This window comes from Gordonia namibiensis NBRC 108229, assembly GCF_000298235.1.
GTDB classification, from domain to species: domain Bacteria; phylum Actinomycetota; class Actinomycetes; order Mycobacteriales; family Mycobacteriaceae; genus Gordonia; species Gordonia namibiensis.
Map to the genome: position 1 here is coordinate 1 of NZ_BAHE01000001.1, position 57671 is coordinate 57671.

Here is a 57671-nt window from a genome sequence, read left to right on the forward strand (position 1 = left end):
TCGGTCAAGACGGTCACCCCCCCGGGAGACATTGGTCGAATATATGTTCGATAGTACTCGCAATTCCGTTGCTGTGCAACGAGTATCGAAACCCAATCGATCCCCGAAATTGTCGGTGCGGCATGGTATCGCGGCTATCCGTCCGGGCTGGCGCTCGGACGGACTCAACCAGCCAGCTGCTCCGTCAATTGCGGCACGATCTGCTTCTTCCGCGACACGATGCCCTTGCCGAAGGCGTGCCTGTCGGCAACCGTGACCCCGAGTGCGCGTTCGACGGCGTCCACGGGTTCGCCGACCACCAGAAGGTCGGAGTCGCAGGCGATCACATCGGTGATCAGCAGGAGGAACAGGTCGTGGCCGGCGGTCTCCTTCTCCGTGGCCATGGCCTCGAAGAACTCGTCGCGGCGAACGAGGACGGCATCGGCGTCGACGGTGGTCAGCTGCGCGACACGCACGCTCACCGAGCCCATCGTGAAGGTCTTGGCGTCGAGTCCGATGATCGACGACGCCGGCTGGTCGCCGAGTTCTGTTCCGGCACGCAGTAATTGGTTCCCGTAGTCCTCGAGGTCGACGCCCGCGATGGTTGCGAGTTCCTCCGCGGCGATGCGGTCGGAGTCGGTGGTCGTGGGGGAGTTCAGCAGGAGGGTGTCGGAGATGATCGCCGACAACATGATCCCGGCGGTGTCGGCGGGGATCTCGACCTCGCTCTCCGCATACATGCGCGTCAGGATCGAACACGTGCAGCCCACCGGCTCGACTCGCATGTACAGCGGCGCGGCGGTCTCGAAGTTCGCGATGCGGTGGTGGTCGATCACCTTGCGGACGGTCACGTCGGCGATGTCGGCGACACTCTGCTGGCGTTCGTTGTGGTCCACGAGCATCACGTCGTGGGGGCTCGCGTGCTCGATGACGCGCGGCGCCGGGAGTCCGAAGTGGTCGAGGGCGAAGGCCGTCTCGCGACCGGGCTTGCCGAGTGCGACGGCCTCGGCGTCGACGCGGAGGGCCTGTTCGAGACGAGCGAGTCCGATCGCGGAACCGATCGCGTCCGTGTCGGGGTTGCGGTGTCCGATGACGAGGACCTTCGACATGGCGACTCAGCTTTCGCTCGACGATGCTGAAACCCAGCCTACGGCGACTGCCCGAGAGAACAGTTGTAAATCTACAATCGTTGTATGTCTACAACCGATGTCGGCGCGGGCCCGCGCTCGCAGACCGCCACCGAGGTGTGGTTCACCATGAACAGCCTCGTGCGCGACCAGGCCAGGGAATCCCGCACCCGCATCAGCGAGGTCATCGACATTCCCTTCAGTAGGTTCCGCGCGCTTCGTCGAGTGGCGGTACGACCGATGACGCAACGCGACCTCGCGGAGCGCATGGGCGTGGACGCATCGGCGATGAGCGGCATCGTCAACGACCTCGTCGACCGTGGACTCGTGACCAGGGAGGCCGACGCCGACGACGGGCGATGTAAACGCGTGACCATCACCGACACGGGACGCCGGGTGGTGGACGAGGTGACCGCGAACCCCGCCACCGCACCGGAGATGTTCGCCGCCCTCGACGAGGTACAGCTCGGGCAGCTCGCCGAACTGCTCGATCTCCTCCGCGCGGCGGTCGAGTCGTGAACGCCGCACGCGCGGCGCTGCGCGCACGGTCGGCCGACGGGACCCTGACCCGGCGGGACCGGCTCGTCATCCTCGCCACCTGCTGCCTGAGCCTCTTCATCGTCGGTCTCGACGTCTCGGCGGTGAATGTGGCTCTGCCGTCCATCAGTTCGGACCTGGGCGCGACGCCGGCGCAACTGCAGTGGGTTCTGGACTCGTATGCGCTGGTGATCGCGAGCCTGCTGATCTTCGGCGGATCGCTCGGAGATCGCTTCGGCCGCAAGCGGATCTTCCAGATCGGCCTGGTGACCTTCGGCGTCGCCTCGGTGCTGTGTTCGCTCGCGCCCACGCCGGAGGCCCTGATCGGCGCGCGCATGCTGCAGGCTGTCGGCGGGGCGATGCTCAACCCGGTCGCGTTGTCGATCGTCACCAACGTCTTCGTGGACCCGCGGGAACGCGCCCAGGCGATCGGCCTGTGGGGCACCGCGTTCGGTATGAGCCTGGCATTCGGGCCGGTCGTCGGCGGAGCGCTCGTCTCCGGCATCGGGTGGGAGGCGATCTTCTGGCTCAACGTCCCGGTCTGCCTGTTCGCCCTCGGGCTGACGATGCGTTTCGTCCCGGAGTCCAGGGCCGAGCATGCCCGTCGCGCGGATCCGGTCGGACAGGTGCTGATCCTGACCCTCCTCGCGACCCTCACCTTCGCGATCATCGAGGGGCGTCCACAGGGGTGGACGTCGCCGGGTGTGCTCGCGTGTTTCGCCGTCTCGGCGTGCGCGCTCGTCGCGATGATCGCCTACGAGAGTCGCCGCGAGGAGCCGCTTCTCGACCCGCGGTTCTTCCGGAGTGCGCCGTTCTCGAGCTCGGTGGCGTGTGCGGTCATCGCCTTCGCCGCCACCGGTGGTTTCCTCTTCCTCAACACCCTGTACCTGCAGGAGGTGCGCGGGATGTCGCCGCTGACCGCGGGACTCATGACCTTGCCGATGGCGGCCGCGTCCGTGGTCTGTGCGCCCGTCGCCGGTCGGCTCGTGGGCGATCGGGGAGCCCGGACGCCGATGGTGATCGGGGGAGTCGGGATGGTGGCGGGAGCTTTGCTGCTCACCGGCCTCGGCAACGACACCTCCCTCGTCTACGTCGGCGCCGCCTACCTCGTCTTCGGGCTGGGTTTCGGTTTCCTCAACGCACCGATCACCAACGGGGCGGTGTCCGGGATGCCCCGCACGCAAGCGGGCTTGGCGTCGGCGATGGCCTCGACGGGCCGTCAGGTCGGCACCGCACTCGGGGTCGCGGTGTTCGGGGCGGTGGCCTTCGCCGGAATCGACGGGTCGGTCGCCGACGGGCTCGCCGCGGCCGCCCGCCCGGTGTGGATCAGCATGGCGCTGTGCGGCGCTGCGGTACTCGTCCTCGCGTTCGTCTCGACCGGGGCGTGGGCACGCGGAACGGCTGCTCGCACCCGTGAGCGGATCGAGGCCACGTCGGGGACCTGGGTGCCCTGACCGTCCCTGTCAAGCCGTCCCGGACTCGGTGACCGCCGGCGCGACCGTCGTGTGCACGTCCCACCACTCCGTGATCCGCTGCGCGACGGGGTCGGGCGTGCGCACCCATCCGATGTGCGTGGTGTTCCCACCCTCCGGGCATTGCGCGTCGTCGTAGCGCCAATGGGTGATCGACTCTGGTGCGAAGGCGGCGTCGAATGCCGCTGCCGCACCGTCGGTCACGATCTCGTCGCCGTCGAGCCGGATCGCCAGAGTCGGCATGGTGATGGACCGGTCGAGCGCGAACGGCGCCCGTCCGGTCAGGACCATCTGCGCCCACTGCCTCATCAGCGTGCGGGGCGTCGGCCCGCCGAAACCCTGTCGGGGCCAGTGGCCGACGATGCCCGACACCGGAGCGACGGCCGCGCCGATCGCGCCGAGAGCCACGCCACGTGCGCCGTAGTGCCGGAACGCCGGTACCGACGCACCGATCGCGACGATGCCGTCGGGCGCGTGATCGGACGTCTGCGCCACCATCGCGACCAGTTGCGCGCCGAGGCTGTGTCCGACCACCACGACCCGCGTGCCCGGGATCTCGGCACGAGCGGCGGCGATCGCATCGGCGAGATCGGCGGCCTCGTCCTCGTAGGACCAATCCGCGGTACGTGAAGGCCGCGTCGAACCCTCTTCGACGCCGCGGCGCGGGACGACGCGCACCTCGAGGCCGTATCCGGTCAATGCCTCTGCGAGCCGTCGGTAGACACGCGCCGGCACGGCCATGGCAGGGGATATCAGGACGGTGGTGGGCCGGTCTGTGCTGGTCTGGGTCATGAATGCAAGAGTGGCCGCATGCCGGCGCGGGCACCACTACCTTCGAGGTAGTGGTTTGACCAGGGAGTGGTTTGAGGCGGGACCGTTCCGGATACGGTCCCGGGTGCTGCTGTGAACCCCACACCGACCGAGAGGCAAGTGACCGATGTCCGACGTGACCGATTTCTCCGACACCTGTGCGCGTCTGGCCGACGCGATCGTGGAGCAGGGAGTGCATGTCGCGGTGGCGGAGTCGCTGACCGGCGGCAATCTGGCGAGCGAGTTGAGCAAGGCTCCGCAGGCCGGTGACTGGTTCCGCGGCGGCGTCATCGCCTACCACGAGGATGTGAAGTTCGGCCTGCTCGAGGTGCCCGAGGGGCCTGTCGTCAGCGAGACCGCCGCACGTGCCATGGCGGCGACCACCGCTCGACTCTTCGACGCCGAGATAGTCGTCGCGGTCACCGGCGAGGCCGGACCCGAACCCGATGAGGCCGCACCGGGAACCGTCTGGTTCGGACTCGACCATCGTGGCAAGGTCTCGGCGACCCGCAAGGAGTTCGACGGCGAGCCCGAAGACGTTCTTGCCCAGACCATCGCGTACTCACTCGAACTGATCGAGAGCTGTCTACGATGACCGCATGACCGTCGAGGTGGGAACCCTGCTGCAGCAGTGGCGGTCTCGCCGGTCCATCAGTCAGCTGGATCTCGCGTACGAGGTAGGTGTTTCGCCGAAGCACCTGAGCTTCGTCGAGACCGGCAAGTCGCGCCCGAGTCCGGCGCTGCTGCACGCGCTGGCCGAACGTCTCGACATCCCTCTGCGAGAACGCAATTCGCTGCTCCTCGCGGCCGGTCACGCACCTCGTTACAGCGAGGAGCCCCTCGACTCGGAGACCATGACCCGCGTCCGCGGCGAGGTGAAGAGGTTGCTCGACGCGCACAACCCGAACATCGGGATGGCCCTCGACCGCGCGTGGAACGTCGTGCTGGCCAACGACACCGCGATGCGGCTGTTGTCCCTGCTCCCGGACGAGCTCCAGGCCAGACCGGTCAACCTGTTCCGGGTGTCGCTGCACCCCGACGGCTTCGCGAAGATGACGCACAACCTCGACGAGTGGGCGTCCTACCTGCTCGACCTGCTCCGGCGGATGGTGCGCATCACCGGTGACGGACGACTCGCCGCACTCGAACGCGAGGTGTCGTCGTATCCCACCGTGTCCGGTTTGAACGGCGGACCGGTGTCGGGCAGGTCGCGCGAGGTGGGTTCGCTGCTGGTGCCGTTCGAACTCGAACTCGGCGACGAGGTCCTGTCCTTCTTCAGCACCTTGACCACCTTCGGATCCCCCCGCGACGTCACGCTCGAGGAGTTGACGATCGAGATGTTCTACCCGGCCGATGAGCCGACGGAACGGTGGGTTGCGATGATGCAGGGGTGACCGACACCGCTGATCCTGCCTCCCGACTGCCCGCCGCCGTTCTCTGGGACATGGACGGCACCCTGCTCGACTCCGAGCCGATCTGGGACATCGCGATGGCCGATCTGGCCACCCGGCACGGGATCGTCATGACCCGCGAACTCCGCGAATCGACGCTCGGCAACTCCCTGCCCGACGCGCTCGCCAAGGTGCACGACGCCGCCGGGCTGTCGGCCGACGAGCGCGATCCCGTCGCGGATGGCCGCTGGACCGTCGACCGGGTCAACGAACTGTTCGCCGAGGACCTGCCATGGCGTCCCGGTGCCCGCGAGGCCCTCGAACTCGTCGCCGACGCCGGTATCCCGATGGTGCTGGTCACCAACACGGTCCGGGAACTGACCGAGGTCGCACTCGAGACCATCGGCCGCGACCGCTTCGCCGCCACGGTCTGCGGCGACGAGGTCGCCGTCGGCAAACCCGCACCCGACCCTTATCTACGCGCCGCCGAACTGCTCGGTTTCTCGACCGCCGAATGCCTGGCGGTGGAGGATTCCCCGACCGGTGCGCAGGCCGCGTCGTCGGCCGGATGTCCCACCCTCGTCGTCGAATCGGCGGCACCGGTGGAGCGCGGTCCGCTGCGGGTGTTCCGGCAGTCTCTCGTCGGATTGGGACTCGACGACGTCACCGAGGCATGGACCGGCGGTCTCGCGCATATCGCGACATGCCAAAATGAGGAATCGTGAAGACATTCGAGGAGCTGTTCGCCGAACTCAGCGACAAGGCCGAGAACCGCCCCGAGGGGTCGGGCACGGTCGCCGCGCTCGACTCGGGTGTGCACACCCTGGGCAAGAAGATCATCGAGGAAGCCGGTGAGGTGTGGCTCGCCGCCGAGCACGAGTCCGACGAATCGCTGGGCGAGGAGATCTCCCAGCTCGTCTACTGGCTGCAGGTGATGATGATCAAGCGGGGCCTGAAGCTCGAGGACGTGTACCGACATCTGTGACCGGACGACCCGGCACCGCAGACCACCACCTCCTGCTCAGCTGAGCGCAACCCCACGAAAAGGACATCGAGATGCTGCGAGTGGCCGTACCCAACAAGGGTGCGCTCTCCGAATCCGCGTCGGCCATCCTCGCCGAGGCGGGCTACCGCAAACGAAGTGACTCCAAGGACCTGACGGTTCTCGACAACGGCAACGACGTCGAGTTCTTCTTCCTGCGTCCCAAGGACATCGCCATCTACGTCGGGTCGGGGCGCCTCGACCTCGGCATCACCGGCCGCGACCTTGCCCGCGACTCCGGCGCACAGGTCCACGAACAGCTCGCGATGGGCTTCGGATCGTCGACCTTCCGCTACGCGGCCCCCGCCGACCAGGAGTGGACCGTCGCCGACCTCGCCGGCAAGCGGGTCGCCACGTCGTACCCGAACCTGGTTCGCGACGACCTCGCCGGCCGCGGCATCACCGCCGACATCATCCGGCTCGACGGCGCGGTCGAGATCTCGATCCAGCTCGGGGTGGCCGACGCCATCGCCGACGTCGTCGGCTCCGGTCGAACGCTTCGCCAGCACGGACTCGCCGCCTTCGGCGAGTCACTGTGCGACTCCGAGGCCGTCCTCATCTCCCGACGCGACGCCGAACTGACCAAGGCCGAGAAGCAGTTCATCGCCCGCGTCCAGGGCGTCGTCTTCGGCCAGCAGTACGTGATGATCGACTACGACTGCCCGAAGAACCTGCTCGACCAGGCATCGGCGATCACCCCGGGACTCGAATCCCCGACGGTCGCCCCGATGGCCGATCCCGACTGGGTCGCCGTCCGTGCCATGGTTCCGCGCAAGGACCACCAGAACCTGATGGACGAGCTCTCCGAGCTGGGCGCGAAGGCGATCCTCGCCACCGACATCCGGTCCTGCCGGTTCTGACCCACCCTTGCCGCCTGATCCGAAAGAGCGCTACGCACCCTGGTCCGATGCCTGAGGTGCGAGGAGCGCAAGCGACGAGCCACGAAGGCCTGGTGAGCGAACTCGCCAGGCCTTCGTGGGTTTGCGACTAGCCCACGGCGTTGAGCAACACCGTCTGCGCCGACCGGCCGATGTAGCCCGAGGTGTCGTACAGGTCGCCGAGGGTCGCGCCGAAACCGTCGGGTCCGGCGACCATGTTGGCGTCGATGCCGACCCACGGTCCGCTCGGCACCCGCGTCAGATGCACGGTGGTGTCGGTGTTCATCCAGGACCAGCGGTCCGGACGCAGTCGCGTACCGACTCCGTTGGCGACGTCGATGACGATGAACATCGCCTCGAGGTCCGAGGTCTTCTCACCCTCGATCAGTGGGAGGACCGCGCGCAGCCACACTGCCGGTGTCTCGCCGTAGCGGCCCTCGGTGCGTGCCGACTCGACGGTGCCGATGAACCCGAGCGTTCCCCAGTCCACGGCCTCGCCGCTGTCGTCGGGGAACCCGATCTGGCTCGGCAGCTCGTCGGGCAGCGGGGTCAGGGGAGCGGGACCGTTGGCGATCTCACTGGTGTCCGCGCCGCGGATGCGCCAGCCCACCGACTTCGCGGCCGTGCGGAACGAGCCGTCGGCCTGTTGCACCTCGAGTTCGGTCTCGACGAGACTGATCTGCCGGCCCGGACGGGTCACGCGAGCGTGAATCCGGTTGACGCCCAATCCGATCGGGCCGAGGATCTCGGTCGTCACGCGGGTGAAGTGCTGCGTCGGATCGGGATCGCAGCGCAACAGTGAGCGCATCATCAGCGCCGACGGCGGACCACCGTGCTGCATGGTCGGCGACCACACGCTCAGGGTGGCGTCGGTCGGCCGGAAGTACTCATATCGCGCCGACGGGTCGCCGGCCGGGCTGGTGCCGTCTGACGCCGGGGCGTCGACGGGTACGTAGTACGAACTCTCCACATACCCAGCCTATGTGCGTCTACATAATCGGGCGTCCGTGGGTGTGCGTCAGGACACGAATCCGGGCGGCGGACCAGGGTAGGGCGGGATCTCGCCGCCGAACTCCGGGCACCGCGACTGGTGTTCGCAGAACCGGCACATCCGGGACTTCCGCGGCCGGAAATCCCCGGATGCGACGGCCGTGCGGATGGCCTGCCAGATCGCGCGCAGCGTCCGCTCGAAGCGGAGGAGCTCGTCGTGGTCGGGGTGGTAGATCAGCTGCTGGCCGTCGGACAGGTACATGAGCTGCAGCCGAGCCGGCACGACGCCACGCGTGCGCAGGATCGCCAGCGCATAGAACTTCATCTGGAACAGCGCCTTGGCCTCGTAGGCCTCGCCGGGGGAGCGCCCGGTCTTGTAGTCGACGACGCGGATCTCACCGGTCGGTGCGACGTCGATGCGGTCGATGAAGCCGCGCATCAGCATGTCGTCGGCCTCGATCTCGACGTGTTCCTCCACCGCGTCGGCGTCGAAGGCGGTGGGGTTCTCCATCGTGTAGTACGTCGCGATGAGCTTGTGGGCGCCGGCGATGAACGCCGCCTGACCGCCCTCGCCGATCACCCGGGCGAGCTGCGGATCCTCCTCGCACAGCGCCGCCCAAGCGCCCTCGACGAGCAGTTCCGCCGAGTCCTGGGTCCGGAGCTCGGCGGGCATGTCGAAGAGGTTCTCGAGTGCCGCATGGACGACGGTGCCACGGGTCTGCGCGGCGGTCGGGGTCTCCGGGAAGCGGTCGATGGCGCGGAACCGGTACAGCAGCGGGCACTGTTTGAAGTCCGCCGCGCGCGACGGCGACAGGGCCAGGGGGCGTCCGACGATCCCGCGCGCCCCCTCCGACGGGGGTGGCTCCGGCGCGGGGGCCGCGCTGGTGGAGGGGTCGTCGGTGCCGGTCATCGTGCTCACATCTCGCAGACTAGGCCCCGGCCCCGACACTCTGCCGGTCCGACACCCACCTGCGGTCGGGTATCGTCCTCACGGCCCACCGGACTCCCGACCACCACCGATCCGCCCAGCGCGGAGGTGTCGGCTCCGCCCCGTTCACGAGAGGAAGCACCCAGTGCCCACCACCGGACCGTTCGCCGTCGGCGACCGGGTTCAACTGACCGATGCCAAGGGCCGAAAGTTCACGGTGCTCCTCGAAGAGGGCAAGCAGTTCCATACCCACCGCGGCGCCATCTCGCACGACGACCTCATCGGCTCGCCCGAGGGCAGCGTCGTCTCGGCCACCAGCGGCACCCAGTACCTCGCGCTGCGGCCGCTGCTCGTCGACTACGTGCTCTCGATGCCGCGCGGCGCGCAGGTCATCTACCCCAAGGATGCCGCGCAGATCGTCCTCGAGGGCGACATCTTCCCGGGTGCCCGCGTCCTGGAGGCCGGTGCCGGCTCCGGTGCGCTGACCTGTTCGCTGCTGCGCGCCGTCGGCAGCGAGGGCGAGGTGAACTCCTTCGAGATCCGCGAGGACCACGCCGAGCACGCGATCCGCAACGTCGAGACCTTCTTCGGCAACCGCCCGGACAACTGGAACATCGTCGTCGACGACCTCGCGAACGTCGACCAGGACGAGCGCTTCGACCGCGTCATCCTCGACATGCTCGCACCGTGGGAACCCCTCGACGTCGTGCGCACCGTGTTGAAACCAGGCGGAGTCCTGACCATTTATGTGGCGACCGTCACCCAGCTCTCGCGCGTCATCGAGGCGTTGCGCGAGCAGGAGTGCTGGACCGAACCCCGCGCCTGGGAGACGCTGCTCCGCGAGTGGTCGGCGGTCGGTCTGGCCGTTCGTCCCGAGCACAAAATGCAAGGCCACACCGCGTTTCTCATCACCGCCCGCCGACTCGCCGACGGCACCACCACGTTGCGTCCGCAGCGTCGGCCCACGAAGGGGTGAGTTCGGCCGGTCTCAGCGGCCGCAAGATCGCGATTCCGTTGCGAAGGCGCACATTTAACACACCGTCAACACCGCCATTTGGCGGGTGAAGGGCGATTCTGCGTCCGTGCCGGTAGCGTAGGGATACGGCGCGAGCATTCCGATCGAGGGATCGGGTGATTGCCGGGGAGAGGAGTCAGCAATGACCGAATCTGACCGCCATGACGCCACCGGGGACCGCGCGGTCCCCGAGAGCGCGAGTGCACCCGAAGAGGGCTTCACCCCTGCCTACACCCCGCCTCTTGCGCGGAGTGGTTCCGAACGCCCGTCGTTCGGACGTCAGGCAGACAACGAGAGCCTCCAGGAACGCGTCGACAGCCTCACGGCACGCAACGCGAAGCTGCTCGACACCCTCAAGGAGGCGCGTCAGCAACTCGTCGCCCTGCGCGAGGAGGTCGACCGTCTCGGTCAGCCGCCGAGCGGATACGGGGTCCTGCTCGACGTGTACCCCGACGCGACCGTCGACGTGTTCACCTCCGGCCGCAAGATGCGGCTCACCTGTTCGCCGAACATCGACACCGAAACCCTCACCAAGGGTCAGACGCTGCGTCTGAACGAGGCCCTGACCATCGTCGAGGCCTGCGAGTTCGACACGGTCGGCGAGATCAGCACGCTGCGCGAGGTTCTCGGGGACGGCAGGCGGGCGCTGGTCGTCGGCCACGCCGACGAGGAGCGCGTCGTGTGGCTGGCCGAGCCGTTGCTGGGCGAGGTCGACGCGGAGGACGGCAAGCGCCGCAAGCTGCGTCCGGGCGACTCGTTGCTCATCGACACCAAAGCCGGATTCGCCTTCGAGCGGGTGCCCAAGGCCGAGGTCGAGGACCTCGTCCTCGAAGAGGTGCCCGATGTCGGGTACGAGGACATCGGTGGTCTGGGTCGGCAGATCGAGCAGATCCGCGACGCCGTCGAGCTGCCGTTCCTGCACAAGGACCTGTTCCGCGACTACCAGCTGCGGCCGCCGAAGGGCGTGCTGCTCTACGGTCCGCCCGGTTGTGGCAAGACGCTCATCGCCAAGGCCGTCGCCAATTCGCTGGCGAAGAAGATCGCGCTGGCCCGTGGCGACGATGCGAAGGAGGCCAAGTCCTACTTCCTGAACATCAAGGGCCCCGAGCTGTTGAACAAGTTCGTCGGTGAGACCGAGCGTCACATCCGGCTGATCTTCCAGCGCGCCCGCGAGAAGGCGTCCGAGGGCACCCCGGTCATCGTGTTCTTCGACGAGATGGACTCGATCTTCCGCACCCGCGGATCCGGTGTCTCCTCCGACGTCGAGACCACGGTCGTCCCGCAGCTGCTCAGCGAGATCGACGGTGTCGAAGGCCTCGAGAACGTCATCGTGATCGGTGCGTCCAACCGCGAGGACATGATCGACCCCGCGATCCTGCGTCCCGGCCGCCTCGACGTGAAGATCAAGATCGAGCGCCCCGACGCCGAGTCGGCGATCGACATCTTCTCGAAGTACCTCACCGAGGAACTGCCGATCCACGCCGACGACATCGGCGAGTTCGGCGGCGATCGCTCGGCTTGCATCAAGGCGATGATCGAGAAGGTCGTCGAGCGGATGTACGCCGAGAGCGAGGACAACCGGTTCCTCGAGGTCACCTACGCCAACGGCGACAAGGAGATCATGTACTTCAAGGACTTCAACTCGGGCGCGATGATCCAGAACGTCGTCGACCGTGCGAAGAAGTACGCGATCAAGTCGCAGCTCGACACCGGTGCCCCGGGTCTGCGTGTGCAGCACCTCTTCGATTCGATCCTCGACGAGTTCGCGGAGAACGAAGATCTGCCCAACACCACCAACCCGGACGACTGGGCTCGCATCTCGGGCAAGAAGGGCGAGCGGATCGTCTACATCCGCACGCTGGTCACCGGCAAGTCCTCCGGGGCGAGCCGCGCCATCGACACCGAGACGAACACCGGTCAGTACCTGTAACACGCGCCTCACCCGGCAGACGACCGACTCCCCAGGGGGTCGGTCGTCTGCTGTACAGAACGGCATGAAAACAGTCGTCAAGCACTAAAGTTGGCGGCGATGAACAGTACATCGATGGCTCGCGGTCGGGTGATCGTCGACGGTGGGGCGCCTCATCCGCTGGGCGAATCCCCGCGCATCACCCTGGGCCGGGAACCCGACAACGACATCGTGATCAATCATCCGATGGTGTCGCGTCGGCATCTTGCCATCGAGTGGCGCGGCACCGCGTGGTACCTCGTCGACATCGGTAGCACCAACGGCTTTTTCGCCGGCGGCCGGCGCATGGCCGAGTTGATGATCGCCGGCCCGACGCAGGTCCGGCTCGGCGACGTGAGCACCGGTCCGATCGTCGACCTGGTGATCGATCCGACCGCGTACCCGCCGCCGCTCAGCGGCCGGATACCGTCCCCGCCGGCCCGGCCGGGTCCGTTCCCGCCGGGACCACGGTCGGCGGGGTTCGCCGGCCCCGGTCATCCCGGACCCAACATGCCGCCGTCGGGCCGTATCCCGTCGCGAACCCCGGGTGGCCCCTCTCGACCCGGTGCGCCGGAACCCATGCCCGCCGAGCTGCGCAACGCCCCGCATCTGCAGGCGCTCAAACAGAACGTCTCCGCCGTCTATCGGCTCCCCGGGGCGCCGAGTCCGCCCGAGCGCGAGTCGATCTCGCTGCGCGGCGTGCAGCGCATCGGCCGCACCCCGGACAACGACATCGTCGTCAGCGACGTCCTGGCCTCCCGCCACCATGCGCAGGTGTCGAGCCGCGGCGGCGTGCTGGTCATCGACGACCTCGGGAGCGTCAACGGCACCTTCGTCAACGGCCGGCGCGTGGACAACGCACCACTGTCCGACGGCGACGTGGTCACGATCGGCAACAGCGACTTCGTGGTGTCCGGCGGCACCCTCATGCGCGGCCAGGAGAGTGCGGCGGTCGCCGACGGCCTCCACGTGCACGGGGTCAGCCTCGTCGTCGACGGCGGGAAGCGACTCCTCGCCGACGTCGACTTCAGCGCGAGTCCCGGCACGCTCACTGCAGTGATCGGCCCGTCCGGTGCAGGCAAATCGACCGTGTCGAAGATCGCCGCGGGCCTGAACTCGCCGACGAGTGGTCTGGTCACCTTCGAGAGTCGCAATGTCCACGCGGAGTACGACGCACTCCGCACCCGTATCGGCATGGTCCCGCAGAAGGACGTGCTCCACCACAAACTCACGCTGAGGCAGGCGCTGCGCTACGCGGCCGAGTTGCGACTCCCACCCGACCTGTCGAAGGAGGACCGCGATCGGGTCATCGACGGCGTCCTCAGCGAGCTACAACTGACCGAACACGTCGACACCCGTGTCGAGAAGCTCTCCGGCGGACAGCAGAAACGCGCGTCGGTGGCGATGGAGCTGCTCACCGGTCCGTCGCTGCTGATCCTCGACGAGCCGACCTCGGGTCTCGACCCTGCACTCGACCGCCAGGTCATGGCGACCCTGCGACGCCTCGCCGACGCCGGCCGCGTCGTCCTCGTGGTCACCCATTCACTGACGTACCTGTCGATGTGCGACCAGGTGCTGCTGCTCGCCCCGGGCGGCAAGACGTCGTTCTGCGGTGCGCCCGCGCAGGTCGAGCACGAGATGGGGACCTCGGACTGGGCGGAGATCTTCGCCTACGTCGCCGACCAGCCCGACGCCGCGCACACGCGCTACCTCGAACGGCATCGACGCGCACCCAATCCGCCTCCGCCGCAACGTCCTCCAGGCCCGCCGATCCCGGTGCCGCACACCAGCTTCACCAGACAGGCGTCGACCATCGCCCGACGCCAGGTACGGCTCATCTTCGCCGACATCGGCTACCTGGTGTTCCTGGTGCTGCTGCCGGTGGTCCTCGGGCTGCTGACGCTGGTCATCCCGGGGTCGAGCGGTTTCGCCCGGCTCGAGGTGATCCCGAATGCGCCGCCACCCAAGGACGGCGCGGAGGCGATCCAGATCCTGGTGGTTCTCGTCGTCGGTGCGGCGTTCATGGGTGCGGCCCTGACGGTCCGCGACCTCGTCGGAGAACGCGACATCTTCGAACGGGAGAGAGCCGTCGGATTGCGTCCCGGCGCTTACCTGTTCGCGAAGATCGTGGTCTTCTTCATCGCCGCGATCCTGCAGACGATCATCATGGTCGGCATCACCTTCGCCGGTCGGGGCCTGCCCGACTTCGGCGGCCCGATCCTGCCGCCGCCACTGGCCCTGCTGTTCGCCGTCGCCGTGCTCGCCTGCGTGAGCACCCTTGTCGGACTCGCGATCTCGTCGGCGGTGAAGTCCAACGAACAGGTGATGCCGCCGCTGGTCATCGTGGTGATGGTGCAGCTCGTCTTCTGCGGCGGCCTGTTCAAGCTCGACGGTGCCGGCCTGCAGCAGCTGTCGTGGATCTTCCCGTCGTTCTGGGGCTACGTCACCGCCGCCGGCAGCGTCGACCTCTACAACATCAACGTCGCCGCACCCCAGCGGATCACGTTGTGGGAGACATCGATCGCCCACAGCGCCATCGCCTACGCCGTGCTCGCCTTCATCAGCATCCTCTTGCTCGCGTTCACCTACTCACGGTTGCGGTTGAAGAAGCGCTGAGGCGCGACCCTCTCGCTGTCTCAGGTGCCCGACCCTCCGCTGTCTGGGTGTGCCGCCGCCCTCTCGCTGCCTGAGGTGCGAGGAGCGCAAGCGACGAGCCACGAAGGCCTGGTGACCTGCAGACGCCAACTCGACGGGCAGACTTCGATCGAAGTCTGTCAGTCGGGTTGAGGTTCGCCACTCGGGTGCGAGCGCGCTAACCAGCCGAGACCGGATACCGCACGAGCCCGAGTTCGGCGTCATGCGAGAGCTGTTCGTGGCGGGGGAGCACCCGCACCGTGTAACCGAGATGACCCGACGCCGGCGGGGTGGCCAGCACCGAGAAGACGACCCGGCCCGACGCGTCTCGATCAACCGCCGGACTCATGTCGATGATCGCCGGGTCGACGAGGTCGCCGTCGTCGGTCACGCGGCCCAGCACGAGTTGGACGCGGAGACTGTCGGGGTCTAGCTCGCCGACCGCCACGTGCGCCGAGACCCGAAGGCCGTCGTCCTCGCTTTCCTCGTCCACCCCCGCGACGACGATCGAACCCCAGCCGGTCTCGATCTCGCGCCGGTACACCGCGAGATCGCGCGCGCCGGCGTAATCGTCGGCACACGCGGCGACGTAGGCCTCCGCGGCCGGGCAGTACAGCTCGGTGGTGTAGTCCCGGACCATGCGTGACGCGAGCACCCGGGGGCCGAGTCGGGTGAGCGTGTGGCGCATCATCTCCACCCACCGTGTCGGCAGGCCGTTCTCGTCGCGCTCGTAGAACAGCGGGATCACGGTGTCCTCGAGGAGTGCGTAGAGCGCCTCGGCTTCGAGGTCGTCGCGTCGGTTCTCGTCCTCGATGCCCTCGGCCGACGGGATCGCCCAGCCGTTGTCGTCGCCGGCCATCTCGTCCCACCAGCCGTCCAGGATGGACAGGTTGAGGCCGCCGTTGAGCGCCGACTTCATCCCCGACGTCCCGCACGCCTCCATCGGCCGCACCGGGTTGTTCAGCCATACGTCGCAGCCGGCGTAGATGTGGCGGGCCATCGAGATGTCGTAGTCGGGCAGGAACACGATGCGGTCGCGCAGTTGCGGGTCCTCGGCGAAGCGCACCACCTGCTGGATCAGTGCCTTGCCGCCGTTGTCGGCCGGGTGCGCCTTGCCCGCGATGACGAGCTGCACCGGGCGGTCGGGGTCGGTGAGTATGCGGCGCATGCGGTCCGGGTCGCGCAGCATGAGCGTGAGCCGCTTGTACGTGGCTGCGCGACGTGCGAAGCCGATCGTCAGCACCCCGGGGTCGAAGAGGTCGGCGGTCCAGCCGAGTTCGGCGTCGGTGAAGCCGCGTTCGCGTCCGCTCGCATGAGCCCGACGCCGGACCTCGGCGACGAGCTCGGCCCGCAGCGACTCGTGGGTCGACCAGATGGTCTCGGCAGGCAGCCCGGCGTAGACCTCAGGGGCGGAATCCTCGTCGCTCGCGGCGAAGTCGCGCCACACCTTCGACACCCAGGTGGGACCGTGCACGCCGTTGGTGATCGCACCGATCGGCACATCCGCGGCGTCGAAGCCGGGCCACAGGTCGGCGAACATCTCCCGGCTCACCTCACCGTGCAGCTGGGAGACGCCGTTGCTGCGCTGGCCGAGACGAAAACCCATGTGCGCCATGTTGAACACACCCGGGTCGGCCTCGTCGCCGAGTTCGGCGACGGTCGACGCGGGCAGGCCGGGCAGCAGACGCGAGGTCCCGGAGTCGTCGGCGTCGAGGTACCGGTTCACCAGTTCGGTGGGGAAGCGGTCGATCCCGGCGGGCACCGGGGTGTGCGTGGTGAAGATGTTCGACGCCCGCACCACTGCCTCGGCGGTGTCGAAGTCGAGTCCGGCGGCCACGTACTCCCGGATGCGTTCGGTGCCCAGGAATCCGGCGTGACCCTCGTTCATGTGGAACACCGTCGGCTCGTCGCGGCCGGTGACCCGCACGTAGGCCCGAAGCGCACGAACACCGCCGACGCCGAGAAGGATCTCCTGCAGGATGCGGTGCTCCTGATCGCCGCCGTAGAGGCGGTCGGTGACGCCGCGCAGCTGGTCGTCGGTGTTGGCCGCGATGTCGGAGTCGAGGAGCAGCAACGGGATTCGGCCGACGCTCGCGACCCACACCTGCGCGGACAGGGTGCGACCGCCGGGCATCGAGATCTCGACGACGACGGGTGCATCGCCGTCGGTGAGAAGGGTGAGCGGCAGATCGCGCGGGTCGTTGACCGGGTAGCGCTCCACCTGCCAGCCGTCGTGGTCGAGGCCCTGGCGGAAGTAGCCGGACCGGTAGAACAGGCCGACGCCGATGAGGGGGAGCCCGAGATCCGATGCGGCCTTCAGATGGTCACCGGCGAGGATGCCGAGTCCGCCGGAGTAGATCGGCAGCACCTCGGAGACGCCGAACTCCATGGAGAAGTACGCGATCCCGGGCGGCACGGGATGGTTCTCCGCGTATCCGCCGAACCATTGCGGCGCGTCGAGATACTCCTCGAGACTCGCCTCCGCTGCCGACACCCGCGCCCGGAACTCCTCGTCGCCCGCCAGCTCGGACAGCCGGGCCGGATCTACGTCGGCGAGCACCCGCAGCGGATCACCCGTCGCCTCCCACCGCTCGGCGTCGATCGTCGCGAACAACTCCTGGGTCGGCGGGTTCCACACCCAGCGCAGGTTGTGCGACAGGGGACCGAGGGCGGCTAGTTCGGCAGGCAGCGGCACCCGAACGGTGAACCGGCGGAAAGCTTTCACGGCGACGACGGTACTGGTGCCGGGCCCGCCCTGCGAACGGGACGATGCGAGCCACTCCGCATCACCCTCTACCCTCGAAGCATGCAGCGAATCATCGGTACCGAGGTCGAGTACGGAATCTCCGCTCCCGGCGACCCGACCGCGAATCCGATCATGACCTCCACCCAGGCCGTTCTCGCCTACGCGGCGGCAGCCGGCGTACCCCGCGCCAAGCGCACGCGCTGGGATTACGAGGTGGAGTCCCCGCTCCGCGACGCTCGCGGGTTCGACCTCGGACGCGGTTCCGGACCGGCCCCGATCATCGACGCCGATGAGATCGGCGCGGCGAACATGATCCTCACCAACGGCGCCCGCCTCTACGTCGACCACGCCCATCCCGAGTACTCCGCACCCGAGGTCACCGACCCCATGGACGCGGTCATCTGGGACAAGGCGGGCGAACGTGTCATGGAGGCCGCCGCACGCCACGTGGCGAGCGTTCCGGGTGCGCCCAAGCTGCAGCTCTACAAGAACAACATCGACGGCAAGGGTGCGTCCTACGGCACCCACGAGAACTACCTGATGGCCCGCGAGACCCCGTTCACCGCGGTCATCGCCGGTCTGACCACGTTCTTCGCCTCGCGTCAGGTCATCACCGGCTCGGGTCGCGTGGGCATCGGCCAGTCGGGCGACGAGGCCGGTTTCCAGCTCTCGCAGCGCTCGGACTACATCGAGGTCGAGGTCGGCCTCGAGACCACCCTCAAGCGCGGCATCATCAACACCCGCGACGAGCCGCACGCCGACCCGGAGCGCTACCGCCGCCTGCACGTCATCATCGGCGACGCCAACCTCGCCGAGACCGCGACGTATCTCAAGGTCGGGACCACCGCACTGGTCCTCGACCTCATCGAGGCGGGCGTCGACTTCTCCGACATCGAACTCGCCCGCCCGGTCCAGGCGGTGCACACCATCAGCCACGACCCGACCCTGACCGCGACCGTCGCACTCACCGACGGCCGCGAGCTCACCGGGCTGGCCCTGCAGCGCGAGTACCTCGAACGCTGCATGAAGTTCCACGAGCAGGAGCACTCCGACGACGCGCGGGCCAAACACGTCCTCGAGACCTGGGCGGACGTTCTCGACCGGCTCGAGCGCGACCCCATGGAATGCTCGGACATCCTCGACTGGCCGGCCAAGCTGCGCATCCTCGAGGGCTTCCGCCAGCGCGAGGGCCTGGCCTGGTCGGCGCCGCGCCTGCAGCTCATCGACCTGCAGTACTCCGACGTCCGGCTCGACAAGGGGCTCTACAACCGCCTCGTCGCGCGCGGCTCGATGAAGCGTCTGGTCGACGAGAACGACGTGCTCGCCGCGATCCACGAGCCGCCGCGCAACACCCGCGCCTACTTCCGCGGCGAATGCCTGCGCCGTTTCGGTGCCGATGTCGCCGCAGCCAGCTGGGATTCGGTCATCTTCGACCTCGGCGGGGACTCCCTCGTCCGTATCCCGACGCTCGAGCCGCTGCGCGGGACGCAGGCCCACGTGGGCAAGCTCCTCGATTCGGTCAACTCCGCCGCCGAACTGGTCGACCAGCTGACGACCTGACACGCGCGGGGCATGTGCTTCGTTCCGCCCCAGTTGTCGCCGCCACAGGTAGTGTGGGAACACACGATTCCGAGGCCGATTCACCAGGGATCAGCGCCCGGCGGAAGCCGGTGAGATCCCAGGGGTCGCGAGACCCGATGGTGGTCGGTCGCGGGTAGCCCGCCAAGGGGCGATCGGTTTCAAGGAGGCAGCAGATGGCGCAGGAACAGACCAAGCGTGGTGGCGGCGGCGACGATGAGGGCGTTGGCCCCGATTCCGGTGCCGGACAGGAACGTCGCGAGAAGCTGGCCGAGGACACCGACGACCTGCTCGACGAGATCGATGACGTGCTCGAGGAGAACGCCGAGGACTTCGTGCGTGCTTACGTGCAGAAGGGCGGCCAGTGAGCGACAGGTTCGGATCACTGCCCTTTTCACAATCTCGTACGGGTTCCGCTCTCGGCCCCAGATCCTCTTTCGGCGCGGACATCTCGTCGTTCACCGAATTCCTGCGGATGCACGCGCCCGAGCAGCTTCCGCAGGCTCAGGTTGATCGCGTGGGGTCCTTCGCGGGTGGCGCCGACGGCGCCGGAGACATCCCGCACGGCACGACGATCGTCGCCGTGTCGTACCCGGGTGGCGTGATCCTTGCCGGGGATCGTCGCGCCACCATGGGCAACCTGATCGCGACGCGGGACGTCAAGAAGGTCTACATCACCGACGAGTACTCGGCGGCCGGCATTGCCGGCACCGCGGGTATCGCGATCGAGATGGTGCGGCTCTTCGCCGTCGAACTCGAGCACTACGAGAAGATCGAAGGCATCCCACTCACTCTCGACGGCAAGGTCAGCCGACTCGCGAGCATGGTCCGGGGCAACCTCGGCGCGGCCCTCCAGGGTCTCGCCGCGATCCCGTTGCTCGTCGGCTACGACATCGATCACGACGACCCGACCGAGCGCGGCCGGATCTTCAGCTTCGACGTCGCGGGTGACCGTCACGAGGAGTTCGGCGGGTACACGGCCATCGGTTCCGGTTCGGTGTTCGCGAAGTCGTCGCTGAAAAAGCTCTACCGCTCCGATCTGACCGCCGGTGAGGCGCTCGCCATCGCGGTGGAGTCCCTGTACGACGCCGCCGACGACGACTCCGCCACCGGCGGACCCGACCTGGTCCGCAAGATCTTCCCGATGGCCGCGGTCGTCGACGCACAAGGTGCTCGGGAGGTGGACGCGACGGAGATCGAAGATGCGGCGCGGGCCGTCGTCGAACGCCGTACCGCCGAGCACGAGGGAGGTGCCCGATGACCTTCCCGTATTACGCCAGTGCCGAGCAGATCATGCGAGATCGCTCGGAGCTCGCACGCAAAGGCATCGCACGTGGTCGTTCGGTGGTCATCCTGACCTACGCCGACGGCGTGCTGTTCGTCGCGGAGAACCCGTCGAACACCCTCCGCAAGACCAGCGAGATCTACGACCGCATCGGTTTCGCCGCGGTGGGCAAGTACAACGAGTTCGAGAGTCTGCGCAAGGCCGGCATCCAGCTCGCCGACATGCGTGGTTACAGCTACGACCGCGCCGACGTGTCCGGTCTGTCGCTCGCCAACACCTACGCCAACGCCCTGGGCAGCGTCTTCACCGAGCAGGCCAAGCCGTTCGAGGTGGAGCTGTGCGTGGCCGAGGTCGCCCGTGCGGGCAAGCCGAAACCGTCTCAGCTGTACCGGATCTCCTACGACGGCTCGATCACCGACGAGACCCGGTTCCTGGTGATGGGCGGCGCGACCGAACCCATCGCGGCGGCTCTCAAGGAGAGCTACGCGCCCGACATGGCGCTCGCCGAGGCGATCGGGGTCGCGGTCAAGGCGCTCGCCACCCCGGCCGACTCCGGCAACGGCGCCCCGGCGTCGCCGCGGGAGCTGTCCGCCGGCGACCTCGAGGTCGCGATTCTCGACCGCAACCGGCCGCGACGGGCGTTCAAGCGCCTGACCTCTGCCGCGGTCGAGGAGCTCCTGCCGACCGCCGAGACCCCAGCCGCCGACGCCGCGACGACGGAGACCGGGGCGGACGACACCACCTCCGGCGGGGACACTTCCGACGGATCGAATTAGAACGCGACGACGCGCGGTCGACCGGGCTCTTCTTCCCGGTCGACCGCGGGTTCCGCGAGTAGGGTTGGTCAAGTGCAGCGACGAATCATGGGCATCGAGACCGAATTCGGTGTCACGTGCACCTTCCACGGCCATCGGCGCCTCAGCCCTGACGAGGTGGCGCGGTATCTGTTCCGCCGCGTCGTGTCGTGGGGCCGCTCTTCGAACGTCTTCCTGCAGAACGGCGCACGCCTCTACCTCGACGTCGGGTCGCATCCCGAGTACGCGACGGCCGAGTGCGACAGCCTCATCCAGCTGATCAACCACGACCGCGCCGGTGAACTCGTCCTCGAGGACCTGCTCGTAGACGCGGAGCAGCGTCTCGCCGACGAGGGTATCGGCGGCGATATCTACCTGTTCAAGAACAACACCGACTCCGCGGGCAACTCCTACGGCTGCCACGAGAACTACCTCGTCGTCCGCGCGGGGGAGTTCTCCCGGATCTCCGATGTCCTCCTGCCGTTCCTGGTGACCCGGCAGCTGATCTGCGGCGCGGGCAAGGTGCTGCAGACCCCGAAGGCGGCCACCTTCTGCCTGTCGCAGCGTGCCGAGCACATCTGGGAGGGCGTCTCCTCGGCCACGACCCGTTCGCGTCCGATCATCAACACCCGCGACGAGCCGCACGCCGACGCCGAGAAGTACCGGCGTCTGCACGTCATCGTCGGCGACTCGAACATGTCCGAGATGACCACCCTGCTGAAGGTCGGTTCGGCGGCGCTGGTGCTCGAGATGATCGAGGCCGGTGTGGCGTTCCGGGACTTCGCCCTGGACAACCCGATCCGCGCCATCCGTGAGGTCAGCCACGATCCCACCGGTCGGCGCCCCGTGCGTCTCGCCGGCGGCCGGCAGGCCAGTGCTCTCGACATCCAGCGCGAGTACCACGCACGTGCGGTCGAGCACCTCACCAACCGGCGTCCCGATCCCGAGATGGACATGGTCGTCGATCTGTGGGGCCGCATGCTCGATGCGGTCGAGGCGGACGACTTCGCGAAGGTCGACACCGAGATCGACTGGGTCATCAAGCGCAAGCTGTTCCAGCGCTACCAGGACAAATACTCGATGGAGCTGTCGGATCCGAAGATCGCGCAGCTCGACCTCGCCTTCCACGACATCAAGCGCGGACGCGGTGTGTTCGACGTCCTGATGCGCAAGGGTCTCGTGGCCCGCGCGACCACCGACGAGGCCATCAAGACCGCCGTCAACGAGCCGCCGCAAACCACCCGCGCCAAGCTCCGGGGTGACTTCATCTCGGCGGCACAGAAGGCCGGACGCGACTTCACCGTCGACTGGGTCCACCTCAAGCTGAACGACCAGGCCCAGCGCACCGTGCTGTGCAAGGACCCGTTCCGCAGCGTCGACGAGCGGGTCGACCGGCTGATCGCATCCATGTGAGCGAGCCTCCGCACCGCCCGATCGGCGAGGATCTAACCTGACGCAGTGGCCACTCCCAAAGTCGAGCGACTGCTCAATCTGGTGATCTGTCTGCTGTGGACGAAGCAGTACGTCACCGCCGATTACATCCGACGCAACGTCGCCGGTTATCAGGACGGCGACAAGTCCGACGAGGCGTTCAACCGGATGTTCGAGCGCGACAAGAACGAACTGCGCGACCTCGGCATCCCGCTGGTCACCGGGCGATCGCCGATGGCGGCGGGCGCCGAGGGATACCGCATCGACCGCGACACCTACGAGCTGCCGGACATCTCCCTGGACTCCGACGAGGCCGCCGCGATCGCCATGGCTGCCGCGCTCTGGGACACCCCGGAGGTCTCCACGCTGTCGCAGACCGCGATCCTCAAACTCCGCGCCGCGGGCCTCGACGTCCGCTCCGAGGACGACCTCGGCATCACCGCGGGCGGTTCGACGCGGTCGATGGGGTCCGAGCAGGTCATCGCCGGACTCCTCGGCGCGATCCAGGTCAAGCGCGCAGTCGAGTTCACCCATCGGTCGTCGGCGACCGCGACCCCGGCCGTCCGCCGGGTCGAGCCTTGGGGAGTGGTGTCCCATCGTGGCCGCTGGTACGTCGTCGGACACGACCTGGACCGAGCCGCCACGCGTACCTTCCGTCTGTCGCGCATCTCGTTGGTGACACCGGTCGGACCCGCCGACGCCGTCGACGTGCCCGCCGGCACCGACCTCCAGCAGATCGTGTCCGCGGCGGTCGATTCCGCGGCGGGCACCGACGGTCGCACCGCGCGCATCTGGGTGGCCGCGGGCCGGGCCGCCGGACTCCGCCGGGCCGCGACCGCCTCCGAACCGGGTGACCTCGACGGTGAGGCGGGCGACGTGTTGACCCTCGACATCCACTCGCTGTCCGCGGTGGCGCGCATGGTGTTGGGCGTGGGTCGGGACGCCGTCGTCCTCGATCCGCCGGAGCTGCGCGAGCTCGTGATCGCCGGCCTCGACCGGCTGGCAGGGGTGAGTGCCTGATGGCCGGTGCACAACCGTCGCGTCTCAATCGACTGCTGGCGATGGTCCCGTACTTCCAGGCCCGCCGCGGCATCTCGATCGAGCAGGCCGCGCGCGAGCTCGGCGTGACCCAGTCGCAGCTCACCAAGGATCTCGAGCTGCTGTTCGTCTGCGGGCTCCCGGGTTATTACCCCGACGATCTGATCGAACTCGAGTTCAGCGAGGGTTTCGTCAGCGTCGGCTTCACCGCGGGCATGGACCGCCCGTTGCGGCTCACGACCGTCGAGGCCAGCACCCTGCTCGTGGCACTGCGCGCTCTGGTGGAGACGCCCGGTGTGGTCGACGTGACCGCCGCGCGGCGGGCGATCGCCAAGATCGAGGAGGCGGTCGGGGCGACCGCCGTGCCGGGCCTGTCCTCCGGCGCCGAGACCGACACGACGCCGGGGGAGAACCCGACCTTCACCACCGTTCGCGAAGCCGTCCGCCGAGGACGTGCGCTCCAACTGAGCTACTACTCGGCGAGCCGGGACAGCGTCACCGAACGCGTCGTCGACCCCATCCGCCTGCAGGTGATGGACCAGCACACCTACCTCGAGGCGTGGTGTCGCATGGCCGAGGGCGTACGTCTGTTCCGCTTCGATCGCATCGACACCGCCGTCGCACTCGACGAACCGAGCAACCCGCCGGCCGAGGCCGAGTCGTCGTCGCAATCGGTGCTGGTCCCCGAGAACCCGGATCTGCCCGCGGTCGAACTCGAGATCGACCCGGATCACCTGTGGATCCTCGACTACTACCCGGTGGAACCGACCACGTCGATCGACGACCGCGAGCCGGACGAACCGGTGCGCGCCCGCATGGTCTACGGCTCACCCGAATGGCTGACCCGGTTCCTGCTGGGCTTCGGCGGCTCGGTCCGCGTCGTCGACGACCAGAAGGTCGCGACTGCGGTGGTCGAGTCGGCGGCGAGCGCGCGCGAACGCTACCGCTGACCGGGCGGTCCACCGCCCTCGGACGACTCGGGTAGCATTGGACACGGTCTGGATCCGATCTGAAGGGTGATCTCATGGGCTTCACTTCGTGGTGGCACTGGGCGATTGTCGCCGTCGTGCTGCTGATCCTGTTCGGCTCGAAGAAGCTGCCGGACGCCGCCCGAGGTCTCGGACAGTCGCTGCGCATCTTCAAGAGCGAGGTCAAGGAGATGCAGAAGGACGACAAGCCGGCCGACACCGCACCGGCATCGCCCGACGCCCCGCAGCGGGAACTCCCGTCGGCTGACAACACCCAGCCGGGCACGTCGTCGAACGCCGACGCCAAGAAATCGGCTTAGGGGCGCGTCGGAGAATCCGAGTGCGCATCCCCTTCGACCCCCGATACCGCAAGCGCAAACTCAATCCCGACGGCACGATGTCGTTGGTCGAGCACCTCTATGAGTTGCGCACCAGAATGGTCATCTCGCTGCTGGCGATCGTGGCCACGACGGTTCTCGGGTTCATCTGGTACAGCCACGGCTTCCTGGGAATCCCGTCGCTCGGTGACATGCTGCGCGGGCCGTACTGCGACCTGCCGGCCTCGAGCCGTGCCACGCTGACCGCCGACGACTCCTGCCGTCTGCTCGCGACCGGTCCGTTCGACCAGTTCATGCTGCGACTCAAGGTCGCGCTCACCGCCGGTGTCGTACTGGCGTGCCCGGTGTGGATCTATCAGACCTGGCAGTTCATCACCCCCGGCCTGCACCAGAACGAGCGCCGCTACGGCATCGCCTTCGTCACGGTCGCGACCACGCTCTTCGTCGCCGGTGCCGTTCTGGCGTACCTGGTCGTCGCGAAGGCCTTCGACTTCCTGTTGACCGTCGGCAACGAGGTCCAGGTGACCGCGCTCGCCGGCGACCAGTACTTCGGCTTCATGATCAACGTGCTGGTCATCTTCGGTGTCAGCTTCGAGCTGCCCCTGTTGATCATCGCGCTCAACCTCGTCGGCGTGCTGACCTACGACCGCCTCAAGAAGTGGCGGCGCGGCCTGATCTTCGCGGTCTTCGTCTTCGCCGCCATCGTCACCCCGGGCCAGGATCCGTTCACCATGCTGGCTCTGGCGATCGCACTGACCGTCCTGCTGGAGTTCTCCATCCAGTTCGCCCGCATCGTCGACAAGCGTCGGGGCAAGCGGGCGCCGAGCTGGGCCGGACTCTCCGACGACGAGGCCAGCCCGTTGCCGCCGACCCGTCCCGTCTCGCCGCCGTCGCCGGTCGCGACCTCTGCTGCGGGCAGCCCGAACGCCACCCGGACCTCGACGCGGGCACGCGAGACATTCGACGACGTCCTGTGAGTCAACTCGACGCATTCACCTCGCGGCTGGACTTCGGACTCGATCCGTTCCAGCGTCGTGCCTGCGAGGCACTCGAAGCCGGTCACGGCGTCCTGGTCTGCGCACCGACCGGTGCGGGCAAGACGATCGTCGGCGAGTTCGCGGTGCACCTCGCGCTCGCGGGCGGTACCAAGTGCTTCTACACGACCCCGATCAAGGCCCTGAGCAACCAGAAGTACGCCGACCTCGCGGCCGTCCACGGTCACGAGTCCGTCGGCCTGCTCACCGGCGACAGCTCCATCAACCCGGACGCGCCGATCGTCGTGATGACGACCGAGGTCGTGCGCAACATGATCTACGCCGAGTCCCGCGCCCTCGACGGACTGTCGCATGTGGTGATGGACGAGGTGCACTTCCTCGCCGACCGCTTCCGCGGTGCGGTCTGGGAGGAGGTGATCCTGCACCTCGAACCGTCCGTGCGTGTGGTGAGCCTGTCCGCGACCGTCAGCAACGCCGAGGAGTTCGGCGACTGGATCCAGACCGTCCGCGGCGACACCTCCGTCATCGTCGACGAGCACCGGCCGGTCCCGCTGTCGCAGCACATGCTGGTCGGCCAGCGCATGTTCGACCTCTTCGATCCGGCCGATCGCGATCCCGCCGACCGCAAGGGGTCACGTCCGCGGGTCAATCCCGAGCTCAAGCGGCACATCCGTCACCGCATCCTGCTCGCCGAAGACGAGCGCGAGTCGTCCCGGGGCCGAGGCCGCCGAGGTGGCGGGGGTCAACCACGACGCCGCGACGGCCGGGGGCCGTTGCTCTCGCGTCCCAATCTCGTCGGCCGCCTCGACCGTGAGGGGTTGCTGCCCGCGATCGGGTTCATCTTCTCCCGGGCCGGATGCGACGCCGCCCTGGCGCAGTGTCTGCGGTCGGGTATCGCGCTGTTGACGCCCGAGGAAGCCGCCGAGGTCGACGCCGTCGTCGACCGGCGCCTCACCGAGCTTTCACCCACCGACGCCGATGTGCTCGGTGTGCAGGAATGGCGCGAAGGTCTCCGCCGCGGCCTGGCGTCGCATCACGCCGGGATGCTCCCGACCTTCCGCCACGCCGTCGAGGAACTTTTCGTCCGCGGTCTCGTCCGCATGGTGTTCGCCACGGAGACCCTGGCTCTCGGGATCAACATGCCCGCCCGGTCGGTGGTCCTCGAGCGTCTCGTGAAGTACAACGGCGAGTCGCATGTCGACCTCACCCCCGGCGAGTTCACCCAGCTGACCGGCCGCGCCGGCCGCCGCGGGATCGACGTCGAGGGCCATGCGGTCGTGGTGTGGACCCCCGAGGTCGTCCCCGAGGAGGTCGCCGGACTCGCGGGTGCCCGCACGTTCCCGCTGCGCAGTTCGTTCTCGCCGGAGTACAACATGGCGGTCAATCTGCTCGGCCGGCTCGGTCTCGACGGGGCCCGCGAACTCCTGCACCGGTCGTTCGCACAGTTCCAGGCCGACCGATCGGTCGTCGGGCTGGCCCGCAAGCTCCACGAATCGCAGCGGGCGCTGCGCAAACTCGACGGCGAGCTGGCCCGCGCCGCCGAAGCGCGGGGTCTGGAGCCCGGGGGAGTCGACGCCACCGGAGAACCAGCAGTGGGCGACGCGGAGGCGTACGCAGGGTTCCTCGGTTACGTCACGCTCCGTGAGGACATCCGGCGCCGTGAACGAGACCTCAAGTATCGCAAGCGGATCAACACCGAGGACGCGATCGTCGCCGACCTCGCCGCGCTCAAACGCGGCCACGTCATCGGGGTGCCGGTCGGACGCCACCGCGGTCTCGCGGTCATCGTCGAGCCGGCCACCCAGGCAGCAGATCCCAAACCGCTGGTGGTCACCGAGGACGCCTGGTGCGGACGAATCGGGCTGCGCGACTTCGTCAATCCGCCCGAAGTTCTCGGCAACATGCGGTTGCCGAAGAACGCCGACCGCCGGACCGGCCGCGGCCGTCGTGATCTCGCATCGGCGTTGCGCTCCACCGGGATCGAGATGCCCCGCGGCCGATCCAAGAAGCGCGCCGACGCCGCCGACGATTCCGAACTGGCCGCGATGCGACGCACCCTGCGTGCCCATCCCGCACACCAGATCCCGAACGGCGACGAACTGTTCCGGCTCGCCGAGAAGCGCAACCGACTCCTGCGCGACATTGTCACCGCCGAACGCAGCATCGGTGAGCGGACCTCGACGCTCGGTGTCACCTTCGACCACATCGTCGGTGTCCTCAGCGAGCTCGGCTACGTCGAACGCGTCCGCGAGGCCTCCGAATCGACCGGCCACACCATGCGGGTGACCGAATCGGGGAAGCTGCTCTCTCGCATCTACAGCGAGAGCGATCTCGTGGTGACCGAATGCATCCGCGCGGGCGTGTGGGACGACCTGTCGCCGGCCGACCTGGCCGCCGTCGTCGCTGCACTCGTCTATGAGAGCCGCCGTGACAGCTACGGCGGGGTCGACGCGCTCCCCGGGAGCACCTCGCTGCGCACGGCGATGGCCGCGACCGTCGACATCTGGTCGAAGGTCACCGCGGTCGAGTCGCGCCACCGGGTCAGTCCCACCCGCGAGCCGGACACCGGTTTCTCGCTCGCGGTGGCGACATGGGCGTCAGGCCGATCGCTCAGCGAGGCGTTGCTCCTCGCGGGTGAACGCGGCCAGCTGCTCTCGCCGGGCGACTTCGTCCGCTGGAACCGCCAGGTCATCGACCTCCTGGAACAGGTCCGCCTGTGCGTCGGCACCGACACCCGCCTGGGCGGCACCGCGCGATCCGCGGTCAAGGCGATCCGTCGGGGAGTGGTCGCCGCCGAGCTCGGTTGAGCCCGTCGGTTCACCAGACGACGCTTCGGCCACCGTGCGCTTGGTTGCCTGATAGTCGTGTGTGCCTGAGGTAACGTTCATCCCGCATTCGGTGTCGGGGAGGGATGTCCCGGCACTGCCGCGCGACGTCACAGTTCGCCGACACCTCGACGAGGTGGGAGCCGAGTGGGAGGGGACTCATGACCGACCCGAACAACCCGAATCCGTCCCAGCCCCAGCAGGGCCAGCCCGGCGCCGGCGACAAGACCGAGATCGTGAACACGGGCGGATCCCAGCAGGGCGGTTCGCAGGCCGACCCCACGACGATGGCGCCCAACCCCGCCTACGGACAGCCCCAACAGGATCCGAACCAGCAGGCCCCGTACCCGGCGAATCCTTACCAGCAGAACCCGTATCAGGCTCCCGGATACGCGCCCGGAGCGCAGGCATCAGGGGGTCAGCCGCCCCAGAATCAGCCGACCCAGGTCGGGTACCCGGGGGTGCAGCCCGGCCAGTACGGACAGCCCGGCGGCCAGCCGGCCTACGGTGCCCCGGACCAGGGCGCGCCCAACTACGGCGGACCCTCGCAGCCGTACGGTCGGCCCGACCCCGGACAGTACGGTGGCGGACAGTACGGGGCCGGTCAGTACGGTGCCGCCCAGTACGGGACGCCGGGTCAGTACGGTCAGCAGCCCTACGGCCAGCCGCAGCAGCCACAGCAGGCACCGGGCGTCTCCGGCCAGAACCAGTTCGGCGGACCCGACCAGTTCAGCGGCATGGCGACGCCCAAATCGAACAAGACGCTCCGAACCCTGCTGTTCGCCGGGGGCGGTGCGCTGATCGTGATCGCCGCGATCGTCCTCATCACCGCCTTCGTAGCACCCGGCTGGGCACCGAAGAACCTCGACCAGCAGGCGGCCCAGGACGGCGTCCAGAAGATCCTCACCGAGGACTACCAGGCCAGCGACGTCAGCAACGTGAAATGCCCGTCCGGTCAGCGCGTCAAGGAAGGCTCATCGTTCACCTGCTCGGTGACCGTCGGCGGACAGGACCAGCAGGTCACCGTCACCTTCATCGACGACGAGGGTCGCTACGAGGTCTCGCGTCCCAGCTGATCAGGCCTTGGGCCAGCCCAGCGCCTTCGACAACCGGCTCACCGACGCCCCGATGCCCAGCTCCTCGACGAGCGCGGCCAGCGCCTCGGGGTCGGCCGGTTCGGACGGGAGCAGATCCGGCCCGCTGTCGATGGTCTCCGCGTCGGTGCGCACCGAGACGACGGTGCGTGCGGCCTCCAGATAGTCAGCGGCAGCGAGTAGCGCCTTGCGAGCCCGCGTCGGGACCTTCGACGACGAGTCCCGGGCGGCCTCTTCGAGCGCGTCCAGGCTGCCGTACTCGCTGATCAGTTTCGCCGCGGTCTTCTCACCGATGCCCTGCACGCCGGGAAGACCGTCCGACGGGTCGCCGCGCAGCATCGACATCTCCGCGTAGCCGATCCCCGCGCGATCGGCGGGCACGCCGTACTTCTCGCCGACCTCGACCGGCCCCATCATCTCGGCCTTCGCCAATCCGCGCCCGACGTAGAGCACCCGCACCGGAACCGGATCGTCGGACACCACCTGCAGCAGGTCGCGGTCACCGCTGACGACGATGACGGGGTCCTTCGCCTCCTCCCAGGCGAGCGTCCCGATGACGTCGTCGGCCTCGCAGCCGACCGCACCCGAGGTCGCGATCCCCGCGGCGGCAAGGACATTCATGATCATGTCGACCTGCGGCGTCAGCGTGTCCGGAACCTCTTCGACATCGATGGTCTCCGTGCCCGTGGCATCGGTCGCACCGTCCTCGACCGCGACGCGGTGCGCCTTGTAGGTCGGGATGAGAGCGGTGCGGAACTCGGGACGCCAGTCGAGGTCGAGGCAGACGACGAGGCGCGTCGGGTGTTCGCGCGTCACGAGATTCGCGATCGTGTCGATGAATCCCCGAACCGCGTTGACCGGTCGCCCGTCGGGGCTGGTCATCTTCTCGGGCAGGGCATAGAACGACCGGAACCACAGGCTCGCACCGTCGAGCAGCATCAACGAATCCGTCACCCACACACTCTCGCATTGACGGTGTCGCCGCGTCACCACGACCCGCACACCCGGCGGTAGTCTTCGACCATGGCTGCGACATCGACGACCGCCGGCTCGGCGGCACCGCTGTTCGATCCCGAGGTGTACCGCGAACGCATGCGCCGCGCCGCGGAACTCACCCGCGACGCCGGCCTCGACGCGCTGGTGGTGGCGCCCGGCCCGGACCTCCGCTACCTCGTGGGCTCACGCGCCGACACCTTCGAACGCCTCACCGCACTCGTGATCCCCGCCGCGGGGGACCCGAAGCTGGTCATCGCGCGCCTCGAGGTGCCGTCGTTGTCGGCCTCAGCCGTCGGCGATCTCGGCATCGAGGTGGCCGACTGGGTCGACGGCGACGACGCGCACGGTCTCGCACTCGCCGGTCTGCCCTCGAATCCGGCCATCGCGGTGTCGGATTCGATGCCGGCCCTGCACGTGATCCCGCTGGCCCGGCACACCGGCGCCACCCCGCAACTCGCCACCGCCGTACTCCGCGAACTCCGAATGATCAAGGACGACGCGGAGATCGAGGCCCTGCGTCGAGCCGGCGCGGCCATCGACCGCGTCCACGCCCGGATGGGTGAGTGGCTCAAGCCCGGACGCACCGAGCGCGAGGTCTCCGACGACATCGCCGCGGCGATCCTCGAGGAGGGCCACACCGAGGCGGCGTTCATCATCGTCGGCTCCGGACCCAACGGCGCCGACCCGCATCACGAGTTCTCCGACCGGGTCATCGAACGGTCCGACATCGTGGTCATCGACATCGGCGGACCGGTCGAACCCGGCTACAACTCCGACTCGACCCGCACCTACTGCTTCGAACCGCCGGCCGCCGACGTCGCCGACGCCTACGCCGCCCTGCACGAGGCCCAGCGTGCCGCGGTCGACGCCGTGCGGCCCGGGGTCACCGCCGCGTCGATCGATGCAGCGGCTCGCGACCTGCTGCGCGAGCGCGGTCTCGCCGATCAGTTCATCCACCGCACCGGGCACGGCATCGGCCTCTCCGTGCACGAGGAGCCCTACATCGTGAACGGCAACGACATCACCCTGCGCCCCGGCATGGCCTTCAGCGTGGAGCCCGGGGTGTACTTCTCCGGCCGCTGGGGCGCCCGCATCGAGGACATCGTGGTGGTCACCGAGGACGGTTGCGAATCGTTCAACAACCGCCCGCACGAGTTGGTGCAACTGTAGTCACCCGGACAGCGGTCTATCCGAACAGCGACGCCTGACCTCCGCTGGCCGAGTATCGAGGTCACCCGAATGGCGACGCTTTACCTCCGCTGGCCGAGTAGCGACGACCGAGCGGAGCGAGGACGCCGCGTATCGAGGTCACCCGGACAGCGGTCTATCCGAACAGCGACGCCTGACCTCCGCTGGCCGTATCGAGGTCACCCGAATGGCGACGCTTTACCTCCGCTGGCCGAGTAGCGACGACCGAGCGGAGCGAGGACGCCGCGTATCGAGGTCACCCGGACAGCGGTCTAACCGAACAGCGACGCCGACCCGAGCACCCGGGACACGCTGATCTCGATCACCACGCGTCGGGGGTTGGGCTTGGGCTGCCGGTATCGCTGCGCGTAGCGCTGTTCGGCCTCGTGGACGCGTTCGGGTTCGCGGCTGATGCGCGCCGGACCCTCCAGGGTCAGCCACCGCGGACCCTCGACGTTCGTCACCGCCGCATAGCCACCACGCTCGACGTTGCGCACCTTCTGGCTGCCGTCGAAGGTGATCACCCGCGCGAGCCCGGCGTGGGGGTCCCAGGTGAATCCGACCGCCACCGAATGCGGTGTCCCGTCGGCGCGCAGCGTCGTGAGTGTGCCGAGGTGGCGTTCGGTCAGGAACTCGACGGCGGCGGGGCCGATGTCGGCAGCGGTGCGTGGCATGACAGCCACGCTAGCGCGACGGGGTGGCAGGAGGGCCCCGGGGCTGGTGCGATACTGCTGTGCATGGCGTCTGAGACATCTCCGGGTTCGCTCGTCCTGTTCGGCGGCCGCAGCGAGATCGGGGTGGCCACCGCACAGCGCCTGGCCGAAGGACGGACGGTGGTCCTCGCGGCTCGTCGGCCCGACGACCTCGCCGACCAGAAGGCCATCCTGCTCGACGCCGGCGCCACCGCCGTGCACACCGTCGCCTTCGACGCGAACGACATCGACAGCCACCCCGGGTTGATCGCGTCCCTGGTCGAGGAGTTCGGCCCGATCGGCATCGCGATCGTCGCCTTCGGGATTCTCGGGGACCAGGCGCGCGCGGAAGCCGATGTCGCGCATGCCCTGCAGATCGCGCACACGGACTACTACGCACACGTCAGTGTTCTGATTCCGCTGGCCGCCGCCCTGCGCGCGCAGGGGTCCGGCACGATGATCGTTTTCTCGTCGGTCGCCGGTATCCGCGTGCGCCGGGCCAACTTCGTCTACGGCTCCACCAAGGCCGGCCTCGACGGTTTCGCCAGCGGCATGGCGGACTCGCTGCACGGCACCGGCGTCCGGCTGCTCCTCGCCCGACCCGGCTTCGTGATCGGCGCTATGACCAAGGAGCTGATGGAGTCCGGCGTGAAACCCGCACCCTTCTCGAAGACCCCCGACCAGGTCGCCGACGCCGTTGCCCGTGCGTACCGCAAGGGTCGCGGCGAGGTCTGGATCCCGGCGGTGCTGCGGCCGGTCTTCTTCGGCATGCGTCTTCTCCCTCGTGCGGTGTGGCGGAGAATGCCCCGATGAGCTCCACGCCGTCGGGTTCGGGCGTACCGCCGCGGTTCGTGGTCGTCGGGATCGGCGCCGACGGCTGGCGCGGACTCGGCGACGCGGCACGCGACGAACTTCGCGATGCCCGCGTGATCTACGGCGCAACACGGCAACTCGCCTTGCTCGACGAGGTCGAGCACGAACTGACCGGTACACGGGAGGCGTGGCGCTCCCCGATGTCGGCACATCTCGCCGAAGTCCTCGAGATCGCTTCCGGTCAGATCCACATCCTGGCCAGCGGTGATCCCATGTTCCACGGCGTCGGCGCCAGCATCGCCGGGCGGGTGGGCGCCGACCGGGTACGGATCTATCCGGCGGTGTCCAGCGCGAGCCTGGCCTGCGCGCGTCTCGGCTGGGACCTTGCCACGACCCGGATCGTCAGTGCCGTGACCGCCGACCCCGAGGTCGTTCTCACCGAGGCCACCGACGGCGGACGTCTGCTCGTCCTCAGCCGCGACGACACGACCCCGGCAGCTATCTCGGAACTGCTCGCGCAGAACGGATTCGGGAGCTCGACGATGACCGTGCTCGAACAACTCGGTGGACCAGACGAGCGCATCCGTTCCTCGACCGCGGAATCCTGGGCGAATTCACCCGTGGACCCGCTCAACATCGTGGCCGTCGATTGCGCCGGACCTCGTCGTAGCCGGATGCCCGGCCGTGACGACGACACCTACGACCACGACGGCCAGATCACCAAGTCCACGATCCGCGCGATCACGGTCGCCGCGCTCGAACCGGCCGGACCGCAACTTCTCTGGGACATCGGCTCCGGTTCCGGAAGTGTGGCCATCGAATGGTTGCGCGCCGACAACCGGGGACGAGCGGTCGCCTTCGAACAGAACGCGGACCGGGCAGAACGGCTCACCACCAACGCTCGTCGGCACGGCGTCGGCCATCGCCTGTCGCTACGCGGTGCCGCGCCCGAAGCCCTCTCCGACGCACCGCCTCCCGACGCGGTGTTCATCGGCGGTGGCCTCGACGAGAAGGTCCTCACCGCCGCCTGGAACGCACTCCGACCTTCCGGACGGATCGTCGTCAACGCCGTCACCGTGGAGAACCAGGAGATCCTGGTCCGTTGGCACGCCGAACGCGGCGGCACCCTGCGGCGCCTGTCCGTGGAGACCGTCGCGCCACTCGGGACGATGACCACCTGGCGGCCGGCGCTGCCGATCGTCCAGTGGGCCGCAACCAGAGACGACCCAGCAATCGAGGCGGGATCGAAGGCATGACCGTCTACTTCATCGGCGCCGGCCCCGGCGCTCCCGACCTGATCACCCTCCGCGGCGCGCGGCTGCTGGGGGAGTGCCGCAGCTGCCTGTACGCCGGCTCGCTGGTACCCGACGAGATGCTCGAGCTGTGCCCCGACGACGCCGTCCTCGTCGACACCGCGCGGATGCCGTTGTCCGACATCGTCGATCACATCGTCTCCGCTCACGAACGCGGGGACGACGTAGCGCGCCTGCACTCCGGCGACCTGTCGATCTACTCCGCGCTCGCCGAACAGCAACGCGAACTCCGTGCGCGCGGCATCCCGTTCGAGATCGTGCCCGGGGTGCCCGCCTTCGCCGCCGCGGCCGCGGTACTCGACACCGAACTCACCGTCCCCGGCGTGGGTCAGAGTCTACTCATCACCCGGGTGTCGACGCTGTCGACCGACATGCCCGACGGCGAGGACCTGGCGAGCCTCGCCGCGACCGGTGTGACACTCGCCCTCCATCTCGCCGCCCACCGTGCCGAGCAGATCGTCAAAGCGCTCGCACCGCATTACGGTTCGGAATGTCCCACCGCGACCGTCGCTTTCGCGAGCCGGCCGAACCAGCAGGTGGTGCGCTGTCCGCTGAACCGGCTACCGGAGGCCTTGCACGCCGCCGACATCCGCAAGACCGCGATCATCTTCGTCGGACGTGTCCTCGACGCCTCGGCGTACCCCGAGGTGACCGACAGCTACCTGTACTCCCATGCCCGCATGACGAAACTCCGCGAGACACCGCACCCATGACCGGTGAACAGATCCTCATCCTCGGCGGCACCGGCGAGGCACGTGCGCTGGCGAAGTCGCTGATCGACGCCGAACGGTCGGTCATCAGCTCTCTCGCCGGGCGCGTGGACAATCCGCGCCTGCCGGTCGGCCCGGTCCGGATCGGCGGCTTCGGCGGAGTCGACGGTCTGCGGGAGTGGCTGATCAGCAACCGGATTCAGGCCGTCGTCGATGCCACGCATCCGTTCGCGGCGACCATCACCCGGAACGCCGCGCAGGCTGCGTCGGAAGCGGGGGTGCCGCTGCTCCGGCTGCGTCGCGAACCGTGGACCCCGACCCAGGCCGACCGCTGGATCCGCGTTCCGGATCTCGCGGCTGCCGCCGACGAGGTACGACGCCGCGGCAAGCGGGTACTGCTCACCACGGGCCGCCAGGATGTCGGCGAGTTCGCCGATATCGACGACGTCTGGTTCCTCATCCGTGTCGTCGACCCGCCGACTGCGGAACTTCCTGCGCACCACGAGATCCTGCGATCCCGCGGACCGTACGATTACGACTCGGAGCTCGCACTTCTGCGCGAGAACCGGATCGATCTGCTCGTCACCAAGAACAGCGGGGGAGCGCTGACGAAGGCGAAACTCGACGCCGCCGCGGCCCTGGGTATCGACGTGATCGTCGTCGACCGTCCGATCGAACCCGACGTCCCGGCGGTGTCAGACGTCGCTGCCGCCCAGGCTTGGCTCGAGCGGCTGCTCGGCTGAGACCTGTTCCGGCTCATCGGCCGGGGTGTGCCGGCGGGGCGTGAACACCAGGGAGCCGGCGGCGCGCGAGACGACGCGGGTCGCCGATGACCCGATGATGAGCAGCGTCCGCATGTCGACGACTTCCGGGTCGAGGTCGGCGACGGTTGTGGTGGTCAGCGTCTGTTCCGGGCCACCCACGTCGCGACCGAGAACGACGACGCGATCCGGCGACACCGTCTGCAACAGCGTGTGTTTGAGGGCCCCGACCTGCCATGAGCGGCTCGCCGAACCCGGGTTGTAGACGGCGATGACCAGGTCGGCGGCCAGAGCGGCACGGATGCGGCGTTCGATCACCGACCACGGCTTGAGGCGGTCGGACAGGGAGATCACCGCGAAGTCGTGACCGAGAGGCGCACCGACGGCCGCCGCCACCGCGGTTGCGGCGGTGACACCCGGAACCACCCGGACCGGGACGTCATGCCACTGCGGCTCGGCGGCCACCTCGGCGACCGCGGCCGCCATGGCGAAGACACCGGGGTCGCCCGATGACACCACGGCCACCCGGGCACCACGTCGGGCGAGGTCGAGCGCGAATTCGGCGCGTTCGGACTCGACCCGGTTGTCGCTGGCGTGCACGCGCTGGCCGGGCCGCGGGGTCACGCGCTTGAGGTAGGTCGTGTAACCGACCAGGTCGGTGGCGGTGGCGATTTCGGCGCGCACCTCCGGCGTCGTCCAGCTGTCGTGGCCCGGTCCCAAGCCGACGACCACCAGCTCGCCCGGTACCGGTTCCGGCTCGAAGCGCGGGTTGTTCCGGCGGCCGGGAACCACGAGGATCGAGAAGTACGGCACCTCAGCAGGATTCACGTCCGCGGCCGGTAGCACACGTTCGACGGTGGTCGAGGCCCGTTCGACATAGAAGGCCTCGTCGAGACGACCCGCCTCGCGCAACGCCTCCCGCACCCGTTCGAAGGTGCGACCCAGCTTCATGATGACGATGGCGTCGGCAGAGCGGAAACGGAACAGCAGCTCCTCCGTCGACGCCGTACCCGGCACCACCGTGAGGGTCTCCTCGCCCTCGACCAGCGGAATGCCGGTGGCCGCCGACGCCGCGCTCACCGACGTCACACCCGGCACGATCTCGGCGTCGAAGTGCGGGGACAGCCGCTTGTGCATGTGCATGTAGGAGCTGTAGAAGAGCGGATCCCCTTCGGCGAGAAGGACGACGTCCCGGCCCGCACGCAGGTGGACGGCGAGTCGCTCCGCGCTTTCGGTGTAGAAGTCGTCGAGCGCGCCCTGGTAGCCCCCGGGATGGTCGGTGGTCTCGGTGGTGACCGGGTACATGAGCCGCTCTTCGGTCTGGTCGTCCCGCAGGTACGGTTCGGCGACCGACCGCGCGATGCTGTTGCCATGGCGCGCACAGTGATACGCGACCACGTCGGCGGTGCTGATCACCCGCGCGGCCTTGACCGTCATGAGTTCGCTGTCGCCGGGGCCGAGGCCGATGCCCCAGAGCTTGCCCGGGAAGACGTCGTCGTTGACTGCAGGCACATTCACTCCTGAGGGGTGGCGAGCGCGTTGACGGCAGCGGCGGTGATCGCCGACCCGCCACGACGACCGGTGACGGTGATGAACTCGAGATCGGTGCGGGCAGCGAGGGCCTCACAGGATTCCGCCGCGCCGACGAAACCGACAGGTGCGCCGATGATCGCGGCCGGGCGGGGCGCGCCCTCGTCGATCATGTCGAGCAGGGCGAACAACGCGGTCGGGGCATTGCCGATCGCGACGACCGCACCCTCGAGGCGTGGCAACCAGAACTGCAGGGCGGCAGCGGTTCTTGTGGTACCCATCTCCTCGGCGAGGGCGGCGAGGCCCGGTTCGGAGAGGTGGCACAGCACTTCGTTGTCGGCCGGCAGACGTTTGCGGGTGATTCCGGAGGCCACCATCGACGCGTCGCAGAGGATCGGGGCGCCGGCCTCGAGTGCCCCGCGGGCCGCGCGCACGACGCCGGGCGTCGCGACGACGTCGCGCGTCAGATCGGTCTGGCCGCAGGCGTGGATCATCCGGACGACCACGGTCGACACATCGGAGTCGAAGGCGGACAGGTCCGACTCGGCCCGGATCGTCGCAAAGGACTGGCGGTAGATCGCGGCGCCGTCGCGCAGGTACTCGGTCATGGTGCGCACGAGCCTAGCGGCGATGCCGGTCGTACCCGCCCTCGGGCGTGGCCTGCACCGACAGGTGAGCGCCCGCGGGGGAGCCGCAGCGACGTTCACAACCGACCCAATGTTCGCGGTCGCCGACCGGGAGGCCCGCCTCCACGTGTGCGAGAAGGTCGTCGCGCACCGGGGCGTTGGCGGATCCGCAGCGGGGGGCGCCCACACAGCAGCTGACTCGCGCCCACGGCGAGTTCGCGTCGAAGATCAGACCCATCGGCGCGAGAACCCGCACCACGGTCTCGGCCACACCTTCACCGAGGTCGCAGATCAGGATCTCCCGGTCCGGGGTGAAGACCACCGGCGACTCGACCGCGCCGATGAACTCGGCCAGGCGCGCGGGCAGCCGGCCGAGTTCGACGACCGAGCCGAGCAGCACCGATCCGTCGTCCTGATCGAACCAGCCCACGATCGGCCCTGTCGGGTCCGGTATGTCTTCTTCGCCGGATTCGACCAGGGGGGTGAGGATTTCGGCGACGCGGCGCTCCAGGCTGCTTCGGTCCTCGGTGCCGAGATCTCGCACCCGCCAGGCGCCGGGTGCCACCTTGTTCAGACCGGCGGCCACCGCGATGAGTGCCTCGACGATCCCGTCCGGCCCTTCGGCCGACCCGACCGGGACTCCACCGATCAAGATGTCGGCGACCACGGGTTCGGCCGATCGCACCACTGCACACGCATCGGCGCCGCGGCGGCGGATGTCGCCCCGGCCGTCGTCGATCCCGAACAAGAACCGTCCCGAGATCGAGGAGGCCGACGGATCGGCCCGCAGTGCGTCGTCGAGCGCCGTTGCCAGCGGACCGGCGTCGGCGATGCCGCCGATGCGGCCGGTCAGCGGGCTGACCTCGATGTTGCGCACCCTGTCGTGCGATGAGCTGGGTGCAAGGCCGGCGTTCACCACGGCGTCGGCCACGGCCTCGACGTCGGTGATGCCTCGGAGCTGCAGGTTCCCGCGTGCGGTCAGTTCGAGGAAGCCATCGGCGTGAGCGGCTGCCGCCTGGGCGAGGGTGGTGAGCTGGTCGGCGCGAATGCGTCCTCCGGGGAGCCGGATTCGGGCCAGCGCGCCGTCCTGCGCCTCGTGCGTGCTGAACACGCCGGGACAACGATCCCCAGACTCCCGGATCGCGGTCTCCCGGATCGTCGTGCCGGGAGCGGGTTCGGCCGCCTCAGTCATTCCCCCAGCCTACGACCGGCCCAGGTGAGGACTTCGCCGACCGGTCGCCGTACGCTGAGACCCAACCGCGAGCGGGCTGAAGCCGGTGAGAATCCGGCGCGGTCGCGCCACTGTGACGGGTCCCGACGAAAACCGGGTGCCCCAGCCAGACCAGTCCCTCGCACACACCCGACACTCCGGGCGCGACAACCCGGCGAGGAGACACGATGATTCTGCTGCTCTCGACCTCGGATACCGACCTGCTGACCGCGGCGGCCGCCGGCGAGGCGAACCCCGAGGTGGGGTTTCGCGGCGCGAATCCTGCACGGCTCCTCGTCGACGAGATCCCGGCCCTCGCCGCCGACGCCGACCTGATCGTCGTCCGCATCCTCGGCGGAACGCGCGCCTGGGAAGAGGGACTCGCCGCGGTCGAGGCGACGGGCAAACCGCTGGTGGTGTGTTCCGGCGAGCAGCAGCCGGACCCTGACCTGATGGCCCATTCGACGGTGCCGGCCGGTGTCGCCGCCCAGGCGCACGACTACCTCGCCGCCGGTGGCGTCGCGAACATCGTCAACCTGCACCACTTCCTGTCCGACACCGTGCTGTTCACCGGCCACGGCTTCGAGCCCCCGCAGCAGACCCCGGCCTGGGGAATCCTGGAACGCGCGGAGCGTGATATCTCCGAAGGGCCGACCATCGCGGTCCTCTACTACCGCGCTCAGCATCTCGCCGGAAACACCCGCTACATCGACGCGCTCTGCAGCGCCATCGAAGAGCGTGGCGCGCGCGCACTGCCGATCTTCTGCGCGTCCCTGCGCACTGCTCCCGACGACCTGATCGAGCTCCTCGGCACGGTCGACGCTCTCGTGGTCACCGTCCTGGCAGCCGGGGGAGCGACCCCGGCGACCGCATCGGCCGGTGGCGACGACGAGGCGTGGAACATCGAACGGCTTGCCGCACTCGACATCCCGATCCTGCAGGGCCTGTGCCTCACCGGTTCCCGCGCGGACTGGGAGGCGAGCGACGACGGCCTGTCACCGCTCGACGTCGCGACACAGGTGGCGGTGCCGGAGTTCGACGGCCGCATCATCACGGTCCCGTTCTCCTTCAAGGAGTTCGACGACGACGGTCTGCCCTGGTACCAGCCGGACCCCGAGCGCTGCGCCCGTGTGGCGGGCATCGCGGTGTCCCATGCACGGCTACGCCGGATCCCGGTCGCCGACAAGCGCATCGCCGTCATGCTGTCGGCCTACCCGACCAAGCACGCCCGTATCGGCAACGCCGTCGGTCTCGACACCCCGCGCAGCCTGCTGCGCCTGCTCTCGGCCCTACGGGCGGCCGGTTACGATATCGGACCGGAGTCCGGCCCCGGTGCGATACCCGGCCTGGCCGAGGACGATTCGGATGCGCTGATCCACGAGATCATCGCCACCGGCGGCCAGGATCCGGATTGGCTGACCGAGGAAACTCTCGCCGCCAACCCCATCCGCCTGCCCGCCGCGGAGTACCGCGCCTGGTTCGAGACCCTGCCGGAGGAACTGCGCAGTGCCGTCGTCGAACACTGGGGCGAGGCACCCGGTGAGCTGTTCGTCGACCGGTCGACCAATCCCGACGGCGACATCGTCATCGCCGCATTGACTTTCGGCAACATCGCGATCATGGTGCAGCCGCCGCGCGGGTTCGGCGAGAACCCGGTTGCGATCTACCACGACCCCGACCTCCCGCCGTCGCACCACTACCTGGCGTCCTACCGGTGGATCGCCGCTCGGCAGGCCTCGGGCCAGGCCGGTTTCGGTGCCGACGCGATCGTGCACGTCGGTAAACACGGCAACCTCGAATGGTTGCCGGGCAAGAACCTCGGCATGTCCGCCAACTGCGGAACCGACGCGGCCCTCGGCGATCTCCCGCTCATCTATCCCTTCCTCGTCAACGACCCGGGGGAGGGGACCCAGGCCAAGCGCCGGGCACATGCCGTCCTCGTCGACCACCTGATCCCACCGATGGCGCGCGCCGAATCCTACGGCGACATCGCCCGCCTCGAGCAGCTGCTCGACGAACACGCCAACATCACCGCCCTCGACCCCGCGAAACTCCCGGCGATCCGCCAGCAGATCTGGACGCTGCTCACCGCGGCGAAGATGGACCACGACCTCGGACTCACCGAACGCCCCGACGAAGAGGTCTTCGACGACATGCTCCTCCACGTCGACGGTTGGCTGTGCGAGATCAAGGACGTCCAGATCCGCGACGGCCTCCACGTTCTCGGCGAGCCCCCGCGCGACGACGCCGAGGTCGACCTCGTCCTCGCGATGTTGCGCGCCCGACAACTGTGGGGCGGAACCTCGGCGCTCCCCGGGCTCCGCGAGGCGCTGGGCCTGGTCGAAGACGGCACCGCCGAACGCGGGACCGTCGATGTCGTCGAGGCGCAGGCCCGCGAACTGGTCGCGGCGTGCGCGAAGGACGACTGGTCTCCGACCGCCGTCGCCGAGGTCACCGCCGGACTGCCCGATGCGGTCGGCGATGTCCTGCGTTTCGCGGCGACCGAAGTCGTCCCGCGTCTGCGGCAGACGACGGGGGAGGTGCCCCGCGTGTTGCACGCCCTCGACGGCGGCTTCATCCCCGCCGGCCCCAGCGGATCCCCGCTGCGCGGGCTGATCAACGTGCTGCCGACCGGCCGCAACTTCTACTCCGTCGACCCGAAGGCCGTGCCCTCACGGCTGGCGTGGGAAACCGGTCGCGCGATGGCCGACTCGCTGCTGGAACGCTATGTCACCGACCACGGCCACCACCCGGCGTCGGTCGGGCTGTCGGTGTGGGGGACCAGCGCCATGCGCACATCCGGCGACGACGTCGCCGAGGTCCTCGCCCTGCTCGGTGTGATGCCGGTGTGGGACGAGATGTCGCGCCGCGTCGTCGATCTCGAACTCATCGACCTCGCCGAACTCGGCCGCCCGCGCATCGACGTCACCGTCCGGATCTCCGGGTTCTTCCGCGACGCCTTCCCGCACGTGGTCGCGATGCTCGACGACGCGGTCGCGCTCGCCGCGGCGGCCGACGAACCGGACGAGCAGAATTTCGTCGCCGCCCACGTCCGCGCCGCGATGGCCGAGCACGGCGACCGCCGCCGCGCGGTCACCCGCGTCTTCGGATCCAAACCCGGAACCTACGGCGCCGGAATCCTGCAGCTCATCGACTCCCGCGACTGGCGCAGCGACGAGGACCTCGCACGGGTCTACACCGAGTGGGGCGGCTACGCCTACGGCCGCGGACTCGACGGTGTCCCGGCGGTCGACGACATGCGCGCCGCCTACAAGCGGATCGCGGTGGCCGCCAAGAACACCGACACCCGCGAACACGACATCGCCGACTCCGACGACTACTTCCAGTACCACGGCGGCATGGTGGCGACCGTCCGCGCGCTGACCGGAACGGCGCCCGAGGCCTACATCGGCGACAGCACCCGGCCCGACTCCGTCCGCACCCGCACGCTGTCGGAGGAGACCGCCCGCGTGTTCCGCGCTCGCGTCGTCAACCCGCGCTGGATCTCGGCGATGCAGCGCCACGGATACAAGGGTGCCTTCGAGATGGCCGCGACCGTCGACTACCTCTTCGGCTACGACGCCACCACCGACGTCGTCGCCGACTGGATGTACGAGAAGCTCACCGAGTCCTATGTCCTCGACGAGACCAATCAGGAGTTCATGCAGCAGTCCAACCCCTGGGCACTGCACGGCATCGCCGAACGCCTGCTCGAGGCCGTCGAACGGGACATGTGGCACGAACCGCCCGCCGAACTCCTCGATCAGCTGCGCAACGTGTACCTGCAGACCGAGGGCGACATCGAGGCCCGCGGGGAAGACTAAGGTCCTGCTGGCCGAGTAGCGACGACCGAGCGGAGCCGCCGGGTCGAGTAAGCGACGAAGGAGCGCATCGAGATCGAGGACGCCGCGTATCGAGGTCGAACCCCCGGGAGAAAAATCGCTCCCTCGTTCGTTACCCCGCCAGACCCTGACATCGAGGGTGCCGGCAAGGCACCGAAAGACAGGTGAGACGACCATGGCACTCCGCTACTTCGCCGTGTACGCGCTGCTGGAGATCGCCGCCTTCGTGGCGATGGCGTTGTGGCTCGGGTTCGGCTGGGCTGTGCTGATCAGCATCGCGGCCGGCGTCCTCGGGTTCCTCACCTTGCGCTGGCAGGGCCGCAAGGTCTTCGGCGAGCTGCGTCGCGCCGCGAACAACGAGGTCGACGCGCGGGCGCCGCTGGCCGACACCGCGCTCGTCGCGACCTCGACCATCCTGCTGGTCATCCCGGGCATCGTCTCGACTCTCGCCGGAATACTGCTGCTCTTCCCGCCGACCCGCAAAGCGTTGCGCCCGGCCGTGGTGGCCGTCGGCGCCAAGCGGATGGCGACCGCGGTGGACCGCGCGGGCCTGTACGCCACCGGCGTCTACGGCAGCCGGATCCGCGGTGGCGGCGTTCCCGGTGGTGGGACCGTCGTCGACGGCACGGTTGTGGACTCCGACACCTCCGGAACCGGCTTCGGCCCAGGAACCACACCGATGACCACCCCGCAGCTGCCGCCCACGCGCTGACCTGGGCACGCCCCGCGCGACCCCTCCCGGCCACATTCACTCACGGCAAGGCAGACTGAACGATCGTGGCAACCCAACTGCTCCTCGGCGGTGCCGTGTACTCGGCGGCCGCCCCTGACGCGACCGCGATGGCCATCACCGATGGGGTGGTGGTGTGGGTCGGCACCGATGACGTCGGCCGGGCCCTCCACCCGGATGCGGAGATCGTCGATCTGAACGGGCTGTTCGTCAGCCCGGGTTTCGTCGACTCGCACGTGCACCTCACGTCGACGGGACTCTCCCTCGACGGCCTCACCCTCAACGAGGCGACCAGCCGGACTCACTGCCTGCGTCTCGTCGAGAAGGCGGTCGCCGACGACGCCGTCGCCGGACACGACGAGGGTGATCTCCTCTGGGGTCTCGGCTGGGACGACTCGACGTGGGAAGGCCCCGAACCCGAGGACGGTCGTTTCCCGACGACCAGTGAGCTCGATGCAGTGGTCGGCGGACGTCCGGTCTATCTCGCCCGCGTCGACGAACACTCCGCGGTCGCGTCCACCGCTCTGCGCCGCCTCGTCCCCGAACTCGCGGACGCCGTTGGTTACCACCCGGAGGAGCCTCTCGTCGCCGAGGCGCATCACCTCGTCCGTGGTGCAGCTCGCCTCCTCGTCACCGCCGCACACCGTGAGCGGGCGCAACGTCGTGCACTCGACGTGGCCGCCGCGCACGGTGTCGTCGCCGTCCACGAGAACGGCGGCCCCGACATCAGCGGGATGGACGACTTCCTGGCCATCGCCGACCTCGACCACCCCGTCGAGATCCGCCGCTACTGGGGACAGACCGTCACCGACGCCGACCACGCGGCCGAACTGATGACCATCACCCGCGCCCACGCACTCGGCGGCGACCTCTTCATCGACGGCGCGATCGGGTCGCACACCGCGTGGCTCAACGAGCCGTACACCGACGCCCCGGACACCCGCGGCATCAGCTACCTCGACATGGAGACGATCCGCGATCACCTCCGCGGCTGCACGCTCGCCGGCATCCAGTCCGGCTTCCACGTCATCGGTGATGCGGCCACCGGCGCCGTCGTCGCCGCTCTCACCGAACTCGCCGACGAACTGGGCACCCCGGCGATCGCCCGCTGCGCCCACCGGCTCGAGCACGCCGAGATGGTCACCGCCCGCGACGCGGAGGTCCTGGCACGCTGCGGCGTGATCGCCAGCATGCAGCCACATTTCGACGCCGAATGGGGCGGCGAGGGCGACCTCTACGACGCCCGGCTCGGCACGGCCCGCGCGGCAACCCTCAACGATTTCGCCATGCTCGCCAAAACCGGTGTGGCGCTCTCGTTCTCGTCCGATGCCCCGGTCACGCCGATCGACCCCTGGTCAACGATCCGGGCCGCGGTCCACCACCACCAGCCCACCAACGCGATCTCGGCCCGTGGTGCCTTTGCCGCGGCGACCCGCGGTGGTTGGCGCGCCGGGGGTGTCAACGACGGCCTCACCGGCACCCTGGCGCCCGGTGCACCCGCAAGCTACGCCGTCTGGGAGGTCGACGACCTCGTCGTCGCCGGCTCCCACGAGAAGGTGCAGCGCTGGTCCACCGACCCGCGTTCGCGCGTGCCCGCCCTGCCGGACGTCTCCCCGGGAGCCGAACTGCCGCGGTGTGTCCGGACCGTGCACCGCGGACAGGTTCTCTTCGACCGGGACGCCGGGTGAACGCCACCGACACGATGACGTCCCCTCAGGAGACCGAGGCGCGTTCCCGCCGTTTCACACTGACCTGGGACTGGAGTCTTCGCACCGTGGCCGCGATCGTCGCCGGTCTGGCGATGTGGGCGGCTTTCCCTCCCCGCAACTGGTGGTTCCTTGCGGTCTTCGGTCTCGGCGTGCTCTTCACCGCGCTGTACGTGCGACGTCCACGGGTGCGCACGGGTGCGTGGGTCGGCTTCGTCTTCGGTCTCGCCTTCTTCGTCCCGCTGCTGCCGTGGATCGGTGTCTACGTCGGCCCACTGCCGTGGCTCGCGCTGTCGGTGCTGCTGTCCGGGTACCTCGCCCTGTTCGGGGCGATCGCGACCCTGACCATGCGGCTCCCGGTACCGCCGGTCTGGTTCATGCTGTCCTGGGTGCTCGTCGAAGCCCTGCGATCGTCGTTCCCGTTCGGCGGATTTCCTTGGGGGCGAACAGCTTTCAGTCAGGTCGACGGCCCGCTGCTGCCACTGGCGTCCGTGCTGGGCGCACCCGGGTTGTCCGCCGGAGTGGCGTTGTTCGGCGCCTCGGTCGCCTGGCTGCTGACCATCCTCGTCTCCGCCTACCGCCGATCCGCCCGCTCGGCGGCGGCGCTCACCGCCGACCAGCCGTCGGGCTTCGTGCGGGTCGCGACCCTCGCGGTGGCCATCGCGCTGCTCGCACCCGTGGCGGCGATCGCCCTGACCCCGGCCACCATCGACCGCACCATCTCATCGCAGTCGGTGCGTATCGGCGCCGTCCAGGGCAACGTGCCGCGCCTCGGCCTCGATTTCAACGCGCAGCGCCGTGCCGTGCTCGACAACCACGTGCGCACCACCATCGGCTACGCCCAGGCGATCGACACCGGCCTTGCCGCCCCGCCCGACTTCGTGCTGTGGCCGGAGAACGCCTCGGACATCTCACCGCTGGACAACGCCGACGCCGCCGCCGAGATCACCCACGCCTCCGAGGCCGTCGGCGCCCCGATCCTCGTGGGCACCCTGATCCGCAACTCCGACGGCCGCCCCACGAACTCGGTGCTCGTCTGGGACGGTGCGAAGGGGCCTGTCGATCGCTACGACAAGCACATCGTGCAGCCGTTCGGCGAATATCTGCCGTGGCGCTCGTTTTTCCGTCTCTTCTCGTCGTATGCGGACATGGCCGGCAACTTCAAACCGGGCACCGGTCCCACCGTCGTGGACGTCCCCGGCCGCTCGGGTGAGGTCTCCGTGGGCGTCGCGACCTGCTGGGAGGTCGCCTTCGACCGTGCGGCCCGCCAGTCGGTCCGTGACGGGGCGCAGATGCTCTTCGTGCCCACCAACAATGCGACCTTCGGCCGCACCGAGATGACCTATCAGCAGCTGGCGATGTCGCAGGTGCGTGCCGTCGAACACGGACGTGCTGTGGTCGTCGCCGCGACCAGCGGTGTGAGCGCGATCATCGACGCCGACGGTTCGATCACCGAGCAGTCCGGCATCTTCGCCTCGGATGTGCTGACCAGCACCCTCCCGCTGCACGACGGCGAGACCCTCGCGACCCGCCTCGGGGTGTGGCCCGAGGCACTCGCGATCGTCGTGGCGGTGGGCGGTCTTTTGTTTGCGCTGGCCTCGCGTACTAGGTTCACACTCAAGCCACGCAGGGACGCCGCACGGGCGTCCGGTGACATTTAAGGAGCTCGATGGCATCGGGGATTGACGCCTCGGCAGGACAGCGGCAGTCAGGCGACGCGCCGCAGCCGGTGGTCGGCGCCGACGGAGCGGGCGCACTGGTCGTCGTGCCGACGTTCAACGAGCGCGACAACCTGCCGGTGATCGTCGAACGCCTCCAGGCCGCCCTGCCCGGCGTGCACCTGCTGGTCGTCGACGATTCCAGCCCGGACGGCACCGGTGAGGTCGCCGAAGAGCTGGCCCGCAAGGACGCCGAGGCACTCGCCGCCGACGGTAAGGGGTCGGGCCGCATCCACGTGATGCATCGCAAGGAAAAGGACGGCCTCGGCAAGGCCTACCTCGCCGGGTTCGCGTGGGGCCTGAACCGCGACTACCCGGTCATCGTCGAGATGGATGCCGACGGCAGCCACGCCCCCGAGCAGCTTCACCGCCTCTTCGACGCCATCAACGACGGCGCCGACCTCGTCATCGGTTCTCGGTACGTGCCCGGCGGCAAACTCGTGAACTGGCCCAAGCACCGTGAGTTCCTCTCGCGCGGTGCCAACACCTACGCCCGCGTCGCGCTCGGCGCCAAGGTGCACGACATCACCGCCGGCTTCCGCGCCTACCGACGCGGCGTGCTGGAGAAGATCGAGCTCGACACGGTCGAGTCGGCCGGTTACTGCTTCCAGATCGACCTGGCCTGGCGGACCGTGCGCGCCGGGTTCGACGTCCGCGAGGTGCCGATCACGTTCACCGAACGCGAGCTGGGCGTGTCGAAGATGAGCGGTGGCGTCATGTCGGAGGCCTTCACGATGGTCGCCCGCTGGGGCATCCAGAGCCGCCTCGAGCGCCTGGGCATCGTCAAGAACTCCTAGCTCGGCAGTACACAGACAGATCGGCCCGGCAGGCGTTCCTGCCGGGCCGATCTGTCTGTCAAACGGTGGGGCTCAGTGCGTGATGCCCTTGCGACGCTGCTTCAGCAGTTCGAGACGCTCGTTGAGGAGCACCTCGAGTTCTTCCTCGCTACGACGCTCGAGCAGCATGTCCCAGTGGGTGCGCGGCGGCTTCGTCTTCTTCTCCTCGGGCTCTGCGCCCTCGAGGATCGTGCCTTCCATGCCGTTCTTGCACGGCCACTTCGACGGCACCTCGGCGTCGTCGGCGAAGGGGACGTCGAAGATCTCACCGTTGTCGGTGCGGTACTGGACGATGCGACGTGGCGCGAGGTCGTGGTCGCGATCGGTCTCGTAGCTCACCGCGCCGAGGCGGCTACCCCGAAGTACTCGATCTGCCATGAAGGGTTCCTCTCAAAGCTTCGTCAGATTTCTCAGTTTGCCGGATCTATCAGCTGTGTTCACGCGGCGTTCACCTTCGAACGCAGCCAACTGAGTCGTCAACAGAAACATTCTACGCGCATTCGCGGTGGTGGTCCGCCACCCGCCGACGACCCGTGTTGACTCGAGGCGACCGCCCGACGTGCCGTGCCGGTTTCGGAGCGTCCCACCGGGGTACGGTCTCCGATGTGGAACAGGTCTCTCATCACCGGCGTCGCCCGTACAACTGTGCGTGGTGCGGGTCGATGATGGTCGACTCCGAACTCGGCCGGCACCGCAAGTACTGCAAGCGTTCGTGCAGGCAGCGCGCCTATGAGCAGAGAACGCTACTCGAGGGGACATCCATTCCCGCCGACGCCGTGATCCTGTCGGCCGCCGAGGCCGCCGATTTCGGCGATCGCATGTTCGCTCTGCGATGCGCGGCCGAGGACCTCGGCACCGCGGTCGCCGAGCGCGCCGATCATGACGTCCTGGCCGAGCTGACCGACACTCTGCTCGAACTCGCGAAGGAAGCCGAGAAGCTGCGGTGATCGCCCGCATCTTCGGTCTGTCCGCCGGCATCTCGGTGGTCGCGCTGGTCATCGCGTACCTCTACCTCGGTTGGACCGGGCTCGCGTTGTGCGCGATTCTCGGCGTGCTCGAGGTGTCGTTGTCCTTCGACAACGCCGTCATCAACGCGACGATCCTGGAGCGGATGTCCGCGTTCTGGCAGCGCATGTTCCTGACCGTGGGTGTGCTCATCGCCGTCTTCGGCATGCGCCTGCTCTTCCCGTTGATGATCGTCTGGATCACCGGCGGCTTGAACCCGGCCGAGGCGCTGCGACTCGCCACCAACCCTCCGCCCGACGGGCAGGCCTACTTCGCCGACGGCCAACCCAGTTACGAGACGATCCTGACCGAGGCGCATCCGCAGATCGCCGCATTCGGCGGGATGTTCCTCTTGCTGCTGTTCCTCAATTTCGTGCTGACCGAGCGCGAGCGCACCTGGCTGACGTGGCTCGAACGTCCGCTGGCCAAGATCGGCAAGCTCGACCAGCTACCCGTCGTACTCGCATCTGTCGCGCTCGTGCTCTGTGCCGAGTTCCTTGCCGCCGACGACATCCGGGCCACCGTCCTGATCGCCGGGATCCTCGGCATGGTCACCTACATCACCGTTGACGGACTCAGCTCGCTGTTCATGTCCGACGGCCCGGAACACGACGAACCCGGTCCGACCCGAGCGACCAAGGCGACCGGCAAAGCCGCGTTCTTCCTCTTCCTCTACCTCGAGGTGCTCGACGCGTCGTTCTCCTTCGACGGCGTGATCGGGGCCTTCGCGATCACCTCGGATCCGATCATCATCGCTCTCGGCCTCGGTTTCATCGGCGCGATGTTCGTCCGGTCCATCACGATCTATCTCGTGCGTCAGGGCACGCTGGGGGAGTACCGGTACCTCGAACACGGGGCGCACTGGGCGATCGGCGCACTGGCCGTCATCCTCCTTCTGGGCGTGAAGTATCACATCGACGAGGTCGTCACCGGCCTCGTCGGAGTGGCGTTCATAGGCGCCTCTCTCGCGAGCAGCATCCGGGCGAACCGACGCGATTCACGACGTTCCGACACCCCGTCCTCGGTGAACGCCTGAGGGCCTTCCGGGAGCTCCCGGCGGGAATTCATGACCTTCCGGTGAACGTTGTGAGACACATTCGAATCACCCTGGGTCACTTGCTCCCAACTGTCGGACGACAGGTGTACAAAGGACGACGGCGGTGACATCCGTCACGCACAAATCGAGACTTTTCTCAGCCGGACGCCGTGTGCCGGCGCGATGCGGAACAGAACATAGTTGGAGGTGGAATGAACGACAGGCAGCAGCAGATGATCCAGTTCGAGAAGCACTGGTACCCGTTGGGAGGTGGGTCGTCGAAGCAGATCATCGAGGAATTCGGGCTGTCTGATCGGGACTTCTTCGCTGAGCTCAACCGGATCGTCGACGCCGATCCGCCGGAGGCCTTGAGCGCCGCCGAGCTCCGCCGTATGCGTGAGGTCATCCGCCGTCGTCTGTGGATGGCGCGCTAGTCGCGCACCGGGCGCGATTCTGCCGACGATCCGCGGTGAGGGGATAATCGACCCGTGCCCTTCTCCGACGACGATCTCGAATCGTTCTACCGCGAGATCGAGGCACGTACGGCTTTCCACGAGCTGATGCACACCCGTCCCGCTCGACGGCCGGAGCGCCGGATCGAGGCGGCACAGTGTCCGACACCTGACAAGCTTCCCTTCTCGTCGCCGGCCGACGCGCTCGACGGCATCGATCGCATCAAGCGGCGAGCATTGGGAACGCTGTCTCTGCGCTACTACGAGTGCACGTGCGGCGCCTGGCACATCACCAGTTCGGCACCGCTGACGTATCGACCCGCCCCGCCCACCCCGCGCCGGCGAAAGGGTAAGAAGAAGCGGTGATCCCGCCGACTCCGTTCCCGACCGCGATCGTCGAACTCGCCTGCGCCGACCCTGCACTCGCCGCCCGTACGCACGAGACCCTTCTCGGTTTATCCGGGGCGCCCGATGCCGCTTCGTCGGTGGTGGTCGGCAACACCGAGCTCCGGTTGCGCCGGGCGCCCGTCGAAGAGGGTGACGCGGACGCCGGCCATCGCGTGTACTTCGCGGTCGACGACGTCGCGGCGATGCACCGGCTGCTGACCCGACGCGGCTTCCCGGTCGTCGAGTCGACTGTCGGGGTGATCGGGGAGTCCACGCCACTCGGTGTCGCCGCCCGCGAGGCCGTGGGGGAGTCGGCGCATGCCGGCGATGTGACCGGGATGGACCACCTCGTTTTCACCTGCGACAACCGCGATCAGGCGGTCGCGCTGTTCGGTGGCGTCTTCGGCTTGGACTTCCGCCTCGACCAGCCGATCGGCGACAACGCACGGCAACTGTTCTTCCGGGCCGGCGACCTCATCATCGAGGTCGTCACCGCGGTGACCTCGCCCGAACCGCCGACACCTGCCGCGACCTCGCTGTGGGGTGTCGCCTGGCGGTCCGCCGACGTCGAGGCGACCCACGCGCGTCTGTCCTCGGCGGGCCTGGACCTCAGCGAGATCCGCACCGGCCGCAAGAAGGGCACCCGCATCTTCACCGTCCGCGAGCGGGCTCTCGGCACCCGCACGGTCATCATCGGCCCTGCCTGAGCAGGAAAACCCTGCCTCCCGGTTGGTTGTGATCTGCCTTCACGCCGATCGGTCGTGCCTCGCCGCCGGTTGTGATCTGCCTTCTCGCCGGTCGGTCGTGCCTCGCCGCCGGTTGTGATCTGCCTTCTCGCCGGTCGGTCGTGCCTCCCCGCCGGTTGAGTAGGCGAGGAGCGCAGCGACGAGCCGTATCGAAACCTGGGTTTCCAACAGCTCCTGCGGTAATCTGACTACAAATGTTGTCGAAATAGCTTTCGAAAGCCATGTTGGGGGCATCATGACCGCGGTACACGACGAACCGACGACCGCCGATCCCGAGGACACCGACCGCCTCATCAACCACCGCGACGACGAGATCGAGCTGATCCCGCCCGATTCGCTCACCGCGCAGCTCACCGGTCTCTACACGTTCCTGCCGATCAACGGCGCGGCGTTCGTGATGCAGGTGATGCACCCGGTGATCGGCGATGTCGTCGGCAAGTACTCGGTGTTCCGTACGGATCCGGTCGGGCGCGCGATCCGGTCCGCCGACTCGGTGCTGCGCTGGACCTACGGCGGTCAGGAAGCCATCGCCGAGGGACACCGCCTGCGTAAGCTGCATCAGCCGCTGCAGATGCGCAACGCCGACGGTAAGCACATCAGCGCGCTCAACCCCGAGGCTTACGCATGGGTCATCGCGACCGCGTTTCCGACGATGACCACCGCCGCGCCGCTCGTCCTCGGCCGTGAGTTCACGCTCGAAGAGCGCAAAGAGCTGCTGCGCGACAACCGTCGCATCGCCAAGATCGTGCAGGTCCCGATGAAGGGATACCCCGAGACCCTCGAGGAGTTCGACGAGTACTTCGACGACTTCATCGAGAACAAACTGACCCGCCATCCAGTGGCGATCGAGCTCATCGAGCAGATGCGCGCCGCCCCGCCGGTGCCGAAGACCGTTCCCAAAGTGCTGCGCCCGGCCGTGAAGAAGGTCGCCGCCGCCGCGTCGGTCCCGTTCCAGGACTTCAACTACCTCACCACCGTCGGTGTCATGGACCCGCGCGTGCGCGAGATCCTCGGCCTGACGTGGACCGACGAGGAGCAGCGCCACCTCGAGAAGATCCACCGCCGCCTGCGGTTCGCCTACCGCACCCTGCCCGAGCGTGCGACCTACTTCCCGCTGGCCTACCACGCCCGTCGCCACCACGACGCGATCCGGGCCATGAAGAAGCGCGAGAAGCAGAGCGCCGCTTACAAATACGCCGCCAAGTGACCATCTCGTTGGTTGATCAGGTGAGGAGCGCTGGCGGCGAGCTGTCCGTCTGCTGGTTGAGTAGGTGAGGAGCGCTAGCGACGAGCTGTATCGAAACCAGCTCTCTACCCGCGCTATTCACCCAACAACCCGACCACATACTCACCGATCGCCAGGCACGAGGTGATCCCCGGCGATTCGATGCCGAACAGGTTGACCAGCCCGGCGACGCCGTGTGTGGCCGGCCCGTGGATGACGAAGTCGGTGCCCGCTTCGCCTGGTCCGCTGGTCTTCGGTCGGATGCCTGCGTATGCGGGAGTCAGCGTCCCCGAGGGCAACCCGGGCCAGTAGCGGCGGATCGAGGTCTCGAAGTCGGACAGTCGTGTCTCGTCGACTGAGTAGTCGAGCTCCCCACCGTCGGACCCACCGTCCAGCCACTCCACGTCGGGCCCGAACCGTGCCGCGCCGACGAGGTCCATGGTGAAGTGCACGCCGAGTCCGCCATCGACCGGCACCGGGTAGACCAGGTGCTCGAATGGTGCTCGGGCACCGGACAATCCGAAGTAGTTGCCCTTCGCCAGGTGTCGCGGCGGGATCGGAGCGTTGAACCCGTCCAGGGAGCGGGCAACGTCCCACGCGCCCAATCCGGCGCAGTTCACAAGAACACGCGCCGACGCCGAGCCACCCTCAGCGGTGTCGACCGTGACTCCACCACCGTCGACGCGCCCGCCGATCACCCTGCTGCGCAACGCCACTGCGCCACCGGAGGACTCGAGATCGCGTCGCAGCGTGCTGACCACCCCGTCGACGTCGACGATCCCGGTCGACGGTGACAGCAGCGCAGCCACGCCGTGCACATCCGGCTCCAACTCATGGAGTTCGACGCTGTCGATCCGTCGCAGGTCGTCGACACCGTTCGTGAGCCCGTGCCGTAGCAGGGCGTCAAGACGGTCCGTCTGGGCGTCGTCGGCGGCCACGATCAGCTTTCCGGGGCGACGCCAGGAGACGCCGTGCTCGTCGCAGTATCGGGTGAGGAGCTTGCGTCCCTGCACGCACAACCGAGCTTTCAGGCTGCCTTCGGGATAGTAGATACCGGCGTGGATGACCTCCGAACTCCGCGAGGTGGTCTGCGTACCGACCGCGTCGGCGGCCTCGAGGACGATGACCTCGCGCCCGGTCGACGCCAGCGCGCGGGCCACGGCCAGCCCCACGATGCCACCGCCCACCACCAGGCAATCGGTCCGTTCCACCGGGTTCTCCCTTCTCGTCGCGGATCAATCATCTCGGTACGGGTCACGTTCTCGGGCACACTGGGCTGATGCGGCACTCTGATGTTCTCGCGATCGTGCAGGCCGGTGGGCGTGGTTCCCGGATGGAGGTGCTGACCGATCGGCGGGCCAAACCGGCGTTGCCGTTCGCGGGGAACTATCAGCTCATCGACTTCCCGCTGTCCAACCTGCACCACAGTCACGTCGATGACGTCTGGCTCTGTGTCCAGTACGAGGCGGAGACGTTGACCCAATTGGTCGCCGGTGGGCGCCCCTGGGACCTCGACCGCACCAGCGGCGGGCTGCGGATCGTCATGCCCGAGCAGACCGACGCGCCGGAGACCGAGGACGGTTTCGCCACCGGCAACGCCGACCTGCTCTACCGGATCCGCGACCGCATCGCCGAACACGGTCCGGCCGAGGTGATCGTCATGAGCGCCGACCACGTCTACGACTTCGACTTCCGGGACGCGCTCGACACCCACCGCAACCGCGGCGCCGAATGCACCATCGTCACCACGACCTGTTCGCTGGAGGAGGCGTCCCAGCACGCCACCGTCACCTCGCGTCGCGACGGCACCGTCCGCGAGTTCCGCTACAAACCCGACCGGGCGACCACTCGCACGATCGCCACCGAGATCTTCATCTACAACCCGCAGGTGCTCATCGAAGGACTCGAAAACCTGGCGAGCGAGACGACGGTCGGTGCGGCCGAGGACGACACGGGCCTTGGCGACTTCGGGGAACACCTCGTGCCCTGGTTCATCGACCGCGGAAAGACGGTCGCGCACGCGATGCAGGGATACTGGATCGACGCCGGGCGCCCGGAGACCTACCTGCAAGCCCACCGAGACCTGATCGACGGCAAGATCGACGTCTTCCGCGCCGAGCGACCGGTCCTGACGAATCAGCCGCAACGCGCCGCAGCCCGTATCGAAGCCGGGGCCGTCGTCGAGGACAGCCTCGTCAGCAGCGGCGCCCACGTGCGCGGAACCGTTCGACGAAGCGTCCTCGGACCGGGCGTCGTCGTCGAGAAGGGGGCCACCGTCGTCGACTCGGTCATCTTCGGTGACACCGTCATCGGCGCCGGCGCGACCGTCGCCTGGTCGATCCTCGATGAACGTGTCCGGGTGGGGCCGCGGGCCACGATCGGTGGCCATCCCCGAACCCGGCCGGTGCCGACCGAGAAGATCACCCTCATCGGGATGGACACCCAGATCCAGCGGGGGGCCAAGGTGCCTCTCGGCGACCGCGTCGAATGTCACCGTCGCATTCGCTGACTGATAGCGTCGCGCGGGTGATCGAGACCGCGCGTACCTGGCGAGACCACGACCCGGATCCGGCGACCCGCGCCGAACTCACCCGCCTCATCGAGGCGGCCGAAGCCGGAGATGCTGCGGCCGCCGCCGACCTCGACTCCCGATTCCACGGCCCACTGACCTTCGGAACCGCAGGACTGCGCGGCGAGGTCGGGGCGGGGGAGACCCGTATGAACGTCGCGGTCGTCGCCCGCGCCACGTACGGCCTCGGCCGGCGCCTCGTCGACACCGTCGGACCCGACGCGCGCGTCGTCGTCGGCTGCGACGCCCGGTACGGTTCCGATGCCTTCCTCGATGCCACCGCTGAAGTCCTTGCCGCACAGGGCCTCACCGTCCTGACGCTTCCACGTCAGCTGCCGACACCGGTGACCGCCTACGCAACCCGCGCGCTCGACTGCGACGCCGGGGTGATGATCACCGCATCGCACAATCCGCCCGCCGACAACGGCTACAAGGTGTACCTCGGTGGCCGCGCCACCGACGCCGCCGGTCGTGGCGTCCAGATCGTCCCGCCCGCCGACGAACAGATTGCGGCCTTCATCGACGCCGCACCGCCGGCCGACGAGATCGACCGCGACGCAACCTCCGTCATGGCCCTCAATGGTGCAACGGTCGACGCCTACATCGCCCGAGCCGCCGGACTCCGACCCGGCACCGACCCGAGCCCGGTGCGCGTCGTCCTGACCCCGATGCACGGGGTGGGCGGTGCGACGGCACTGTCCGTGCTGAACGCCGCGGGTGTCACCGACGTCCACGTCGTCGACGAACAGTTCTCTCCCGACCCGGATTTCCCGACCGTCGCCTTCCCGAACCCGGAGGAACCCGGCGCCCTCGACCGCGCGCTCGACCTCGCCCGCGACGTCGACGCGCATGTGGTGATCGCCCTCGACCCGGACGCCGACCGCTGTTCGGTGGCCACCCCCACCCGCGACGGCTGGCGGCAGCTCACCGGCGACGAGATCGGCTGGCTGCTGGGCGAACAGGCCGCCCGCGACAACGACCGCAGCGGCGACACGCTGGCCTGCTCGATCGTGTCGAGCCGAATGCTGGGCAAGATCGCCGCCCATCATGGTCTGCGGTTCGCCGCGACCCTCACCGGCTTCAAATGGATCGCCCGGACACCGGATCTACGGTTCGGCTACGAGGAGGCCATCGGGTACTGCACCGACCCGGAGGCCGTGCGCGACAAGGACGGGATCTCCGCGATGGTCCGCGTCATCAGCCTCGTCGAAGAACTTGCAACTGATGGCCGCACACTCGCCGATCTGCTCGACGACCTCGCACGACGCCACGGCCTCCACGCAACGGCTCCACTGACGATCCGCGTCGACGACCTCGCCGAGATCGGACAGATGATGTCCCGGTTGCGCACCACCGAGGTCGACGCACTGGCCGGTTCCGAAGTCGTCGAGGTCCTCGACCTCGCCGCGGGTTCCGCCGACCTTCCGCCCACCGATGCACTCGTGCTGCGCACGGCCGCCGACGACCGGGTCATCGTGCGGCCGTCGGGAACCGAACCGAAGCTGAAGTGCTACCTGGAGGTCGTCCTCGATTGTGCGGACGGCGAGGTCCCGCACGACAGTGCCGCCGAACGACTGGAAGCGATCAGCGCGGACGTCGAAACGTTGTTGGGTAGCTGACCGTCTCGCTGTCTGAGGTGCGAGGAGCGTTAGCGACGAGCCTCGAAGACCTGGTGACCCGACCCCGATAGCCCCAACCTCGCTATCCGAGGTGCGAGGAGCGCAAGCCGCCGAGCTG

Annotated in this window: 51 protein-coding genes; 39 read left to right on the forward strand and 12 right to left on the reverse strand. The window is 68.4% G+C overall.

The window, feature by feature from the left end:
- Nucleotides 1–164: 164 nt before the first annotated feature.
- A complete protein-coding gene (locus GONAM_RS00005; RefSeq protein WP_006864707.1) occupies nucleotides 165–1088 on the reverse strand; it encodes a manganese-dependent inorganic pyrophosphatase in 924 nt (307 codons plus the stop codon).
- Between the two features lie 84 nt (nucleotides 1089–1172).
- Here GONAM_RS00005 and GONAM_RS00010 point away from each other — a divergent pair, with 84 nt between their 5' ends.
- The gene (locus GONAM_RS00010) at nucleotides 1173–1625 is read left to right on the forward strand and encodes a MarR family winged helix-turn-helix transcriptional regulator (RefSeq protein WP_006864708.1); all 453 of its coding nucleotides are present in this window, start codon (nucleotides 1173–1175) and stop codon (nucleotides 1623–1625) included.
- On the forward strand, nucleotides 1622–3097 hold the full coding sequence (locus GONAM_RS00015; RefSeq protein ID WP_006864709.1) for an MFS transporter: 1476 nt from the start codon (nucleotides 1622–1624) through the stop codon (nucleotides 3095–3097). Before GONAM_RS00010 ends, GONAM_RS00015 begins: the two co-directional genes overlap by 4 nt.
- 9 nt (nucleotides 3098–3106) lie before the next feature.
- Here GONAM_RS00015 and GONAM_RS00020 read toward each other — a convergent pair whose 3' ends face one another.
- Complete coding sequence (locus GONAM_RS00020; RefSeq protein WP_040534821.1) at nucleotides 3107–3907, reverse strand: alpha/beta fold hydrolase; 801 nt, start codon at nucleotides 3905–3907, stop codon at nucleotides 3107–3109.
- 145 nt (nucleotides 3908–4052) lie between these two features.
- On the opposite strand from GONAM_RS00020, the gene GONAM_RS00025 reads away from it, so the two are divergent.
- The 5 genes from GONAM_RS00025 (at nucleotide 4053) to hisG (ending at nucleotide 7218) form a co-directional block, all read left to right on the forward strand.
- Entirely contained in the window at nucleotides 4053–4520 is a 468-nt protein-coding gene (locus tag GONAM_RS00025) for a CinA family protein (RefSeq protein ID WP_006864711.1), read from the forward strand.
- Nucleotides 4521–4524: 4 nt separating this feature from the next.
- Complete coding sequence (locus GONAM_RS00030) at nucleotides 4525–5319, forward strand: helix-turn-helix transcriptional regulator (protein ID WP_006864712.1); 795 nt, start codon at nucleotides 4525–4527, stop codon at nucleotides 5317–5319.
- Between the two features lie 50 nt (nucleotides 5320–5369).
- Entirely contained in the window at nucleotides 5370–6041 is a 672-nt protein-coding gene (locus GONAM_RS00035) for an HAD family hydrolase (RefSeq protein WP_040534844.1), read from the forward strand.
- Nucleotides 6038–6301, forward strand: a complete 264-nt coding sequence (locus tag GONAM_RS00040) for a phosphoribosyl-ATP diphosphatase (RefSeq protein WP_006437957.1) — start codon at nucleotides 6038–6040, stop codon at nucleotides 6299–6301. The genes GONAM_RS00035 and GONAM_RS00040 overlap by 4 nt, the downstream gene beginning before the upstream one ends.
- 71 nt (nucleotides 6302–6372) lie before the next feature.
- Complete coding sequence (gene hisG / locus GONAM_RS00045; protein ID WP_006864714.1) at nucleotides 6373–7218, forward strand: ATP phosphoribosyltransferase; 846 nt, start codon at nucleotides 6373–6375, stop codon at nucleotides 7216–7218.
- 127 nt (nucleotides 7219–7345) lie between these two features.
- On the opposite strand, the gene GONAM_RS00050 is transcribed toward hisG, so the two are convergent.
- Together GONAM_RS00050 and GONAM_RS00055 are read right to left on the reverse strand one after the other, a co-directional pair.
- Nucleotides 7346–8206, reverse strand: a complete 861-nt coding sequence (locus GONAM_RS00050; RefSeq protein WP_006864715.1) for a thioesterase family protein — start codon at nucleotides 8204–8206, stop codon at nucleotides 7346–7348.
- A 48-nt stretch (nucleotides 8207–8254) separates the two neighbouring features.
- Nucleotides 8255–9136 carry a RecB family exonuclease gene (locus GONAM_RS00055; RefSeq protein WP_006864716.1) on the reverse strand — a complete coding sequence of 294 codons (882 nt, stop codon included), beginning with the start codon at nucleotides 9134–9136 and terminating at the stop codon, nucleotides 8255–8257.
- 163 nt (nucleotides 9137–9299) lie between these two features.
- Here GONAM_RS00055 and GONAM_RS00060 point away from each other — a divergent pair, with 163 nt between their 5' ends.
- The 3 genes from GONAM_RS00060 (at nucleotide 9300) to GONAM_RS00070 (ending at nucleotide 14733) form a co-directional block, all read left to right on the forward strand.
- Complete coding sequence (locus tag GONAM_RS00060; RefSeq protein ID WP_006864717.1) at nucleotides 9300–10130, forward strand: tRNA (adenine-N1)-methyltransferase; 831 nt, start codon at nucleotides 9300–9302, stop codon at nucleotides 10128–10130.
- 181 nt (nucleotides 10131–10311) lie between these two features.
- Nucleotides 10312–12099, forward strand: coding sequence for a proteasome ATPase (gene arc, locus GONAM_RS00065; RefSeq protein ID WP_006864718.1), 1788 nt, complete (start codon nucleotides 10312–10314; stop codon nucleotides 12097–12099).
- A 114-nt stretch (nucleotides 12100–12213) separates the two neighbouring features.
- A complete protein-coding gene (locus tag GONAM_RS00070; RefSeq protein WP_006864719.1) occupies nucleotides 12214–14733 on the forward strand; it encodes an FHA domain-containing protein in 2520 nt (839 codons plus the stop codon).
- A gap of 196 nt (nucleotides 14734–14929) precedes the next feature.
- Here the strand turns inward: GONAM_RS00070 and glgP are convergent, their stop codons facing one another.
- Entirely contained in the window at nucleotides 14930–17476 is a 2547-nt protein-coding gene (gene glgP, locus GONAM_RS00075) for an alpha-glucan family phosphorylase (RefSeq protein ID WP_006864720.1), read from the reverse strand.
- Nucleotides 17477–17557: 81 nt separating this feature from the next.
- On the opposite strand from glgP, the gene dop reads away from it, so the two are divergent.
- The 11 genes from dop to GONAM_RS00130 all read left to right on the forward strand — a co-directional run bounded on the left by dop (nucleotide 17558) and on the right by GONAM_RS00130 (nucleotide 29825).
- Nucleotides 17558–19057, forward strand: coding sequence for a depupylase/deamidase Dop (dop, locus tag GONAM_RS00080; protein ID WP_005200013.1), 1500 nt, complete (start codon nucleotides 17558–17560; stop codon nucleotides 19055–19057).
- A 194-nt stretch (nucleotides 19058–19251) separates the two neighbouring features.
- Nucleotides 19252–19443 carry a ubiquitin-like protein Pup gene (locus tag GONAM_RS00085; RefSeq protein WP_004019064.1) on the forward strand — a complete coding sequence of 64 codons (192 nt, stop codon included), beginning with the start codon at nucleotides 19252–19254 and terminating at the stop codon, nucleotides 19441–19443.
- On the forward strand, nucleotides 19440–20336 hold the full coding sequence (gene prcB, locus GONAM_RS00090; RefSeq protein ID WP_006864721.1) for a proteasome subunit beta: 897 nt from the start codon (nucleotides 19440–19442) through the stop codon (nucleotides 20334–20336). Before GONAM_RS00085 ends, prcB begins: the two co-directional genes overlap by 4 nt.
- Nucleotides 20333–21136 (forward strand): proteasome subunit alpha, encoded by an 804-nt coding sequence (prcA, locus tag GONAM_RS00095; protein ID WP_006864722.1) that lies wholly within the window; start codon nucleotides 20333–20335, stop codon nucleotides 21134–21136. Before prcB ends, prcA begins: the two co-directional genes overlap by 4 nt.
- Before the next feature lie 72 nt (nucleotides 21137–21208).
- A complete protein-coding gene (gene pafA / locus GONAM_RS00100; RefSeq protein WP_005200010.1) occupies nucleotides 21209–22567 on the forward strand; it encodes a Pup--protein ligase in 1359 nt (452 codons plus the stop codon).
- Nucleotides 22568–22612: 45 nt separating this feature from the next.
- The gene (locus GONAM_RS00105) at nucleotides 22613–23605 is read left to right on the forward strand and encodes a helix-turn-helix transcriptional regulator (RefSeq protein WP_006864723.1); all 993 of its coding nucleotides are present in this window, start codon (nucleotides 22613–22615) and stop codon (nucleotides 23603–23605) included.
- The gene (locus tag GONAM_RS00110) at nucleotides 23605–24573 is read left to right on the forward strand and encodes a helix-turn-helix transcriptional regulator (protein WP_006864724.1); all 969 of its coding nucleotides are present in this window, start codon (nucleotides 23605–23607) and stop codon (nucleotides 24571–24573) included. Before GONAM_RS00105 ends, GONAM_RS00110 begins: the two co-directional genes overlap by 1 nt.
- Nucleotides 24574–24647: 74 nt before the next feature.
- Nucleotides 24648–24911 (forward strand): Sec-independent protein translocase subunit TatA, encoded by a 264-nt coding sequence (gene tatA, locus GONAM_RS00115; RefSeq protein ID WP_006864725.1) that lies wholly within the window; start codon nucleotides 24648–24650, stop codon nucleotides 24909–24911.
- 20 nt (nucleotides 24912–24931) lie between these two features.
- Nucleotides 24932–25906 (forward strand): twin-arginine translocase subunit TatC, encoded by a 975-nt coding sequence (tatC, locus tag GONAM_RS00120; protein WP_006864726.1) that lies wholly within the window; start codon nucleotides 24932–24934, stop codon nucleotides 25904–25906.
- A complete protein-coding gene (locus tag GONAM_RS00125; RefSeq protein ID WP_006864727.1) occupies nucleotides 25903–28731 on the forward strand; it encodes a DEAD/DEAH box helicase in 2829 nt (942 codons plus the stop codon). Before tatC ends, GONAM_RS00125 begins: the two co-directional genes overlap by 4 nt.
- Nucleotides 28732–28910: 179 nt before the next feature.
- Nucleotides 28911–29825, forward strand: coding sequence for a DUF4333 domain-containing protein (locus tag GONAM_RS00130; RefSeq protein ID WP_006864728.1), 915 nt, complete (start codon nucleotides 28911–28913; stop codon nucleotides 29823–29825).
- Here the strand turns inward: GONAM_RS00130 and GONAM_RS00135 are convergent, their stop codons facing one another.
- On the reverse strand, nucleotides 29826–30782 hold the full coding sequence (locus tag GONAM_RS00135) for a 5'-3' exonuclease (protein WP_006864729.1): 957 nt from the start codon (nucleotides 30780–30782) through the stop codon (nucleotides 29826–29828).
- 84 nt (nucleotides 30783–30866) lie between these two features.
- On the opposite strand from GONAM_RS00135, the gene GONAM_RS00140 reads away from it, so the two are divergent.
- On the forward strand, nucleotides 30867–32009 hold the full coding sequence (locus tag GONAM_RS00140) for a M24 family metallopeptidase (protein ID WP_006864730.1): 1143 nt from the start codon (nucleotides 30867–30869) through the stop codon (nucleotides 32007–32009).
- A 290-nt stretch (nucleotides 32010–32299) separates the two neighbouring features.
- On the opposite strand, the gene GONAM_RS00145 is transcribed toward GONAM_RS00140, so the two are convergent.
- Nucleotides 32300–32701, reverse strand: a complete 402-nt coding sequence (locus GONAM_RS00145; protein ID WP_006864731.1) for a PPOX class F420-dependent oxidoreductase — start codon at nucleotides 32699–32701, stop codon at nucleotides 32300–32302.
- Between the two features lie 63 nt (nucleotides 32702–32764).
- Between GONAM_RS00145 and dprE2 the strand changes: the two genes are divergently transcribed.
- Genes dprE2 through GONAM_RS00165 form a run of 4 tightly spaced genes read left to right on the forward strand, consistent with a single transcriptional unit; the run spans nucleotide 32765 to nucleotide 36298 of the window.
- Nucleotides 32765–33532: a decaprenylphospho-beta-D-erythro-pentofuranosid-2-ulose 2-reductase gene (gene dprE2, locus GONAM_RS00150; protein WP_006864732.1), complete on the forward strand. Its 768-nt coding sequence runs from the start codon at nucleotides 32765–32767 to the stop codon at nucleotides 33530–33532.
- Nucleotides 33529–34788, forward strand: coding sequence for a bifunctional cobalt-precorrin-7 (C(5))-methyltransferase/cobalt-precorrin-6B (C(15))-methyltransferase (locus GONAM_RS00155; RefSeq protein WP_006864733.1), 1260 nt, complete (start codon nucleotides 33529–33531; stop codon nucleotides 34786–34788). The genes dprE2 and GONAM_RS00155 overlap by 4 nt, the downstream gene beginning before the upstream one ends.
- Complete coding sequence (gene cobM / locus GONAM_RS00160; protein ID WP_006864734.1) at nucleotides 34785–35558, forward strand: precorrin-4 C(11)-methyltransferase; 774 nt, start codon at nucleotides 34785–34787, stop codon at nucleotides 35556–35558. The genes GONAM_RS00155 and cobM overlap by 4 nt, the downstream gene beginning before the upstream one ends.
- A complete protein-coding gene (locus GONAM_RS00165; RefSeq protein ID WP_006864735.1) occupies nucleotides 35555–36298 on the forward strand; it encodes a cobalt-precorrin-6A reductase in 744 nt (247 codons plus the stop codon). Before cobM ends, GONAM_RS00165 begins: the two co-directional genes overlap by 4 nt.
- Here the strand turns inward: GONAM_RS00165 and GONAM_RS00170 are convergent.
- From GONAM_RS00170 to cobG, 3 genes are read right to left on the reverse strand one after another with little or no spacing between them, the layout of a single operon-like run.
- The gene (locus GONAM_RS00170) at nucleotides 36251–37828 is read right to left on the reverse strand and encodes a precorrin-2 C(20)-methyltransferase (protein ID WP_006864736.1); all 1578 of its coding nucleotides are present in this window, start codon (nucleotides 37826–37828) and stop codon (nucleotides 36251–36253) included. The two genes, GONAM_RS00165 and GONAM_RS00170, sit on opposite strands and share 48 nt — an antisense overlap.
- A gap of 2 nt (nucleotides 37829–37830) precedes the next feature.
- Complete coding sequence (locus tag GONAM_RS00175) at nucleotides 37831–38454, reverse strand: precorrin-8X methylmutase (protein WP_006864737.1); 624 nt, start codon at nucleotides 38452–38454, stop codon at nucleotides 37831–37833.
- A gap of 13 nt (nucleotides 38455–38467) precedes the next feature.
- Nucleotides 38468–39664, reverse strand: coding sequence for a precorrin-3B synthase (gene cobG / locus GONAM_RS00180; RefSeq protein ID WP_006864738.1), 1197 nt, complete (start codon nucleotides 39662–39664; stop codon nucleotides 38468–38470).
- 206 nt (nucleotides 39665–39870) lie between these two features.
- On the opposite strand from cobG, the gene cobN reads away from it, so the two are divergent.
- The 5 genes from cobN to GONAM_RS00205 all read left to right on the forward strand — a co-directional run bounded on the left by cobN (nucleotide 39871) and on the right by GONAM_RS00205 (nucleotide 48475).
- Nucleotides 39871–43506 carry a cobaltochelatase subunit CobN gene (cobN, locus tag GONAM_RS00185; protein ID WP_006864739.1) on the forward strand — a complete coding sequence of 1212 codons (3636 nt, stop codon included), beginning with the start codon at nucleotides 39871–39873 and terminating at the stop codon, nucleotides 43504–43506.
- 193 nt (nucleotides 43507–43699) lie between these two features.
- Nucleotides 43700–44236 carry an FxsA family protein gene (locus GONAM_RS00190; protein WP_006864740.1) on the forward strand — a complete coding sequence of 179 codons (537 nt, stop codon included), beginning with the start codon at nucleotides 43700–43702 and terminating at the stop codon, nucleotides 44234–44236.
- Nucleotides 44237–44301: 65 nt separating this feature from the next.
- Complete coding sequence (locus GONAM_RS00195) at nucleotides 44302–45942, forward strand: amidohydrolase (protein WP_006864741.1); 1641 nt, start codon at nucleotides 44302–44304, stop codon at nucleotides 45940–45942.
- Nucleotides 45939–47621 carry an apolipoprotein N-acyltransferase gene (lnt, locus tag GONAM_RS00200; RefSeq protein WP_006864742.1) on the forward strand — a complete coding sequence of 561 codons (1683 nt, stop codon included), beginning with the start codon at nucleotides 45939–45941 and terminating at the stop codon, nucleotides 47619–47621. The genes GONAM_RS00195 and lnt overlap by 4 nt, the downstream gene beginning before the upstream one ends.
- A gap of 8 nt (nucleotides 47622–47629) precedes the next feature.
- Complete coding sequence (locus tag GONAM_RS00205) at nucleotides 47630–48475, forward strand: polyprenol monophosphomannose synthase (RefSeq protein WP_006864743.1); 846 nt, start codon at nucleotides 47630–47632, stop codon at nucleotides 48473–48475.
- A 72-nt stretch (nucleotides 48476–48547) separates the two neighbouring features.
- Here GONAM_RS00205 and GONAM_RS00210 read toward each other — a convergent pair whose 3' ends face one another.
- A complete protein-coding gene (locus GONAM_RS00210) occupies nucleotides 48548–48892 on the reverse strand; it encodes an RNA polymerase-binding protein RbpA (RefSeq protein ID WP_006864744.1) in 345 nt (114 codons plus the stop codon).
- A gap of 284 nt (nucleotides 48893–49176) precedes the next feature.
- Here GONAM_RS00210 and GONAM_RS00215 point away from each other — a divergent pair, with 284 nt between their 5' ends.
- The 6 genes from GONAM_RS00215 (at nucleotide 49177) to GONAM_RS00240 (ending at nucleotide 53347) form a co-directional block, all read left to right on the forward strand.
- Entirely contained in the window at nucleotides 49177–49461 is a 285-nt protein-coding gene (locus GONAM_RS00215) for a hypothetical protein (RefSeq protein WP_083876349.1), read from the forward strand.
- A complete protein-coding gene (locus GONAM_RS00220; protein WP_006864746.1) occupies nucleotides 49458–50555 on the forward strand; it encodes a DUF475 domain-containing protein in 1098 nt (365 codons plus the stop codon). Before GONAM_RS00215 ends, GONAM_RS00220 begins: the two co-directional genes overlap by 4 nt.
- A 212-nt stretch (nucleotides 50556–50767) precedes the next feature.
- Nucleotides 50768–50989, forward strand: coding sequence for a DUF3263 domain-containing protein (locus GONAM_RS00225; RefSeq protein ID WP_006864747.1), 222 nt, complete (start codon nucleotides 50768–50770; stop codon nucleotides 50987–50989).
- 54 nt (nucleotides 50990–51043) lie between these two features.
- A complete protein-coding gene (locus GONAM_RS00230) occupies nucleotides 51044–51373 on the forward strand; it encodes a hypothetical protein (RefSeq protein ID WP_006864748.1) in 330 nt (109 codons plus the stop codon).
- Entirely contained in the window at nucleotides 51370–52101 is a 732-nt protein-coding gene (locus tag GONAM_RS00235; RefSeq protein WP_006864749.1) for a VOC family protein, read from the forward strand. The genes GONAM_RS00230 and GONAM_RS00235 overlap by 4 nt, the downstream gene beginning before the upstream one ends.
- 274 nt (nucleotides 52102–52375) lie before the next feature.
- On the forward strand, nucleotides 52376–53347 hold the full coding sequence (locus GONAM_RS00240) for an oxygenase MpaB family protein (protein ID WP_006864750.1): 972 nt from the start codon (nucleotides 52376–52378) through the stop codon (nucleotides 53345–53347).
- 113 nt (nucleotides 53348–53460) lie between these two features.
- On the opposite strand, the gene GONAM_RS00245 is transcribed toward GONAM_RS00240, so the two are convergent.
- The gene (locus tag GONAM_RS00245; protein ID WP_006864751.1) at nucleotides 53461–54576 is read right to left on the reverse strand and encodes an NAD(P)/FAD-dependent oxidoreductase; all 1116 of its coding nucleotides are present in this window, start codon (nucleotides 54574–54576) and stop codon (nucleotides 53461–53463) included.
- Between the two features lie 68 nt (nucleotides 54577–54644).
- Between GONAM_RS00245 and GONAM_RS00250 the strand changes: the two genes are divergently transcribed.
- Together GONAM_RS00250 and GONAM_RS00255 are read left to right on the forward strand one after the other, a co-directional pair.
- Nucleotides 54645–55874 (forward strand): glucose-1-phosphate adenylyltransferase family protein, encoded by a 1230-nt coding sequence (locus tag GONAM_RS00250; protein WP_040534834.1) that lies wholly within the window; start codon nucleotides 54645–54647, stop codon nucleotides 55872–55874.
- Nucleotides 55853–57553 carry a phospho-sugar mutase gene (locus GONAM_RS00255; protein WP_051992415.1) on the forward strand — a complete coding sequence of 567 codons (1701 nt, stop codon included), beginning with the start codon at nucleotides 55853–55855 and terminating at the stop codon, nucleotides 57551–57553. Before GONAM_RS00250 ends, GONAM_RS00255 begins: the two co-directional genes overlap by 22 nt.
- Nucleotides 57554–57671: the final 118 nt, after the last annotated feature.

Coding starts and splice junctions, on each gene's coding strand:
- GONAM_RS00005 (WP_006864707.1), bottom strand. CDS start 1,088: ATGTCGAAGGTCCTCGTCATCGGACACCGCAACCCCGACACGGACGCG.
- GONAM_RS00010 (WP_006864708.1), top strand. CDS start 1,173: ATGTCTACAACCGATGTCGGCGCGGGCCCGCGCTCGCAGACCGCCACC.
- GONAM_RS00020 (WP_040534821.1), bottom strand. CDS start 3,907: ATGACCCAGACCAGCACAGACCGGCCCACCACCGTCCTGATATCCCCT.
- GONAM_RS00025 (WP_006864711.1), top strand. CDS start 4,053: ATGTCCGACGTGACCGATTTCTCCGACACCTGTGCGCGTCTGGCCGAC.
- GONAM_RS00030 (WP_006864712.1), top strand. CDS start 4,525: ATGACCGTCGAGGTGGGAACCCTGCTGCAGCAGTGGCGGTCTCGCCGG.
- GONAM_RS00035 (WP_040534844.1), top strand. CDS start 5,370: ATGGACGGCACCCTGCTCGACTCCGAGCCGATCTGGGACATCGCGATG.
- hisG (WP_006864714.1), top strand. CDS start 6,373: ATGCTGCGAGTGGCCGTACCCAACAAGGGTGCGCTCTCCGAATCCGCG.
- GONAM_RS00055 (WP_006864716.1), bottom strand. CDS start 9,136: ATGACCGGCACCGACGACCCCTCCACCAGCGCGGCCCCCGCGCCGGAG.
- arc (WP_006864718.1), top strand. CDS start 10,312: ATGACCGAATCTGACCGCCATGACGCCACCGGGGACCGCGCGGTCCCC.
- GONAM_RS00070 (WP_006864719.1), top strand. CDS start 12,214: ATGGCTCGCGGTCGGGTGATCGTCGACGGTGGGGCGCCTCATCCGCTG.
- dop (WP_005200013.1), top strand. CDS start 17,558: ATGCAGCGAATCATCGGTACCGAGGTCGAGTACGGAATCTCCGCTCCC.
- GONAM_RS00085 (WP_004019064.1), top strand. CDS start 19,252: ATGGCGCAGGAACAGACCAAGCGTGGTGGCGGCGGCGACGATGAGGGC.
- prcA (WP_006864722.1), top strand. CDS start 20,333: ATGACCTTCCCGTATTACGCCAGTGCCGAGCAGATCATGCGAGATCGC.
- GONAM_RS00110 (WP_006864724.1), top strand. CDS start 23,605: ATGGCCGGTGCACAACCGTCGCGTCTCAATCGACTGCTGGCGATGGTC.
- tatA (WP_006864725.1), top strand. CDS start 24,648: ATGGGCTTCACTTCGTGGTGGCACTGGGCGATTGTCGCCGTCGTGCTG.
- GONAM_RS00130 (WP_006864728.1), top strand. CDS start 28,911: ATGACCGACCCGAACAACCCGAATCCGTCCCAGCCCCAGCAGGGCCAG.
- GONAM_RS00135 (WP_006864729.1), bottom strand. CDS start 30,782: ATGCTGCTCGACGGTGCGAGCCTGTGGTTCCGGTCGTTCTATGCCCTG.
- GONAM_RS00140 (WP_006864730.1), top strand. CDS start 30,867: ATGGCTGCGACATCGACGACCGCCGGCTCGGCGGCACCGCTGTTCGAT.
- GONAM_RS00145 (WP_006864731.1), bottom strand. CDS start 32,701: ATGCCACGCACCGCTGCCGACATCGGCCCCGCCGCCGTCGAGTTCCTG.
- dprE2 (WP_006864732.1), top strand. CDS start 32,765: ATGGCGTCTGAGACATCTCCGGGTTCGCTCGTCCTGTTCGGCGGCCGC.
- GONAM_RS00155 (WP_006864733.1), top strand. CDS start 33,529: ATGAGCTCCACGCCGTCGGGTTCGGGCGTACCGCCGCGGTTCGTGGTC.
- cobM (WP_006864734.1), top strand. CDS start 34,785: ATGACCGTCTACTTCATCGGCGCCGGCCCCGGCGCTCCCGACCTGATC.
- GONAM_RS00165 (WP_006864735.1), top strand. CDS start 35,555: ATGACCGGTGAACAGATCCTCATCCTCGGCGGCACCGGCGAGGCACGT.
- GONAM_RS00175 (WP_006864737.1), bottom strand. CDS start 38,454: ATGACCGAGTACCTGCGCGACGGCGCCGCGATCTACCGCCAGTCCTTT.
- cobG (WP_006864738.1), bottom strand. CDS start 39,664: ATGACTGAGGCGGCCGAACCCGCTCCCGGCACGACGATCCGGGAGACC.
- cobN (WP_006864739.1), top strand. CDS start 39,871: ATGATTCTGCTGCTCTCGACCTCGGATACCGACCTGCTGACCGCGGCG.
- GONAM_RS00190 (WP_006864740.1), top strand. CDS start 43,700: ATGGCACTCCGCTACTTCGCCGTGTACGCGCTGCTGGAGATCGCCGCC.
- GONAM_RS00205 (WP_006864743.1), top strand. CDS start 47,630: ATGGCATCGGGGATTGACGCCTCGGCAGGACAGCGGCAGTCAGGCGAC.
- GONAM_RS00210 (WP_006864744.1), bottom strand. CDS start 48,892: ATGGCAGATCGAGTACTTCGGGGTAGCCGCCTCGGCGCGGTGAGCTAC.
- GONAM_RS00215 (WP_083876349.1), top strand. CDS start 49,177: ATGATGGTCGACTCCGAACTCGGCCGGCACCGCAAGTACTGCAAGCGT.
- GONAM_RS00225 (WP_006864747.1), top strand. CDS start 50,768: ATGAACGACAGGCAGCAGCAGATGATCCAGTTCGAGAAGCACTGGTAC.
- GONAM_RS00240 (WP_006864750.1), top strand. CDS start 52,376: ATGACCGCGGTACACGACGAACCGACGACCGCCGATCCCGAGGACACC.
- GONAM_RS00250 (WP_040534834.1), top strand. CDS start 54,645: ATGCGGCACTCTGATGTTCTCGCGATCGTGCAGGCCGGTGGGCGTGGT.
- GONAM_RS00255 (WP_051992415.1), top strand. CDS start 55,853: ATGTCACCGTCGCATTCGCTGACTGATAGCGTCGCGCGGGTGATCGAG.